This is a genomic window from Thermus tengchongensis (genome assembly GCF_021462405.1).
In the GTDB taxonomy this organism is placed as follows: domain Bacteria; phylum Deinococcota; class Deinococci; order Deinococcales; family Thermaceae; genus Thermus; species Thermus tengchongensis.
Genome location: NZ_JAKEDU010000013.1, coordinates 1 through 48,190 on the forward strand (window position 1 = coordinate 1; position 48,190 = coordinate 48,190).

Sequence of the window (48,190 nt, forward strand, 5' to 3'; positions counted from 1 at the left end):
CCGCCGGTGGAGCGGGCGTTGGCCCTAAGGCCCACCCCCGCATCGTTCACCAGTTTGGCCATCCCCGTGGCCACGGGGAAATACACCCCCGTGGTGGAGCCGGAACCGATGGTGATAAACTCTTGGGCAAGGCTAAAAGCACCGAACAGCGCTGCCGAGAGGATTAGTAAGAACTTGCGCATCCCTTACCTCCCTTCTGGCTTGGGCTGGACCACGCCTGCACTCCCTCCACCCCGGCGCACGGGCTCGGCCACAGCGGTAAGGCTGCCGTCAGGGTTGAACCCTATGAGGGTGGCGGCTCCAATTTCCCCAGTTACCGTCCAGCGGTGGCCTAACCCCTCGAGGGCCCTCGCCAAGGCTGAGGTCTCAAAGCCGCGCTCCACGGTGGTGGTAGCCAGGTTCCTCTGGCTTAGCCTGGGAGCGGCCACGGCTTCCTCCCAAGACATCTGGAAATCGATGACGTTGAGGAGGGTCTGGAGGACGGTGGTGATGATGGTGGCCCCTCCTGGTGAGCCGAGGGCCATGAAGGGCCTGCCGTCCTTGAAGACGAGGGTGGGGCTCATGCTGCTGCGTGGTCTCTTGAAAGCTTCTGGGGCGTTGGGGTGCGGTGCGGTGGGGTCGAAGTCCGTGAGCTCATTGTTGAGGAGGAAGCCGTACCCTGGAACCACCATCCCGTTGCCGCCTATGGACTCGATGGTGAAGGTATAGGCGACGATGTTGCCTTCCTTGTCCGCTACCGTCAAATGGGTGGTCGACTCCCCTTCCCAAGAAGCGTTGCGGGCTCGTGGCCGTAGCACCGGAGAGGGGTCCTCGAAGAAGCGGTAGGGATCTCCCGGCGCCACGGCACCTTCTGCGGCCCGTGGCCCGATCCGCTTGCGCTGTTCCTCTGCGTAGGCTTTCGAGAGCAGGCCGGGGATGGGCACGTCCGCGAACCCTATGTCCCCCATGTACGCGTTGCGGTCAGCAAAGGCTAGACGGGAGGCTTCGAGATAGAGATGGAGCGCCTGTTCTCGAGAAAGTGCCCCAAGGTTGAACCCTTCGAGTATATTCAGGGCCAGGGCGATGGTCAGACCCCCGCTGCTGGGGAGGCCCATGCCGTACACGGTGTAACCCCGGTACGAGCTCACCACAGGCGGGAGAATGCGCGCGTAGTAGTCCGCCAGGTCAGAAAGGGCCATCCGCCCAGGCCTCACGTTGGCCGTAACGCCCGGGGCAAGGGGCGGCCGATTGACCGTGTCCACAATGGCCTGGGCAATGGGCCCGCGGTAGAAGATGCGGCTGCCACCGATGGCGATGCTCCGGTAGGTTCGCGCCAGGTCAGGGTTCTTGAAGGTGGAACCCACCGCTGGCACCTGTCCGCCTGGTAGGAAAAGGGAGCGGGTAGAGGTGAAGTAGTTGAACCTTTCCTGATTGGCCCGGGTCTGCTGAGCAAAGGTTTCGCTGACGGGAAAACCCTGTTCGGCAATGCGGATGGCTGGAGCCAGCACCTGGGCAAAGCCCATGGTGCCGTAGCGTTTTAAAGCTTCTTCCCAACCCATGACTGTGCCCGGTACTCCCACAGAAAGGCCGCTCGTCACCCGCTCAGCGAAGGGGATGGGTTGGCCGTTGGCCTCCAGAAACACCCGGGGGTGGAAGGAGGCCGGGGCGGTTTCCCGATGGTCAATGGTGACAACCCTTCGTTCCTTGGCCAGGTAAATCACCATGAAGCCGCCGCCGCCGATGCCGGCGGAGTAAGGATCGGTGACCCCAAGCACCGCCGCAGCGGCTACTGCCGCGTCTACGGCGTTCCCGCCCTGCGACAGGATCTGTAGAGCAGCTTGGGTGGCCAAAGGGTTCACGGTGGCCGCCGCTCCGCCAAATCCCGTGGATATATGCCCTTGCGCTTTAACCGCTGCGGTTACCCCGAGGAGGATAAAGAGTAAAGCTGAAAGGCGCATAGCATAAATATGCATAAGGTGGCCGAGGTGAACCGTAGGGTTCATAACAGTTTCATGCGGTTCCCCTCCTGAGCCGGTAGGGGATCGTTTCCTTATGCAGAGTTACAGAACCAGCACTAAATCCCCCGTCGTGGCGCAAGCCACGACGGGGGCCCCAAAGAGGCCATGAGCACGCCACTATGGCTTTGGCCGGTGGGGCAACCTTTGCGTGCGGGTATTTAGCTCCTTCACCGTGGCCTGCTTGCCGTCTTGCACCGCCACCTGCCATAGCCGCACCACCTTGGCGTTGAGGTCGGCGGTCACCGCGTAGAGGTTCGCCTTGCCCGCCAAGTAGCGGGCCACCTCGGGGTCCTCCTGGGCCGCCTTGGCCACGAAGCCCGGGTCCAGACCCGGAGGTGGAAGAAGATGGCCCCGCCGTAGTTCCCCTGGCCCAGGGACTTGAGGGCGTTTTTGGTGAGGGCGTAGTTGACCTCTGGGGTGGCCTGGCCGCCGAAGATGAGGGCCACGGCTTCCTCCTTGGGGGCAAGCGGCCCCACCTCCTCCGGGGTGGGGAAGGCGGTTACTTGGAGGTGGCGGGTGCCCTCGAGGTCCAGGCACCCGGCCCCGATGCCCCCCACAAGGGCGGCGCAGATGGAGGTGGTGTTGGTGAGGGCGTGAACGCTCCCAAAGCCCAAGGGCCCCGCCATCATCTGGCCGAAAAATTTGAGCGGGCTTGCAGAGCCGGCCTTACGGGCTTGACATATTGCGACTGCATTTTCATTATTAAATGTCGGGGGTGAGTCCATGACGAGAAAAGTGGTTCTGGCGGCCTTTGGCTGGTTGGCGTCCCTGGCCTTGGCCCACGCGGCGGTGCCCGAGAGGCCCGAGGCCTTCCAGGCCGAGGCCCGGCTCTTCGTTCTGGACAACCGCCTGGAGGCCAGCCGGGTGGTGGCGGTGGACCTGCCCGCAGGGAAGCCCGTGGCGGAGGTTTCCGTGCCACCTCGGGGGATGAGCCTCGTGGCCACCCCCTCGGGGCGGTACCTCCTGGTGTCCCGGGGGCGGGACACGGACCGGCAGTGGCTCACGGTGATCTGGACCGGGAAGGAGGAGGGGCGCTGGAGCCGGCCCGTGGTGGCCAAGAGCTTCCTCTTGGGCCGGGGGTGGAACATCGGCCACGGGGCGGAGGCCTACACCTTAGGGGATAGGCTCCTGGCCTTCGCCGAGCGGGACGCAGTGGCGTTCCACTTCCCCGAGGAGAGCCTGGCCCCCGAGGCCGCCTTCCAAGCGGAGCGGATCCGGCTTCCCAACCCCGACCACTACCACGTGGTGGAGGCCCCCGAGGGCGTCTACCTCACCCTCCTGGCCCGGGGGCAGGTGATGCTCATGGACCGGGGCCTGAGGGAGGCCAAGGCCAGCTTTCCCTGCCCCGTCCAGCATGGGGAGACCTTCCACGAGGCGACGGGGCGGAGCTTTTTCGCCTGCGCCCGGGACGTGCTGGCGGTGGAGGGAGGGAGGGAGCTCAAGCGGCTTCCCTACCCGGTAGGGGAGCGGATCGGGGCCTTTCTGAAAGGGGAAGGGGCCTTCTTCGGCTACTCCGACGGCGTACAGCACCTCCAGCGCCTGGACCCCGTGGCCCTCATCCTCACCCCCATCCCCTTGGGTGGGGTTTTCATCCGGGGGAAGAGCGACGGGAAGCGGCTCTACGTCCTCCTCACCGACGGCCGCCTGCAGGTGCGGGAGGCGAGGGAGGGGAGGCTTTTAAGGGAGGTCCGGGTTTCCCGGCCCTTCCCGGAGATGGACGAGGACACCGGCGGGGCCATCTACCCCGACCTGGCCCCCTGGCCGGAGCGGGGCCTGGTCTACGCCAGCCTGCCCCACCTGGGGCTGGTGGCCGAGGTGGACGTGGAAAGGGGACGGGTGGTGCGCTACCTCAGGGTGGGGGGTAGCCCCACGCGGCTGGTCCTGGTGCGGCCATGAACCCCATGCCCGTGGTGATGTACCTCATGGGCCTCGAGGCGGCCCATGAGCTCCTCGAGCCCCTGGGGTTCCGCAAGGTTCCCCACCCCCAGGGGGTGGGCTCCAGCCTCTACCTGGGGGAGGAGGCAGTCTTGCACTCCACGGGCCTCTGGTACCGGGGGGTGCTCTACCACCGCCCTAAGGAGCGCTTCTACCGCGCCCCCCTGCCCCCCTACCCCCCGGAGGTCCACCCCGAGGCCGAACCCCTGCCCTTTCCCGAGGGCCTGGCCCATTTCCGCCCCTTTCTCCTGGTCTATGAGGAGGAGGTGCGCCGCCTACGGGGCGAGGGGCGGGGGCGCCACCTAAAAAGGCTTCCCCCTGGGGCGAGAAGGCACGTGAGGGACTGGAAGGCCTTCTTTGGGGGTGAGGGTGAGGAAGCTTAACCACCCGCACGCGGAGGCTACCCCATTTGCCAAAGCCAAAGCGGCTTTCTTATCGCCTCTTTGGGGCCCCCCTCGTGGCGCAAGCCACGACGGGGTACGTAAGCCCTTGTGGGTTGGTGAGGATGCGTTGGCTTAGCTTGGTCCTCTTGGGCCTCTCCTGGGCGGCAGCCCAGGTGCAGGTGGCGGCCACCACCCCGGTCCTCGCGGACCTGGTGCGGGAGGTGGGGGGAGGGAGGGTGCGGGTGGAGAGCGTGGTCCCCCTGGGGGCGGACCCCCACGCCTTTGACCTCCGCCCCTCCACTGCCCTCCAGGTTTCCCGGGCCCGGCTCCTCTTCGCCAACGGGCTGGGCCTGGAGCCCTACCTGCCCCGCCTCCGGGCCCTTCTGCCCCAAGGGGCCAGGGTGGTGGAGCTTGCGCCTAGGATGCCTGCGCCCATCTGCGGTCTCCTGGGCCTCAAGGAGCGGGGGATCCACCTCCACGGGGACTGCGACCCCCACATGTGGCTGGACCCCCGCTACGGGGTGGGCTATGCGGAGGCCATCGCCGAGGAGCTGGCCCGGCTGGACCCCGGGGGGCGGGAGGTTTACCAGAGGAACCTGGAGCGCTTTCGGCAGAGGGTGCTGGAGGAGGACCGGCGCCTCGAGGCCTGCCTGGCCGGCAGGCAGCCCCGGGTGGTGGTCCAGCACCTCTCCCTCCTGTACCTGGCCCGGCGCTACGGGCTGGAGGTGGTGGGGGCCCTTAGGGACCACCACGGGGCCGACCTGGGGGTGAGGGGCCGGGTGGCCCTCCTCAAGGAGGCGGAGCTTAAGGGGGTGGACCTGGTGGTGGCCGAGCCCCAGCTGGACCCGGCCCCCATGCGCCGCCTGGCGGAGGAGTTGGGGGCCAGGCTGATCGTCCTCTACACCGACGCCCTGGACCGGCGGGTGCCCACCTACCTGGACCTCCTCCGCTGGAACCGGGAAAGGCTTTGCGAGGCTTCGGCCAACTAGCCCAGATCGGGACCGGCAAGGTCCCGTGGGAAGGGAGGATAAGGATGCGGAAAACCCTTTGGCTAGGTACCTTGGCGCTTGCGGTTTTGGGATGGGCCCTGGCTCAGGGCCACGGGGACCACGGGCATAACCACGGCCACCACCATGGCCATGGCCACCACCATGGCCACGGCCACCACGGGGAGCGGCTTTTCCACCGCCTGGCCGTGGCCGATGCCCGGGAGGCTTTGGTGCGGGTCCTGGATGAGGACGGTAAGGAGCTGGGCCGTTTCACCGTGCCCTCCCCAGCCCGCCTCTACCCCCTCCCCGGGGGGCAGTACGTCCTGGCGGTCCACCGGGAGGCCAATGCGGTGAGCTTCCTCTGGGGGGGTCTCCGGCTGGAGGACCACGGGGATCACAAGGACCTGAAGCCGGAAAACCCCTACGTGGCCGCCACCCTGCGCACAGGGCCCAAGCCCACCCACGTGTTCGTAGGTGGGGAGCGGTTGGCGGTCTTCCACGACGGGGATGGGACCGTGGCCCTCTTTGACCTAAAGCGCCTTGGGCTGGACTTCAGCCCGCGCCTCATCGCCACCGGGGGAGCAGACCACGGGGCCCCCGCCCTCCTGGGGGAGGCCCTCCTGGTGGGTAGCCTGGAGCGGGGCCAGGTGGAGGTCTACACCCTGGGGGGCACCCGGGTGACGGCCTTGCCTCAGGCCTGCCCCCGCCTGCACGGGGAGGCGGTCCTGGGCGGGGTGGCGGCCTTCGGTTGCGCCGATGGGGTGCTCCTGGTGGAGCGCCGGGGCCAGGGCTTCGCCGGGCGCAAGGTGCCCAACCCCCCCGGCACCCCCGAGGGGGTGAGGGTGGGCACCCTCACCTCCCACCCCCGCTACCCCTTCTTCGTGGGGAACTTCGGCCAGGGCCTGGCCCTCATCGACCCCAAGGAGGGGCGCCTCGAGGCCCTCTCCTTGCCGGCCCGTCCCGTGGCCTTCGGCTTTGACCCCGAGGGGGAGGCCCTCTACGTCCTCACCGAGGACGGCCGCTTCCACAAGCTGGATCCCGTAGGCAGGCGGGTGGTGGGGAGCCTCGAGGCCGTCTCCCCCCGGGCCCAAGGGGCCCCTGCCCCGGGGATGGCCCTGGGCCACGGGGTGGCCTACCTCACCGACCCCGCGCGGGGCCAGGTGGTGCGGGTGGACCTGGAGGGGTGGCAGGTGGCGGCCAGGTGGGAGGTGGGCGGGGCGCCCTCCGCCATTGCCCTCTTTGAGGTGGAGGGGGTGGAGCACTGAGGCTCTGGCCCCCCCTGTGGGCTGGGGGCGGCGCGGGCCGCCCCTTGGTCCTTTAGGGAGCTCGGTAGCCTGCTGCCCTTTGCGAAGGAAAAATGTCCCAATGACCTGGCCCACAATACTTCCTGGGGGTAAACCCCAGGAAGGAGGAATGCGGTGTATCCGGTTTGGGAAGGCCTCATCTTCCATTCTGCCTTCATCGTGGCCCTGGTGGCCGTGGCCCACGTGCTCTTCTCCCACGTGACCGTGGCTGCCACCTGGTTCAACTGGTGGGTGGAGCGGAAGGCCCTGGCTGAAGGCAAGCCCTACCTCTACGACTACCTGAAGGCCTCCGCCCTAAGGCTACTCATGTTCGCCTACACCCTGGGGGCCATGTTCGGGGTGGGCATCTGGTTCTCCGTGACCGCCAGCAACCCCCGGGGCATCTCCACCCTCATCCACGACTTCGTCTTCTACTGGGCGGCGGAGTGGTTCTGGTTCATCATCGACGTCTTCGGCATCGCGGTCTACTACTACACCTTCGGCCGGGTGAACCCCAAAACCCATGCCCGCATCGGCCTCATCCTGGCCTTGGCGGCCACGGGCACCCTGGCTATCATCGTGGGCATCTTAGGCTTCAAGCTCACCCCTGGCCATTGGCTGCAGACGGGCCTTAGCCTGGATGGCTTCTACAACCCCACCTTCTGGCCCATGCTCTTCGCCCGCTTTGCCCTCATGTTCGCCCTCACCGCCCTCTACGCCCTCCTGGTGGCGGCGGGGCTTCCCAAGGACCACCCTGCCCGGGCCGAGGTGGTGCCCCTGGCGGGGAGGGTGGGCCTCGTGGGCCTGACGGTGGGGGTGGCCTTGGTGCTCCTTTGGTATGTGCCCAGCCTGCCCGAGCACGCCCGCGTCCTCCTGGGTGTGCCCCAGGTGGTTCAGAAGGTCTTCTACGTGAAGATGGCGCTCGGCGTGGTGGCGACAGCCCTGGTGCTGGCCCTCGCCCTTCTCAAACCCAACCTCGCGGCCCGGGCAGGTGCGGCTTATTTGGCCCTCTTTCTGGCCTTTTTGGGCCTTTTCGGGGCGGAGCGGACCCGGGAGGCCATCCGCAAGCCCGATGTGGTCCTGGGCTACATGGCCTCCAACCAGATCATCCGGGTGGACTTCGCCCCCAGGGGCGTTAAGGCCGAAGAGGGGCGTTTGAACCAGGAAGGAATTCTCAAACACCTGCCCTTCGCCGTGGCCCCAGGGGCCAAGGCGGCAGGGCCTGCGGGAGGCCTGGACCCGGTGGAGGCTGGACGGGCTCTTGTGACCCTGCAGTGCTCCAGCTGCCACACGGTGAGCAAGAACACCGCCCTCTTGGGGGGCATGCGCAACCTGGCGGCCATGTTCCACCGCCGGGGCATGACCAAGGCCCCGCAGATCCGGGCTTACCTGGAGGCCATCGGCGGCTTTCCCTACATGCACCCCGTGGTGGGCACCCCTGAGGAGCGGGATTACATGGCCCAGTACTTGGAACGCCTGGTTAAGGAGTTCTTCCCCCAGGCGAGCGCAGGGAGGTGATGGAGGATGACCCCGGAAGCCCTTCTCGCCATGCGGGACCCCTTGGGGGCCCCGGTTCATCCCCTGATTGCCCAAATCCTCCTGGTGGTCACGTACGTCCTGCACATCTTCTTTGTGACCACCGCCATCGGTAGCCTTCTGGTGGGGCTTTACGGCCTGGGCCGAAGGGAGGAGAACTGGCAACGCCTGGCTAAGGTGGCCATAAGGCTTTCCGTCCAGGCCACGGGGCTTGGGATCACCATGGGCATCGCTCCCCTTCTCTTCGTCCAGGTGATCTACGACCCCGCCTGGTATACGGCCACCACCCTGATGGGCCTTTGGACCACCCTCTTCATCCCCGTGGTGGCCTTGGGCTACCTCTTCCTGTACATCCTCTACCTCCGGGGCAACCTGGCAGGGGTAGGCTACGTGGCCCTGGCCCTCCTCCTCCTGGCGGGGTTCACCATGCACAGCCTGGCCAATGCGGGCCTCTACCCCTCCCGCTGGGTGGAGTGGTACGCCCCAGGTGGGGTGCCGGACACCACAGGCGTGCGCTTCTACGGCTACGACCTCCCCCGCTTCGCCGCTCTCCTCTTCGGCCAGGCGGCCCTGTCCTTGGGGGTGATGCTCCTCCTCTTCGCCTGGTACTTCCGCCGCCGGGAGGACGTGCCCCAGGACTTCTTGGCCTTCACCCAGGGGCAGGCCCAAGGGGCCCTGCGCCTTGGCGCCCTCCTCCTTGGGGCCTTTGGGCTTGCGTGGGCCTTCACCCAGGGACGGGAGCTGGGCCTGTCCCTTCCCGTGGCCCTGGTGGCCTTGGTGGTGGCGGGCCTCTTCTACCTGCACGCTCCTCGGGCCAAGGCCGAGGGGGCCTTGGGCACCTTGGGCCTCTACTTGGGAGCCCTCCTCCTGGTGGGCATACTGCGGGAGGGAATGCGGGTGGCGGCCTTAGGGCGGATGGGCTACTCCCCCCTGGCCTACCCCTTCGTCTGGGACTGGGGCTCCCTCCTCTTCTTCGTGGCCACAGGCTTGGCGGCGGTTCCGGTGACCGTGTACCTGGCCCAGGTGCTCTACGCCTCCGGGAGGAGCAAGGAAGGCGGTGACCCCTCCTCCGGCGTGGAGCGGTTCGGGGACCTGGGGGTAAGGCTTTTGGTGGGGTGGTTCATCTTCTACCTCGGCCTGGGCCTCTTTGTGGTGGTGCGCAACCTGGGCGCCTAAGTACCCCGTTGGGGCTTGCGCCCTGGCGGAGGCCTCAAAAGGCTTTGGAGCGGTCTTCGAACCTGGGCCCATAGGGGCAAGGGGGGCGGTGTTTCCGCCCCCCTTGCCTTTTCCCCTCACCGCAAGGCCTGGGCGAAGGCTTCCCCCACCTTGCGCACCAGCTCGGGGTAGGTCTTGGCCACCTCGCCCAAGACGTCCGCCAGGATGGCCTCGAGGCCCAAATTTTGGGCCAAGGGCAAGGCCTGGCCTTTAGCGGCTAGGGGCGCCAGGGCGTGGCGAATACCCTTTTCCTGAGCCACCTTCTTGGCCTCTGCCGCCGCCTTGGCCGTGGCCTCTGGAGCCTCCGGGTTGGGCACGATGGTGTAGAGGATGGGCACCCCATAGCGGGCGGTGAAGTAGCGGAAGGGGTTGCGCAGGGTGATCACCCCAGGCCGCTTCCGTTCCGCCAGAAGACCGCGCATCTCCTGGTCCAGCCGCTCCAGCTCCGCCCGCAACCGCCCGGCCCGGGTCCGGTACAGGGCTGCTTCCTGGGGGTCCGCCTGGGCCAGGGCCTCCGCCAGGGCGGAAAGGGCCCCTGCGACCCGCAGGGGGTCCAGCCAGACGTGGGGGTCAGGGCCGGTGGGGGTGGTGAGGAGGGGCTCCCCCGTGTGCTCGGCCACGGAGAAGACGGGGGTGCCCAGGGCGTTGGGCCGCACCACCTTGTCCACCACCCAGCCGTCCAGGCCCGCCCCATTGGCCACCACCAAGCGGGCCCCCGCCACCTGGCGCACCTGGGCGGGGGTGGGCTCATAGACGTGGGGGTTGGCGGAGGGGGGTACCAGGACCGCCACCTCCAGGCGCTCGCCCACCGGCTCCCGCAGGAGGAGGCCGTAGGGCCGGATGGTGGCCACCACCGGCTTCTGGGCCAAAGCCGCCATCAGGGTGATACCCTTTTTTGTAGTATCCTTCTTCCATGCCCCAGGTAGCCCGTCACCTGACCCTGAGGGAACTGGAGCGGAGGTACAAGAAGGCCAAGGACCCGGTGGAAAAGACCCGCTTCCAAGCCGTCTACCACGCGGCCAAGGGCCTCTCCGCCAAGGAGATCGCCCGCATCACCCTGCAGACTCCCCGTTGGGTACATGCCACCGTGCGCCGGTACAACCTCCTGGGCCCCGAGGCCCTGCGGGATGGGCGGCACTCCAACCCCGGAGCCCGGCCCAAGCTCACCCCGGAGGAGACCCTAAAGGTGCTGCAGGCCCTGGAGGGTTCCCCTCCCGACGGGGGCTTGTGGACGGGGCCCAAGCTGCAGCGGTGGGTGGCGGAGCATCTGGGGAAGCGGCTTTCCCTCAATCCCATCTACCGCCTACTCCACGAGGCGGGGTTTGCCCTGAGGGTGCCGCGCCCGGTGCACCGGAAGGCGGAGAGGGAGGCGCAGGAGGCGTTCAAAAAAAACTCCGCCAAGAGGTGGCGGCGGCCCGGGCAGCGGGGCGAAGGGTGAGGGTGTTTGCCTACGACGAGCACCGGATGGGGCTGAAGCCGGTGTACCGGCGGGTGTGGGCCCGGCGGGGGGAGAGGCCCAAGGCGGTGGTGGCGCACCGGTACCGGTGGTTCTACCTGTGCACCTTCGTGGAGCCGGAGACGGGGGAGAGCCTGAGCCTTCTGGTGGATGGGATAGACACCGAGGTGATGAGCTGGGCCTTGCGGGAGTTTCGCGGGTGGCTTGGGGAGGAGGAGGGGGAGGTGTGGGTGGTTTTGGACCGGGCGGGGTGGCACGTGTCCCCGAGGGTGGCGGTGCCGGAGGGGGTTCGGCTGGTGTTTTTGCCTCCCTACTCCCCGGAGCTGCAGCCGGTGGAGCGGGTGTGGCCTTTGGTGAACGAGGCGGTGGCGAACCGGTACTTTGCGGACTTGGGGGCCTTGATGGAGGCGGTGGAGGGGCGGTGGTTGGTGCTGCAGGGGGACCGGGAGCTCCTCAGGAGGCACACCCTCTTCCACTGGTGGCCCGGGGCGAAGGGTTCTGCGTAAAAGGGTATGAAAAGGGCAAAGGCTAACGTTCTCCGCATCCTCACCTCCTGACCCCCCCATAGGGGGGAGGGGTATAAAGACGATACCAACTTATCATTATCAGATCAAGGGGGCCCTTGACAGATTCGTGCAAGTTCGCTTATATTCGCTCACAAGGCCATGCCTCTCGCCAGCCTACGCCGGCAGACCCTTCTGGACCTCCTTCGGTCCCAGGGGGGGATGAGCACCAAGGAGCTGGCCCGTCGCCTGGGGGTCTCCGAGGCCACGGTGCGCCGGGACCTGGCGGCCCTGGCCCGGCAGGGGCTCCTCCTGCGGGAGCACGGGGGGGCTCTCCTCCCGGAGGCGGAGCCCCCCTATGCCCTGAAGCTGGAGCAGCACCGCCCGGTGAAGGAGGCCATCGCGCGGAGGGCGCGGGAGCTGGTGCCCGACGGGGCCACGGTGATCCTGGACTCGGGCACCACCGCCTTGGCCCTGGCCCGGCTCCTGGCGGGCAGGCCCCTCCGGGCCGTGACCCTGGACCTGCCCATCGCCCAGGCCCTGGCCCAGGGGGAGACGGAGGTCCTCCTCCCCGGGGGAAGGGTGCGGAACGGGTTCTACAGCCTGGTGGGCTCCTGGACGGAGGAGCTTCTCAGCCAGGTGCGGGCGGACCTCTTCTTCCTGGGCGCTGACGCCTTCGGCCCCGAGGGGGTCACCAACCACACCTTTGAGGAGGCGGCGGTGAAGCGGAAGGCTATGGCGGTGAGCGCCAGGACCGTGCTCCTGGCGGACCGGAGCAAGTGGGGCAAGAGGGCTCCGGCCTTCGTGGCTCCCCTCGAGGCCCTGAGCCTGGTGATCACGGACCTCGAGGACCCCGCCCTGAAGGCCCGGGTGCCGGTGGAGGTGGTGCGTGGAACGCTTTGAAGCCCTTTTCGGTCTCAAGCCGGTTATCGCCATGGTGCACCTTCGGGCCCTCCCGGGAACCCCGCTGTACGACGGGGACCTGGAGGGGATCGTGGAGGCGGCCCGGCAGGACCTCCTGGCCCTGCAGGAGGCCGGGGTGGACGCGGTGATGTTCGGCAACGAGAACGACCGCCCCTATGAGCTCCAGGTGGACCCGGCCAGCACCGCCACCATGGCCTACGTCATCGGCCGCTTGAAGGGGGAGATCCGTGTACCCTTCGGCGTGGACGTGCTGTGGGATCCCATGGCCACCATGGCCCTAGCCGCGGCCACGGGGGCCCAGTTTGCCCGGGAGATCTTCACCGGCCTCTACGGCTCGGACATGGGCCTTTGGCAAGGGAGGGCGGCGGAGGCCCTGCGCTACCGCAGAAGGCTCGGCCGGGGGGATCTCTTCCTCCTTTACAACGTGTCCGCGGAGTTCGCCTCCCCCCTGGACTCCCGCTCCCTGGTGGAAAGGGCCAGGAGCGCGGTGTTTTCCAGCCTGGCGGACGCCGTCTTGGTCTCCGGCCCCATGACCGGGGAGGGGGTAGACCTGGACCACCTGCGGGCGGTGAAGGCGGCCCTGCCCCAGGTGCCCGTGCTGGCCAACACCGGCGTGCGCCACGAAACCGTGGAGGAGATCCTCCAGGTGGCGGACGGGGTCATCGTGGGCACCGCCCTCAAGCGGGAGGGGATCACCTGGAACCCCGTGGACCCGGAGCGGGCCCGGGCCTTCATGGCCAGGGTGCGGCGGACAAGGGGGCGCTGATGGTCCTGGGCGTTGACGTGGGCACCACCTCGGTGAAGGCCGTCCTCCTGGGGGAAGGGGGAGAGGTGTTGGCGGAGGCCGAGCACCCCCACCCCCTCCACTCCCCCCATCCCGGCTTCGCCGAGGAGGATCCCGAGGACTGGTGGCGGGGTCTGAAGGCGGTGGTCCTTAGGGTGCTCCAGGGCCGGGATCCGAGGGGCCTGAGGGCCTTGGGGATCTCGGGCATGGTGCCCGCCCTCATCCTCCACGACGCCCAGGGGCGTCCCCTTAGGCCTTCCCTCCAGCAGAACGACGCCCGGGCGGTGGCGGAGATCCGCGAGCTTAAGGAGCGCTTCGGGGACGAATGGCTCTTCGCCCGCACCGGGGCCACCTGGAACCAGCAGGTCCTGGCCCCCAAGCTCCTCTGGCTACGGCGCCGCGAGCCGGAGGTGTGGGCGGAGGCCCGCTGGGTGTCGGGCTCCTACGAGCACCTGGCCTTCCGCCTCACGGGGGCCCGGTACCAGGAGGCCAACTGGGCCCTGGAGTCGGGGCTTTGGGACCCGGGGTCAGGAGTCTGGCTCCAGGAGGTCCTGGACTACGTGGGCTTGGAGGCCTCCCGGCTGGGGCCGGTGCGCCGGCCCTGGGAGGTGGTGGGGGAGGTGGCCTCGAGGGCGGCCGAGGAGGTGGGCCTTCCCCCTGGCCTTCCCGTCATCGCGGGAAGCGCCGACCACATCGCCGCGGCCCTGGCCTCGGGGCTCAGGGAGGAGGGGGAGGCGGTGGTCAAGCTGGGAGGGGCGGGGGACTTCCTCTACGCGGTGGACCGCTTCGCCCCCGTGCCGGAGCTCTTCATCGACTTCCACGACATCCCCGGCCTCTTCGTCATCAACGGGTGCATGGCCACCACAGGGAGCCTCCTGCGCTGGTTCCGGGACGCCTTCCGGCCCGGGGTGGGGTTTGCCCAGCTGGACGAGGAGGCGGAGGCCGTGGCCCCGGGGGCCCAGGGCCTGGTGGTCCTCCCCTACTTCCTGGGGGAGAAGACCCCCATCCACGACCCCGAGGCCCGGGGAACGGTGGTGGGCCTCACCCTCACCCACACCCCCGCCCACCTCTGGCGGGCCCTTTTGGAGGCGGTGGCCTACGCCTTCCGGCACCACGTGGAGGTCCTCGAGGCCAGGGGCCACCGGGTGGGGCGCCTCTTCGTCATGGACGGGGGGGCCAGGAGCCGGCTTTGGCGGCGGATCCTGGCCAGCGTGCTGGAAAGGCCCTTGGAGAGGCTGGCCGAGGCCAGCCTCGGCAGCGCCTTCGGCACCGCCTTTCTGGCGGGGGTGGCCGCAGGGCTTTGGGGGTATGGGGATCTGGAGCGCAAGGTGGAGGAGGTGACGGAGCCCGTGGAGGCCTGGATCCCCACCTACCGGGAGCTTTACGGGGTCTACCGGGATCTCTACGGGCGCCTAAAGGACCTCTACCCTCGCTTGGGAGGTAGCCATGCCTAACGCCTTGGTGACAGGAGCGGGAACCGGGATCGGGGAGGCCATCGCCCGGCGCCTGGCCCGGGACGGGTATAAGGTCTGGGTCACGGACCGGGATGCCGAGGCCGCCCGGAAGGTGGCGGAGAGCCTAGGGATGCCCCACCTGCGGGTGGACGTGACCCGTCGGGAGGACCTGGAGGCCGCCCGGGAGCGGGTCTACGCCGAAGATGGCCGCCTGGACGTCCTGGTGGCCAACGCCGGGGTCTCCACCATGAACCGCTTTCTGGACCTGACGGAGGAGGAGTGGGACTTCAACTTTGCCGTGAACGCCAAGGGCACCTTCCTCACCCTGCAGACCTTCGCCCGGGGCATGGTGCACCAGCCCCTCATGCCGGGGAGGGAGCTCAGGGGGAAGATGGTGGCCATCGCCTCCATGGCCGCCCGGCAGGCGGCCCCCCTCCTGGCCCACTACAGCGCCAGCAAGTTCGCCGTCTTGGGCCTGGTGCAGGCGGCGGCCAAGGAGCTTGCTCCCTTCCGGGTCACGGTGAACGCCGTCAACCCGGGGTTCGTGCGCACCTCCATGCAGGAAAGGGAGGTTCTTTGGGAAAGCCGCCTGCGGGGCCTCTCCCCGGAGGAGGTGGTCCAGGACTACATCCGCCAGACCCCCCTGGGCCGGCTGGAAACCCCCGAGGACGTGGCCAAGGCGGTGGCCTTCCTGGCGGGGCCGGATTCCGACTTCCTCACCGGGGAGGCCTTGGAGGTGAATGGCGGTGCCTGGATCTTCTAGGGCCCTGAGACACCTGGCCCACGGGCTCCTTTGGGCCTTCAGCCTGGCCTTTCTCCTCCCCCTCCTCTGGACCCTAAGGAGCGCCCTCCTGCCCGAGGGCCAGGCCTACGCCCTGCCCCCCGTCTGGGGCCCTTGGACCCTGGAGAACTTCGCCCAGGCCCTGGGGGGGCCCATCGGCAAGGCCCTTAGGAACAGCCTCCTGGTGGCCTCCCTGGTGGTCCTCCTCGGGCTTCCCTTGGCGGCGGGCCTGGCCTACGCCCTGGCCCGGTACCGGCTCGGGGGAGAGGGCCTCCGCTTCGCCGTGCTGGCCACCCAGATGCTCCCCCCCATCGTCCTGGCCCTGCCCCTCTTCGCCCTCTTCCGCCTCCTAGGACTGGCCGGCACCCTCCAGGGCCTGGTCCTGGCCTACCTGGCCTTTGCCCTGCCCTTCATGGCCTGGCTCCTCTTGGGCTTCTTCCAGGGGCTTCCCCGGGAGCTGGAGGAGGCCGCCTACGTGGACGGGGCAAGCCCCTTCGGGGTCTTTTTCCGCATCGTCCTGCCCCTTTCCGCCCCGGGGCTCTTCGCCGCCGGGGTCTTGGGCTTCCTCCTCTCCTGGAATGAGTTCCTTTTCGCCCTGCTCCTCTCGGGGCGGGACACCCAGACCATTCCCGTGGTCCTCTCCGCCCTCATCACGCAACGGGGGGTGCTCTTCGCCCAGGTGGCGGCGGGGGTGGTGCTCTCCGTGCTCCCCGTGGCCCTCCTCGCCCGCCTGGTGGACCGCTACCTGGTGGAGGGCCTCACCCTGGGGGCGGTGAAGTGAAGGAGGTGGTGGCATGAAACGGCTGTTGGCGGTTTTGGCGTTGGCCCTGGGCCTTGCCCTGGCCCAGGGGGTGGTGCTGAGGGCCCTCATGGAGGACGTGCCCGAGACCAGGATCATCGAGGCCCTCCTCCCGGAGTTTGAACGGGCCACGGGGATCCGGGTGGAGTTTGAGGTGGTCCAGTACTCCGCCATGCACGACAAGCTGGTGGCCCAGCTCACCGCTCCCGAGAGCGCCTACGATTTCCTCCAGGTGGATTTCCTCTGGGCGGGGGAGTTTCCTGCTGCCGGGTGGCTCGAGCCCCTGGAGCCTTTCGTGAAGGCCAGTGGCTTTGACCTTTCCGCCTACTTCCCCTCCATGCTGGACCTGGTGGGCTACTACCGGGGCACCCTCTACATGATCCCCATGTACAACTACGCCATGGGGCTCATCTACCGCAAGGACCTCCTGGAGCGCAAGGACCTGAAGGAGGGCTTCCAGGCCCAGTTCCGGCGGCCTTTGGCCCTGCCCAAGAGCCTGCAGGAGTACGTGGACCTGTCCCTCTTCATGGCCAAGCGCGCCGGGGTGGCGGGGGCGGCCATGCAGGGGCAGCGGGGGGACCCCAACTTCATGGAGTTCTCCAACTACCTCTTCGCCACAGGAGGGGACTACGTGGACCGCAACTGGCGGGTGACCCTGAATAGCCCCCAAGGGGAAAGGGCGCTGACCCTGTACGTGCGCAATATCCGGGAAGGGGCGCAGCGGGGAGCGCTGAACGCCAACCTGGACGACACCTTCCGGGTGATGTGCCAAGGGGGGGCCTTCAGCATGATCACCTACTGGTGGATGCTCCCCCAGCTGGACGACCCCAAGCAGTGCCCCAAGGTGGCGGGCAAGGTGGCCCTGGCCCCCATGCCGGGCGGGGCCGGGGTCAACGGGGGCTGGGGCTGGGCTATCCCTAAGAACGGCCGCAACAAGGAGGCCGCCTGGCGGTTCATCTCCTGGGTGGAGTCCAAGGAGATTGTGAAGCGGCGGGCCCTGCAGGGCCATGCCCCCACCCGCAAGGACGTGTTCCAGGATCCGGAGGTTCTCAAGAAGTACCCCTACTACAAGGAGGTGGAGCGCATCCTGGCCGGGGCCAAGAAGGTGCCCATCTTCGCCTACACCGCGGAGATGGAGGACGTGGTGGGCCGGGAGGTGAGCCTGGCGGCCTCCGGGCGGAAGGGGGTGAAGCAGGCCCTGCAGGATGCCGCCAGGGGCCTCGAGGGCCTCCTCAGGAGGGCTGGGCTTCTGCGCTAGGGGGAAGGGGTGAGGGGAAGGCAAGCCGCCCAGCTGCTGGCCCTTCCGGGCCTCCTGGTCCTCCTTGGGGTGGTGGCCTTCCCCCTGCTTTACGCCTTCTTCCTCTCCCTCACCCGCTACAGCTTTCTCCGGCCCCAGTACACCTGGGCGGGGCTTGCCCGCTACCGGGAGGCCCTCGAGGATCCCTACTTCCTCCACGCCCTGGGCCTCACCGCCCTCTACGTGGCCCTCACCGTGGGCCTCACCTTGGCCCTGGGCCTCCTCCTGGCGGTCCTCCTCCACCAGGGCCTCCCCCTCCGGGGCTTCCACTACTTTGCCGTGAGCCTGCCCATGCTCATCGCCCCCGTGGGGGTGGGGCTCATCTGGAAGATGATCCTGCACCCCGAGCTGGGCATCCTGGCCTACCTCTTCGGCGGGGTGGACTTCTTCGGCGACCCCCGGTACGCCCTCCTCTCCCTGGCCCTGGTGGACGTGTGGCAGCAGACCTCCTTCGCCGCCTTGGTCCTCCTGGCGGGCCTGAGGAGCCTGCCCAAGGAGCCCCTCGAGGCCGCCCGCGTGGACGGGGCCACCCCCTGGCAAGCCTTTTGGTACGTCACCTTCCCCCTCCTCCGGCCCGTGCTCCTGGCCCTCCTGGTCCTCCAGACCCTGGCGGAGGTGCGCACCTACGACCTGGTCTACGTCCTCACCCGAGGGGGGCCTGGCTCGGCCACGGACCTGGTGAGCTACTACATCTACCGCAAGGCCTTCTTGGGCCTGGACCTCTCGGGGGCGGGCGCCATGGGCTACCTGCTCCTCCTCCTCACCCTGGCCCTGGTGGCCCTGTACTACCGCTTTCTGACACGGGGCTGACCTCAGCGTGGGAGGGTGATGGCGGTGGTGGAGCTACGGGAGGTGCACAAGCGCTACGGAAAGACCGCGGCCGTGGACGGGGTTTCCTTGGGCTTGCGGGAGGGGGAGTTCTTCACCCTCCTGGGCCCCTCGGGCTGCGGCAAGACCACCACCTTGCGCCTGGTGGCGGGCTTTGAGGCCCCGGACCGGGGGGAGGTGTGGATCGGCAAGGAGCGGGTGGACCGCCTCCCTCCGGAAAGGCGCCCCATCGGCATGGTCTTCCAGAACTACGCCCTTTTTCCCAACATGACCGTTTTCGGCAACGTGGCCTTTCCCCTGCGCCTGAAGCGCCTTCCCGAGGGGGAGGTGCGGCGGAAGGTGGGGGCGTTGCTGGAGATGGTGCACCTATCGGGCCTCGAGGACCGTTACCCCAAGGAGCTCTCCGGGGGCCAGCAGCAACGGGTGGCCCTGGCCCGGGCCCTGGCCCGGGAGCCCAAGGTCCTCCTCCTGGACGAGCCCCTTTCCGCTCTGGACGCCAAGATCCGCGAGGAGCTTAGGGGTGAGCTCAAGCGCCTGCAGCGGGAGGTGGGCCTCACCACCTTGTACGTGACCCACGACCAGGAGGAGGCCCTGGCCCTTTCCGACCGCATCGCGGTGATGCGGGAGGGAAAGGTGGAGCAGCTCGGCACCCCCAAGGAGGTGTACGAGGCCCCCGCCACCCCCTTCGTGGCCCGCTTTGTGGGCGCGGGGGTGCTGGTGGCGGGGGAGGTGCGGGAGGGCCGCTTCCACCGGGGCCGCTCCTGGCCGGTGCGGGTGGCGGGGGAGGGCAAAGGCTACCTCCTCCTGCGCCCCGAGCGCCTGCGGCTGGACCCGGAGGGCTTTTTGGAGGGGGAGGTGCGCCTTTCCACCTACCTGGGGAGCTTGGTGCGCCTGGAGGTGGAGGCGGAGGGCCTCCTCCTGAAGGTGGACCTGCCCCCGGGCCCGGCCCCGGGGGTGGGGGAGAGGGTGCGCCTTTCCCTGCCGGAGGAGGCCCCTTTCGTGAAGGAGGGCATATGAGGCTCGGCTTCCGTCCCCCGAAGGATCCCGAGGGCTTCCTGGCCTACGCCCGGGCCCTCCTGGGGCGGTACGCCTTCATCGAGGTCCCGGGCTCCGCCGCTCACGCGCTCTTCCAGGCGGCTCAGGAGGCGCGGGAGATGGGCTACGCCCTCACCTACCACGCCCGCTACCTGGACCTTTACCCGGGCTCGCCGGTGGAGGAGGTCCGCGAGGCCTCCCTCAAGCTCCTCCGCCAGGACCTGGAGCGGGCGGCCCGCATGGGGGCCCTCCTGGTGAACGCCCACGCGGGCAACCTCCCCTGGACGGACTACCCGCCCCCGGGGCTTTCCCCCGCCCACGAGGCCTTGCGGGAGCAGGAGGGGAGGCTGAGGCGGGAGTACCTGGAAAGGGCCCTGGAGGCCTTTGCCGGGCTCGCCCAGCTGGCCTCCGACCTGGGCCTCCGCCTCACCCTGGAAAACCTTCCAGCCCCCCAGGAGGTGCCGAGAACCCCGGAGGAGATGGCCCTCTTCCTGCAGGTGCCCCACCTGGAGTTCTGCCTGGACCTGGGCCATGCCCAGATGGCGGGGCAAGAGCCCCAGGCCTTCCTGGAGGCCCTAGGGGGGCGGCTGGTCCACCTGCACGCCCACCGCAACGACGGCCGCTATGACCTCCACCTGCCCCCTCGGCCGGAAAACCTGAAACCCTTTGCGGGAACCCCCTGCACCCTCCTGGTGGAGCTTCCCCCGAGGGGGGTGGAGGAGTACCTGGCGGTCCACCACGGCTTGGCCTCGGCGGGGCTCGTCCCCGAGGCAATGGGAGGTGACGTATGAGGCGGTATCAGGTGCTGGCAGGCGTGGCGGCGTTGGCGGCTGGCCTCCTCGGGCTCGGCTTGAGGGGCCTCGAGGCGGTGGCCCAGGCGGCCCTCCCCCCCGAGCTCAACAACGCCTACATCCGGGACCTGGCCCAGAAGGCCCGGGCGGAAGGCGGGGTCATCAACAGCTACGGGATGCCCAACGACTGGGCCAACTACGGGGGGATCTTCGGGGAGTTCCAGCGGCTTTTCGGCATCCGCCAGCAGGACATCGACATGGGGAGCGCGGTGGTGCTGGCGAGGATGCGGGAGGAGAAGGCGGGCAAGAACGACGTGGCCGACCTCAAGCCCGCCTTCGCCATGACCCTGGCGGAGGAGGGCCTGACCCTGCCCTACCGGGTCACCTCCTGGGCCGCCCTCCCCGAGGGGCAGAAGGGGGTGGGCAAGGACGGCTCCACCTGGTATGCCGGCTACAAGGGTACCCTGGGCTGGATCGTCAACACCCGCCTGGTGAAGAAGGTGCCCAGGACCTGGAAGGACCTGGAGAACCCCGAGTACAAAGGGCTCATCCAGTACCAGGACCCCCGGGCCACGGGCACCGGGGTGGCCACCATCATGAGCGCCGCCTACGCCCTCACCGGGGACCCCTACAACTACAAGGCCGGGGTGGACTTCTTCGCCCGGCTCCACCGGCTCGGGGTCATCGGGGCGGTGGAGCCCAAGGTGACCACCGCCAAGTTTGAGCGGGGCGAGGTGGGCATCCTCATCAACTACGACTACAACCTCCTGGCCTGGAAGGAGCGCTTCCCCTTCCCCACCGAGGTGGTGATCCCCGAGGACGGCTCCCTGGCCAACGGCGGCGGGATCGTGGCCGCCCGGAACGCCCCCCACCCCAACACCGCCCGGCTCTTCTTGGAGTTCGTCTTCTCCAAGTACGGCCAGGGCCTCTTCGCCCAAGCCTTCGTGACCCCCATCCGTCCCGACGTGGAGCTTCCCAAGGAGGTGGCCGCCAAGTTCCCGCCCAAGAGCGCCTACGCCAAGGTGCGGTTCGTGGACTACAAGCGGGAGGAGGCGGTCTCCGAGGCCCTGCAGAAGTACTACGGGGAGACCATCCGCTAGGGGGCCCTGGTGCGCAGCGAGCGCTTCCTGCTCCTTCCTGGCCTTCTCTTCCTCCTCCTCTTCTTCGCCTACCCGGTTTTCGCCATCCTGGAGCGGAGCCTCGCCGCCCCCGAGGGCCTGACCCTGGCCCGTTACCTGAAGGCCCTCACCGCCCCCGCCTACCTCGAGGCCTGGCGCAACTCCCTCCTCTTCGCCGCCCTTTCCACCCTGGCCGCCGCGGTGGGCGGGGTGTTCGTGGCCTACTGGACGAGCCGGCTTCCCCTAAGGCTCAAGGGCCTCCTCATGAGCCTTTACGCCGTGCCCGTCTCCCTTTCGGGGCTGGTGGTGGCCTTCGGGTTCATCGTCCTCCTGGGGCGGAACGGGGTGGTGAACCAGCTCCTTGCCCCCCTGGGCTTGCCCCGGTTTGACCTTTACTCTTGGACGGGCCTCTTCCTGGTGTTTCCCTTTTACAACATCCCCCTCTTTGCCCTAGCCCTGATGCCCCTCCTGGAGAGCGTGGGCAAGGGGCTTTTGGAGGCGGCCCGGGCCTCGGGGGCCACCCCCTTCCAGGCCTGGGTGCGGGTCCTCCTCCCCGCCCTCATGCCGGGGATTTTGGCGGGCTCCTCCATCGTCCTCGCGGGGATGATGGGGGCCTTCGGCACCGCCTTGGCCCTCACCGGCTTCGCCAAGAACCTCCTTGCCCTGCAGATCTACAGCCTGGTGGCGGAGAGCACCTTCGACCTGCCCCAGGCGGCGGCCTTGGCAGCGGTGCTCATGGGCACCACGGGGGTGGGCCTCTACCTCTTGGCCCTCTGGGAAAGGAGGTTTCGGCGGTGAGGGCCTTGGGCTGGCTCCTTTTCCTCCTCTTCCTCCTTTACCTTCTCCTCCCCATGCTGGCCCCGGTGGTCTACTCCTTCAGCCGCCTTTGGCTGGGGGTTCTCCCCGAGGGGTTTACCCTCGAGGGGTACGCCCGGATCCTCCGGGACCCCAAGTACCTGGAGGCGGCCTTGCTCTCCCTGCGCATCGCCCTTTTGGCCGTCCTCCTCAACGTCCTGGTGGGGGTGCCCACCGCCTACGTGGCCCACCTCTGGGCGGGGCGGGTGGGGGAGGGCCTGCGGCGGCTTCTCCAGGTGCTGCCCCTCCTGGTGCCTCCCCTGGTGGTGGGCCTGGGCTTCCTCCTGGCCTTCAACCGGCCGCCCTTGGCCCTTTCCGGCACCCTCTGGATCGTGGTCTTCGGGCATGCCGCTCTGGGCTTTCCCTTCTTCTTCCGCACGGTCTACGCGGGGCTTGCGGGCCTCGAGGTGCGCCTCCTCATGGAAGCGGCCCAGGCCTCCGGGGCGGGGCTCGGGGCGAGGTTGCGCTACGTTCTCCTGCCCAACCTTCTGCCCGCGGTCCTCTCCGGGGCCCTGGTGGCCTTTGCCATCTCCATGGGGGAGTTCGAGGTGACCAGCATGGTGGCCGGCTTCGGCACCATTACCCTGCCCCTCCTCCTCTTCCAGAGCCTTCGCGAGGACTTCCGGGCGGCCAGCGCGGTGGCCTCCGCCCTCCTCTACGTTACCCTCTTGGCCCTGGTGGGCCTCACCCTCTTGAGGCGCCGCTAGGGGTTTGCCGGGGGCAGGTCCACCACCTCCGAGAGGTGCAGGATGCCCTTGGCCCTGCCCCCTTCCAGCTCCAGGAGCACGTAGCTGACCCGGCCGGGCCCCTCCGCGGGCCGCAAGGCCAGCCCCTTGGGAGGAAGCCTTCTCCTCAGGGCCTCCACCAGGAAGTCCGGGTGGTAGCCCTGGAACCCCTCTTCCCCTCCCACCATGCGCACGTCGGACACGTAGGCGGTGCCCCTGGGGAGGATGCGGGCGTCCTGGGTGGCCACGTGGGTGTGGGTACCGAGGACTGCAGCCACCTCCCCGTCGAAGAGGTAGGCGAGGCCCAGCTTTTCAAAGACCGACTCGGAGTGGAAGTCCACCAGGATGGGGATGCCCTGCCACTGGGCAAGCAGGGCCTCGAGGGCTTCCACAGGGTCTCCAGCGTGGGCCAGAGCGGACCGGCCGGCCAGGTTCACCACCAGGAGTTCCTGGTTCCCCTTCCGCAGGAGGAGGCTACCCTTGCCAGGGGCATGGCGGCTGTAGTTAAGGGGCCGTACCACGCGGGCATGCCCCAGGACTTCCTCCGCCCATGGGGGGTCAAAGGAGTGGTTCCCCCCGGTGACCGCGTCCACCCCTAGGGCGAAGAGGGCGCGGAGGGATTGGGGGTGCATGCCCGCCTTCCCCAGCTCGGGGATGGTCACGTCCAGATTTTCCCCATTAACCACCACAAAGTGGGGCCGGTAGAGCCGGCGCAAAAGGGGGAGTTCCTGGGCCAGGATCCTCAGTCCAGGCTCCCCTACCACGTCGCCGAAGAACAAGACGCGCATCATCCCCGTACACCTCCTTCCATCAAGGTCTGCAGGATGGTCCGGTGAAAAGCCAGAAAGAGGACCAGAGTGGGCAGGGTGGCCAGGACCGAGGCCGCCATGAGGGGGCCCCAGGCATTGGCTCCCTCTCCTCCGGCGAAGCGCTGGACCGCCACGGTGAGTACGTACATGTCGGGGCGGTTGGCCACCAGGAGGGGCCAAACGAACTGGTTCCAGGCCCCGATGAAGAGGGTGATGAAAAGGGCCAAAAGCGTAGGCAGATTGGCGGGGACCAGGATGCGAAAGAGAAGATCCCGGGTGCCCGCCCCGTCCACCACCGCGGCCTCGAGGATCTCCCGAGGAAAGCCCAGGAAATGTTGCCGAAGGAGGAAGGCCGCGTACCCGGCGGTCAGCATGGGCAGGATGAGCCCTGGGAAGGTGTTGAGGAGCCCCAGGCGGGCTACCAGCAGGTAGCTGGGCAGGTATGTGACCACGAAGGGTACCAGCATGCTGAGGACAAAAAGCCCCAGGAAGAGCCCCGTCCACGGGGGAGGGCGGAAGACCAGGGCGTAGGCGGCGAGGAGACCCAGGAGGATCTGTCCCAGGGCTGAGCCCAGGGCGAAAAGGAAGGTGTTCAGGGTGTAGCGGCCCATGGGGAGCTTTTCCAGCACCACCCGGTAGTTCTCCAGGGTGAGGGGATGATGGAACGGCCAAGGGCTCCCGAAGAGGGCCTCCGGGGGGGTGAGACTTAAGCTCACCTGGTAAGCAAATGGGAGAAGGACCAAGAAGGCGGAGAAGCCCAGGAGGAGATGGGGGAGAAGCCTCTTAGCCACGGTTCCTCCTTTCCAAGAGAAAGAGCTGCCCCAGGATCAGCACCCCAAGGCCTAGGGTGAGGAGGACGGCCTGAGCCGCCGCCACCCCGGCGCGGAAGAAGCGGAAGGCTTCCTGGTAGACCGCGTACATGAGGTTCGTGCTGTGTCCGAAGGGTCCCCCCTGGGTCATGACGTCGATGGGCACAAAAGCGTAATCCAGGGCGCTGGCCAGGGCAGAGAGGAGGAGGAAGAGCAGGGTGGGGAAGAGGAGGGGGAGGAGGACATGGCGTAGGAAGGGAAGCCCCTCGGCCCCGTCCACCCGGGCCGCTTCCAGCACCTCCCTGGGCAGGGCCTTGAGCCCCGCCAAGGCGATGAGGTAGTGGAAGCCCAGAAACTTCCAGTTGGCCACCAAGGCCACGGCGGGAAGGGCGTAGTCGGGGTCGGAGAGGAGGCTCGGGGCTGGAAGACCGAGCCCCCCTAGAACCTTGGCCAGGGGTCCTGCTGCGGGCAGATAGATGTAGAGCCACACCAGGGCGGCCACGGACACCGCCGCCACCGTAGGGGCGAAGAGGAGGGCTTGGTAGCGCTCTGCCCAGGGGCTTTTCACCTGCAGGGTAAGGAGGGCTAGGCCCAGGGGCACGAGGAAGTTGCCGAGAGCTGCCAGGGCCATGTAGAGGAGGCTCTGCCGCACCGTTTGCCAAAAGGCGGGGTCCTCTAGGAGGGCCTGGTAGTTGGCCAGGCCCACGAAGGCCGCCTCCGGGCGCACCAGGTTCCACTCGTGGAGGCTCAGCCATAGGTTGTAGAGGAGGGGCCAGTAGACGAAAAGGAGGAGGAAGAAGAGGCCTGGGACCAGGAGGAGGAGGCCCCCGAGGTTCCCCCGTCTCCCGGCCCCAGCCCTCACCCCTTGCCCTAGGGCTACTCGCCGCACCGCTCGTTTCCGATGAGGCGGTTGATCTCCTGGGCGGCTTCCTTCAGGGCGGCTTCCGCCGTGGCCTGCCCGCTGAGGGCCTTCTGCACAGCCCGGAAGAGGGCTTGGCTGGCGGCGAGGCCGTTGGTGCCGGGGAAGCTGGTCCACGGCACGGTGAAGGGGAGTTGCTCCACCGCCACTTTCTGGATGGGGTTCTTCTCTACAAAATCCTTCAGGTAGCGGGGGTCGCGGATGAGCTCGGGGAGGAGGGGCACGTAGCCCGTTCCCTTAGTCCAAAGGGTGAAGCCTTCGGGGCTCGTGAGGAACTGGATGAACTTCCAAGCCGCCTCCTGCTTCCTGGGATCCTTGCTGAAAACCATGAGCACGTTCCCCCCGCCGGGAAGGGCCGGGGGCTTGCCCCCGAAGGTGGGGAACCGGGTGGCCCTTAGCTCAAACCGCCCCCTGGTTTGCTCCTGGAGCCCGGCGCGGCGGGCGATGGTGGTCATGAAGCTCGCCGTCTCCCCTGCGAGGAAAGCCTGCTCCCCCTGCTGCAGGAGCACCCCCAGGGCCAGGCCGTCCCGCACCAAGCCCGCCCACATGCCCAGGGCCTCCGCGGCCTCCTTGCTGTCCACCCCGGTGCGGTAAAAACCCCCCTCGCAGCGGAGGAGGGTGCCCCCGTTGGAGCGGATGAGGGCCTCGATGGCCCAGTTGTCGTCCAGGAGAATCAGGTAGACCCCGTACTTGCCCGTGCGCTCCTTGATCTGCCGGGCTGCCCGCCGCCAGCCCTCCCAGGTGGCAGGGGGGCGGTCGGGGTCCAGGCCCGCGCGGCGAAAGAGATCGGCGTTGTAATAGGCCACGATGTTGGAAAGGGAGTAGGGCATGCCCACCAGCACCCCGTCCACCTGGCCCAGGGCCAGGACGTTGGGGGCGAAGCGGCGGAGGTGACGCTCCCCGCCGTAGCGTTTGGCCAGGTCGGAGATGGGCACAAACGGCAGGTTCTTGGCCGCATAGCGGGTGTAGAGATAGCCCATCTGCACCACATCCGGGGGGTTGCCTGCGGCCAGGGCAGCCTGCAGGTTCTGCAGGAGTCCGGTGTAGGCGTTGGCGTGGTAGCGCTCCTCCACCTTTATGCCCGGGTTCCGCCGCTCGAACTCGCGGATGAGCTCCCGCAGGGCGGGGAGCCCGAAGGCCTCGGTGTTGATGTGCCAGTACTGTAGGGTCACGGGGCCCTGGGCGAGGGTCGTGCCCAAGACCACACCCAGAACTCCTAGCCAGCGCCGCATAGCCACCTCCCACGGGAACTCTAGCCTCCACTTGTCAGGGGAGGGTCAGGGAGCGGGGAAGTGGAGGAGGGGGTCGATCCTTAGGTGGAGTCGTTCCCCTGGCCGGGCCTCGAGGCGCACCCAAGCCTCCCCCCACTCCAGCCGCACCCGGCAGAGCACCTCCCCCCGCAGCTCCCGCCTTTCCAGGACCTCCGCGATGAGGCTCCCCCCTGGGCTTGCCCATTCCTGGCGGAAGGCCAGCACTTCCCCATCCCGCCGGAGGAGGTTGGCCCGGCCGAAGGCCAGGAAGCTCTCCAGGGAGTTGGGGTGCAGGTAGACCTCCTTGGGGCTGCCCACCTGGAGGAGGCGGCCCTGGCTCATCACCCCCACCCGGTCGGCGAGGAGCATGGCCTCCTCCGGGTCGTGGGTCACGTGCAGGGCCGTGATTCCCTGCTCCTTGAGGAGGGTGCGCACCTCGAGGCGGAGTTCTTCCCTCAAGACGGGATCCAAGGCGCTGTAGGGCTCATCCAGGAGGAGGACCTGGGGCCTGCGGGCTAAGGCTCGTACCAAGGCCACCCGCTGCCTTTGCCCTCCGGAGAGCTGGTGGGGGCGCTTGTGGGCGTGGTCCAAGAGGCCCACCCGTTCCAGGAGGCCCAGGGCTTCCTTCCGGTCCGGCCTGGGCATCACCAGGAGGAGGTGGTCCAAGGCGGTGAGGTGGGGCCAGAGGGCCTGGTCTTGGAAGACGTAGCCCACCTGCCGCCTCTCCGGGGGAAGGTGGGTCACCTCCTTTCCCCCCAGGAACACCCGGCCTGCGTCTGGGAGGTGGAGGCCCGCCACCAGATGGAGGAGGGTGGTCTTGCCGCTTCCCGAGGCCCCCAGGAGGACGAAGACCTCCCCTTCCCCCACCTCCAGGTCCACCCCCAGCACCCCGCCCCCGCCGGGGAAGCGTTTCGCGACCCCTTCCAGCCTCACCATCGCGGCCTCCCCAGGAGGGCCAGGGCGGAGAAGGCCATGAGGACCAGGCCCAAGGCGCTGGCCTCCCGGTACAGTCCCCCGTTGAGGGCCGATAGCACCGCCACCCCGATGGTCTCCGCCCCTGGGGCGTAGAGCAGGGCGGAGAGGGTGATCTCGGCGAAGGCCAAGGGAAAGATGAGGAAGGCCCCGGCAAAGGCCGAGGGCAAGAGGAGAGGGTAGCCGATGCGGAGCCAGGCCCGAAGCCTCCCCAGGCCGTGGACCCGTCCGGCCAGGACCGCTCCCTCCACCCCAAGCCCGCCTTCCAGGGCCCGGAGGGCCAGGGCGGCGAAGTTCAGAAGGTAGGCCAAGAGGAGGAGCCAGGGGGTGGCGTAGAGGGGCGTGGGGGCCAGGAGGAGGATGAGCCCCACCCCGAGCAGGGTGCCGGGGAGGAGGTAGTGCAGGTCCAAAACCCCCCGCACCCGCCGGAGGAGCCCCGGGAAGGGTCTTAAGGCGAGGGCCAAGAGGAGGAGGAGAAGGGTGGCGCCCAGCGCCAGGAGGAGGGAGTTGCGCAGGCCCTTCTGCACCAAGGGGAGGTCCAGGGCCTGGGCGAAGACGGGGTCCCAGGCCCCGGTGTAAGGGTTCAGGAGGGCCTCCCGCAGGAGCCCGAGGAGGACCAGAAGGAGGGCCAGGAGGGCGTAGAGGGCAAAGAGGAGGCGGTAGGCGGGCCTGGCTGGGGGGAGGAGGGGCTCCTTGGCTTCCAGAAGCCCCGCCCTTCCCAAAAGCACCACGGGCAGGGCCAAGAGCCCCAGCCAAAGCCCCAAGGCGGCGGCCTCCCCCAAGGGGTCCTGGGCGGTGGGGCTCAGGAGCCGGGCGTAGGCCAGGGTGGGGAGGACGTAGACCCGCTCGGGGAGGCCCAGGACCGCGGGCACGCCGAAGTTGCCCAGGAGGGCCAGGTACAGGGTGCCCCCTGCCACCAGGAGGGGCGGCAGGAGGGGGGGCAGGAAGACCCGAAGGGCCTTTGCCCCGCCCACCCCGTGCACCCGGGCCGCGGCCAGGAGGCCCATGGCCACCCGCACCTGGGGCTTGAGGAGGAGGTAGGCCAGGGGGGCGTAGTGGAGGGCCCAGGCCAGGAGGATGCCGGGCACCCCGTAGATCCGCACCCCGAAGGCCTGGAGGCTGAAGAGGACCCCGATGCCGGTGACAAAGGGGGGCACCAGGTAGCCCAGGAGGAGGAGGGCCTCGGGGGTCCGCCCCACCCCGCCCAAGACCCCCAGGACTGCCAAGCCCAGGGCCAGGGCCAGGGTGATGAGGCTACCCGCCGTGGCCAGGAGGAGGCTTGTGAGGACCACGTCCAGGTCTTTGGCGGTGCCCGGCAAGGCCGGGAAGCCCCGAAGGAAGAGGGCCAGGAGGGGAAGGGCCAAGAGCCCTGCCAGCAACCAGGGCCAGGCCGCCACAGGTGCCCTTCCGAAGGGCGGGCTATGGGTCATCGCCTAAGGCCGAAGAGGGCGTTGAAGCGTTCTAGGGTTTCTGCAGAAGCCTCACGGCCCCGCACGCTCACCAGACGAGACGGTGCGTCTGCAGGAGCAGGGATGCCGGGGAGGACCGGGAGGTAGCCCCGCTCCACAAAGACCCTTTGCCCCCGCTCGGAGAGAAGAAAGCGTAAGAACTTCTCCGCCAGATCCGGCCTGCGGCTCCAAGTGGGGATGCCGATGGGGGTTGGGGCCACGATTACCCCGTCCTGGGGATAGACTATGCGTAAAGGGGCACCCTTAGCTATCTCTTGGCGTACCCCATAGTCATTGGTGATAGCCAAGGAGTATTCCCCGCGGGCGAGCTTTTGCTGGAGTACCGGGTTGGACTGCTCCACGGCCATGCCGTTCCGCTTCATGGCCTCCCAGAAGCCGAACCCGTACCGATCAGAAAGGTATCCTAAGGCCACCAGAGCTGGCCCAGAGAAGTTAGGGTCTGCCATGACCACCTGGCCGCGGTAGTCCTTCTTGGTTAGGTCCGCCCATGTCCTGGGAAGGGCACGTACCCTCCGACTGTTGACCGCAATGATGTTGTGCAGGAGGCGCACTTCGTAGTAACGCCCCCCCTCGTACACGTACTGGGGAGGCAATCCAGGAAAAGTGGGAGCTATCCGCATCAGTAAACCCCGCTGGCTCAGTTCCCGGAAAAAACCTTCCCCTACAAGCCAGATGAGGTCGGGTTGCGGGTTGCCCGTCTCCAGCTCCGCCCGCAGCTTGGCCACCACTTCTCCTGCGCCTGAGCGGAAGACCTGGACTGTAATCTCAGGATGCACCTGGTTGAAGGCTTGTACCAAGGCTTGCACATCGGGGAGCTGAGCCCCGGCCACATAGAGGGTGATCTGGTCCTTGGCCGAGGCAGAGCCCAAAACCAAGGAGGCGCCGAGCAGCCAGGGTATGACCTTCATCTTCCTCACCTCCTAAGCCCGAACAGGTTGTTGAAGCGGTCCAGGGTCTGGGCGTCGGCGAAACGGGCCCGCGTCCCCACCACCCGTTCCGGAGCCCCTTGAGGCTTGGGAGCCCCTGGCATCACCGGGTAGTAGCCCCGCTCGGCGAAGATCCGTTGCGCCTCGGGGGAGAGGAGGAAGTTGAGGAAGCGCACCGCCAGCTCGGGATGCTTGCTCCAGGAGGTCACCGCCACGGGGGTAGGCACCAGGATGGCCCCATCCCGCGGGTAGACCACGGCCAGGGGCGCCCCTTTGGCCGCCTCCTGCCGTACCCCGAAATCGGTGGTGATGGCCAGGCCGTACTCCCCCCGGGCCAGCTTCTGTTGCAGGACGGGGTTGGACTGCTCGATGCGCATCCCCAGGTCTTTGAGCCGGGCGAAGAAGTCGAAGCCCAGCCGCTCCGAAAGGGTACCCACCGTGGCCAGGGCCGCCCCGGAAAAGTTGGGGTCGGGCATGGCCAGAAGCCCCCGGTAGGCGGGCTTAAGGAGGTCCCGCCAGGCGCTGGGGGCTTCCCGCACCCGCTGGGTGTTCACCGCCAGGACGTTGTAGAGCAGGCGCACCTCGTAGTAGAGCCCACCCCCTTGGGCGTACTGCACCGGGTACCCCGGCACCGTTGGGGGCACGCGGCGGAGGAGGCCCTTGGCGGCCAGCTCCTTCAGAAAGTCCTCGTTGGCGAACCAGAGGAGGTCGGGCTGGGGGTTGCCCGCCTCCAGTTCCGCCCGGAGCTTGGCCACCACCTCTCCCGTGCCGGAGCGGAAGACCTGGACCTGCACCCCTGGGTTCCGGGCGCGGAAGGCCTCCACCAAAGCGTTCACGTCCGCCAGGATCTCCGAGGTGTACAGGGTAAGGGTGCCCTGGGCCAGGGCTAGGCCCAGGGCAAGGGTAAGGGGTAGGAGCCGCTTCACACCGATGAGGTTAGGGGGCTTCCGTCAGAGAAAGGTCAGGTGGGGCTCCTTTCGGGAGGCTTCAGCGGTTGCAGAAAGGCCTCAGGGCCTCGTCCACCCGCCGTTGGGCCTCCCGGGTGGCCTCGCGCACGTCCTTGCGTCCCAGCACCACCGCCTGCTCCGCCTCGGCGATGATATCCTTGACCTGTTGCAGGTTATACACGGGCAATTCGGCCTTGGCGTAGGCCAGCTGCTCCCGGGCGGTAACCGCTTGGGGCCACTGCCGCACGTACTCCCGCATGAGGGGGAGGTTCCAGCTAGACCTCCTGGCGGCCACATAGCCGGAGTCGATGGCCCAGCGGGCCTGGAGCTCGGGGCTGGTCATGAACTTGATGAAGCGCAAGGTGGCTTCCCGCTTAGCGGGATCCGACCCCTTGAAGAGGTAGAAGTTGGCCCCGCCCGTGGGCACCCCGTAGCGCACCAACCGGGGCTGGAAGGCGGTGCCGAAGGCGAAGCGGGCGTTGTTGCGGATGAAGCCCAGGGAGCCTGTGGAGTGGTAGATCATGGCCACCTTGCCCGCAGCGAAGTCCCCGGGGGTGGTGCCCCAGGCAATCACCCCCTCGGGGCTCACGCCGTGCTTACGGGCCAGATCGGCTTTGAACTGCATGGCCTTGCGCACGGGTTCCGTGTCCACCAGCACCTTGCAGCCCCTGCCCGCTGGATCGTAAAGGAGCCCACCCGCCTGGATGACCAGGCCCTCCAGCAACCACGTGGACCGGTCCTCTGTGGGGATGGCCACCCCGTAGCGGATCACCCTACCCTGGGCGTCCCGCTTGGTGAGCCGCTTGGCGTACTCCACAAGTTCATCCCAGGTTCGGGGAGGCTTTTCCGGGTCTAACCCAGCTTCCCGGAAAGCCTCTTTGTTGTAGTAAAGGATGGGGGTGGAACGCTGGAAGGGAAGGCTATAGACCCTGCCGTCCAAGGTGGAGTTCATCATGAAGGCAGGGAAGAAGTCCCGCACCGCCTGGGCCAGCTCGGGGTCCTTGGAGATATAGGGGTCAAAGGGCTCAATGGCGTCCATGGCCAGCAGGGTGTAGAGCTGTTGGGAAAGGAGGATGGCGGTGTCAGGGGGGTTGCCCGCGCGGATGGCCGCCACCACCTTGGCCTGGTTTTCCTCGTAGTTGCCCCCGAACACCGTGTTCACCCGTATCTGCGGGTTCTGCCTCTGGAACTCGCTTACGTAGCCCTCAATGAACCGTGCCAGCGGGCCCGCCACCCCTACGGGGTAGTAGAAGGTGATGGTGGTCTGCTGCGCCAGACCCAGGCCCAATGCCGCTAGAGTGCCGATAAGCCACTTCCTCTTCTGCATGGCTACACCTCCCTTATCCCTTCAGCCCGCTTCGGGCGAAGGCTTCAACGAAGGCCCGTTGGAATAGCACAAAGCCCAGCACCAGAGGCAGGGCTACCAGTACCGCTCCCGCTGCGATGAGGCCCCACTCCATGCCGCTTTCTGCGGACCGGGCGAAGGCGGCGAAACCCAAGGAGAGCACCCGTTTCTCTCGGCTCTGGATGACCACCAGGGGCCAGAGGAACTCGTTCCAGTGGTAGACTAGGCTCACCAAGGCAAAGGCGGCCAGTTGGGGCCGCACCAAGGGCAGCATGACCCTGTAGAGGATCTGCCAAGGAGTGGCCCCGTCCACCCGGGCGGCGTCCAGGAGTTCCCTGGGAACCTGTAGGAAGCCCTGGCGTAGGAGAAAGGCTCCCGTGGCGGAAGCCACGTAGGGCAGGGCCAGGGCTGTGAGGGTGTCGGAAAGCCCCAGCCGGTGGATCAGGAGGTAGTTGGGGAGGATCAAGGCGGAAGGGGGCAGGAAAAGCTGGGCTAGGATCAGATAAAAGACGGCGTTCCTCCCCCGGACTTTCAGCTGGGCCAGGGCAAATCCCGCGGTGGTTACGGTGAAGAGTTGCACTAAGAGTAGGCCCAGGGTGAAGAGGAGGGTGTTGGCGTAAAGCCGGGGAAAGTCGGCGGACTCCCAAGCAAGACGGAAATTTTCCAGTGTAAAGCTTCCCAGTTGTCCCCGGTTCAGGTCGGCGGTGGGGGTAAAGGCGGCCAGCAAGGTGAAGGCGGCGATGAACAGGAAGGGAGAGGCCAGCAACAAGGCGGGAGCATTCCGGAGGAGGGCCATTCCGAGGGGTTTTCGCTTTCCCGTGGCGGGGGAGATGGCCTGGCTACCCGTCATAGTGCACCCCCCTTTCCAGCCTGGGCAGGGCTAGAAGGGCCAGGGTGGTCAAAGCGGTGAGCAGGACCAGGGTCAGCGCACCCGCCTGCGGGAAGTCGAAATACTCGAAGCCCAAGGTATAAACCCTGTAGAGAAGGTGGTCCGTGGCCCCTACGGGACCGCCCTTGGTGAGGACGAAGATGTGGTCCACGTTGCGTAGGGCCCCCAGGGTGGCCATGATGCCCACGAAGAAGGTGGTGGGGGAGAGGAGGGGAAGGGTGATGCGCAAGAAGGTGGCGGTGCGCCCAGCCCCGTCTACCTTAGCCGCTTCCAGGATCTCTTTGGGTAGGGCTTGAAGGCCGGCCAAGTAGTACAGCATGAAAAGCCCCATGTCCTTAAGGACCCCGATCAGGACCACGGCCAGGAAGGCGCCCAAGGGATCCCCCAAGGGGTTCTGCAACCCCAGCCAGCGGAGGGTTCCCTGGAGTGGACCCAAGGGATTGAGGAGGTAGAGGAATACTGCGGCGAAGGCCACGGTGGGTAGGATCACGGGGTGGAAGATGAGGGCCCTGGCCAGGAGGCGGAAGCGGGAGTTGCCCTCCACGGCCAGGGCTGCTAGGAGTCCTAAGGCCACGGAAAGGGGTACCACCAGGAGGGTGTAGAGGGCTGTAACCCCTAAGGCGTTCAGGTTCTCCCTTTGCAGGAGCGATCCCAGAGCAGGCAACCCCTCCCAGGCGGCGATGCCAAAGGGAAGGTAGGTGAAGGCTGCCAAGAAGACCAAGGTGGGTAGGAGGAAAAGCCAGACGCCGAGCATCCAGCCCGAAAATAGCTGGCTTGGATCAGAAATCGGTCATGCCCAGGAACGCTGGCCCTAGGGGCCAGTCTGGGAGCGGAGCTGGGAGTTGTCCTGGCGCCCATGGTGGCTTTCCCGGGGAGGCGGGGGTTTACCTGGCGTGCGGCTAGGAGAAGTGGGGTTCTAAGGATAGGGCCCTGCCCTTGATTTGATACTGCAAATGCATTATCATAAAGCCGCCATGCGGGTGGCCTATCTTCTGACAACCCCCCGGGCGGCCAGCTACAGGCTGGGCAGGATGATCCTGCCCCAGCTGGAGGCTGGGGTCCACGGCGTAGAGGTGGTGGCGATCTTCTTCTTCGATGACAACGTCATGGTCCTGCAAAGGGGCAATCCCATCGGCGAAAGGCTTTCCCGCCTCGCTCGGGAGAAGGGGATCCTCCTCATGATGTGCGATGACTGCGCCTTGGAGCGGGGGCTGGCCGTGGGGGAGCCCAGGTGGTGCACGCCCGAAGGGGAGGGGCGCCGGGAGCCAGGGGAGTGCCGGGTGGCCCCCCATGTGGTGGAAGGGGTGGAGGTGGGTTGCTTCCCCGACCTCTACCGGGCCCTGGCGGGAAGGGTGGACCAGGTGATCACCCTTTAGGAGGCCGTCTTGCAACGCCCCGAGGTCCTGATCGTGGGAGGCGGCCCGGCAGGGATCGGGGTGGCGGTGGCCCTCCTCCAGGTGGGGGTCAGGCCCTTGGTGCTGGAGGCCCGGCGGGTGGGAGCCTCCTTCCTGCGCTGGCCCCGGGAGAGCCGGCTCCTCACCCCCTCCTTCACCGCCAACGGCTTCGGCCTGGCGGACCTGAACGCCATCGCCCCCCGCACCAGCCCCGCCTACACCCTGGGGGAGGAGCACCCCACGGGGCGGGCCTACGCCCGCTACCTCCAGGCGGTGGCCGCCCACTTCGCCGTGCCCGTCCTCCGGGCCCAGGCCAAGCGGGTGGTCTACCGGGAGGGGCTTTTCCGCGTGGACACGGGCCGGGGCACCCTCGAGGCCCCCTTCCTGGTCTGGGCCGTGGGGGAGTTCTCCTTCCCCCGCTACCCCTTCCCCGGGGCCTTCCTGGCCCTGCCCTACGCCCGGGTGGGTAGCTTCGCCCGCCTGGCCCGGGAGGCCCCCGAGCGGGTGGTGATCGGGGGGTACGAGTCCGGGGTGGACGCCGCCCTCCACCTGGCGGAGCGGGGGGTGAGGGTCCTGGTCCTGGACCCCGAGGCCCCCTGGGAGAGGCGCACGGGGGAGCCCTCCTGGGACCTCTCCCCCCACACCTTGGACCGCCTGCGGCGGGCCCCCAGGGGCCGGATCCGCTTCCGGAGGACCAAGGTCCTGGCCCTCCAGCTCAAGGGGGAGGGCTACGCCCTCCTCACGGAGGGAGGAGAGGTCCGGACCCCCCACCGCCCCCTCCTGGCCACGGGGTTCGGGGACGGCCTCGAGCCCCTGGGGGGCCTCCTGGCCCGGGGGCCTGAGGGCCATCCCCTCCTTACCCTCGAGGACGAGTCCACCCTGGCCCCTGGCCTCTTCCTGGCCGGGCCTAAGGTGCGCCACGGGGGGAGCCCTTTCTGCTTCATCTACAAGTTCCGCGCCCGCTTCCCCATCGTGGCCCGGGCCATCGCCCGGAGGCTTGGGCGGGACGAGGGGCCTTTAGAGGTCTACCGGGAGGAGGGCATGTGGCTGGAGGACCCCACCTGCTGCGAGGTGCGGTGTGCTTGCTAGGGGCCGGACCGCTTTCCTCCTCCTGGCCCTCCACCTCTTCGGGGTGCTGAGCCCCTGCCGGGTCTGGGCCTTGGGGCGGGCCGAGGGGATGGGCTTTCTGCGCGGGCTTCTCCTCAGGCAGTTCCTCTTCGCTTGGGCCATGGCCCTGCCCCTGGTGGCCTTGGCCCACTTCTGGAGGTAAGGATGGCAAGACCCATACCGGTTACCGTTCTGGTGGGCTTTTTGGGCGCGGGCAAGACCACCCTCATCAACCACCTCCTGCGCACGGGCCTTGCGGGCAAGCGGGTGGCGGTGGTGGTGAACGACCTGGCGGAGGTGAACGTGGACGCCAGGCTGGTGGTGGGGCGCACGGAGCGGTTGGTGGAGCTCGCCAACGGCTGCATCTGTTGCACCCTGCGGCAGGATCTCCTCAGCGAGCTGGAGCGCTTGGCCGAGGAGCCCTTGGACTACATCCTGGTGGAGTCCACGGGCATCGGGGAGCCCCTTCCCATCGCCCAGACCTTCTATATGGGAGGCTTGCCCGAGAAGGTGCGGCTGGACGCCATCGTGAGCGTGGTGGACGCCGCCCGCTTCTTTGAGCTTTGGGAGGAGGTGGGGGAGGTGGAGGACGCGGAGGGCAACCCGGTGGAGGAACCCCTGGCCCCCCTCCTGGCGGAGCAGGTGGAGTTCGCCAACATCCTGGTCCTTAACAAGGTGGATCTGGTGGGGGAGGAGGAGCTTGCCCGGCTGGAGGGCTTCCTGCGGGCCCTCAACCCTGGGGCCAGGATCCTCCGGGCGGTGCGGGGGGCGGTGGACCCAGGCCAGATCCTGGGCACCGGGCTCTACGACTACGAGGAAGGGGTGCGCCACCCCGACTGGGAGCGGGAGTGGCAGGCCCCCACCAAGGAAACCGAGGAGTACGGCTTCCAGAGCTTCGTCTATCGGCAGGGGCGCCCCTTCCGCTTCGCCAAGTTCTGGAGCTTCCTGGAGTCTTTCCCAGCCTATGTGCTCCGCGCCAAGGGGTTCGTGCGCTTCGCCGACCATCCCCCGGCCCTCCTCTCCCAAGCGGGGGAGAGCGTGGTCCTCGAGGCCCTGGAGGGGGCCCCGGCGGAGGAGGCCCCCCTCTACCTGGACCTGGGCGGGGAGGAGGAGGGCACGGAGATCGTCTTCATCGGCCAGGGCATCCTGCGGCGCCGGGCCGAGATCGAAAGCGCCCTGGCCCTCTGCCTGGAGTAGCCGTGGACGGGCGGGTTCCCATCACCCTCATCACCGGCTTCCTGGGGGCGGGAAAGACCACCTTGGTGAACCGCCTCCTAAGGCAGCAGGAGGGGCTTTTCGTCCTGGTGAACGAGTTCGGGGAGGTCCCCCTGGACCAGCGCCTGGTGGAGGGGCGGGCAGAGGCCCTGGCGGAGGGGTGCCTCTGTTGCGGGCTGGAGGGGGAGCTTTTGGCGGCCCTGGCCGCCCTCCACCGCCGGGGGGGCTTCCGCCACCTCCTCCTGGAAACCTCGGGCCTGGCCCACCCCGCCCCCATCCTCAGGGTCCTCCTCTCCCCTGGGGTGCGGGAGGCCTACCGCCTGGCGGGGGTGGTGGCCCTGGTGGACCCCCTGCACCTGGACCTGTACCTGGCCTTCCCCGAGGCCAAGGCCCAGATCCGCTACGCCGACCTCCTCCTCCTCACCAAAGCCGACCGGGCGGAGCCCGAGGCCCTGGAGAAGGCGGAGGAGGCGGTGCGGGCCCTGAACCCCCTGGCCCCCCTCCGGCGGCTGGCCAAGGGGGAAGGGGTGGACCCTGAGGAGGTCCTCTTCCCGCGGCGGGAGGGTGGGTTTCGCCTCCTGGACTTCCCTCCGGAACACGCCCACCGGCAGGGCCTGGTGGCGGTGGGCTTGGAGGGGGAAGGGGCCCTGCCCTACGAGGCCTTCCGGGAGTTCATGGAGGACCTGGTCCTGGGCCGGGGCCCCTTCCGGGAGGGGCGGCTGGTGCGGGCCAAGGGGGAGGTGAACCTGGAGGGCTCCCGCCACCCCCTGCGCTTTCACGGCGTCTACGGCCTGTTCGACTTTGAAAAGGGGCCTCCCTGGCCCGAAGGCTCCCGGGTGAACCGCCTGGTCTTCATCGGGGAGAACCTCCGGAAGGAAGCCATCCGGGAGCGGTTTTTTCGCATCCTCCGGCCATGAGGACCAAGGTGGGGGTGGTCACCGTCTCCGACCGGGCGAGCCAGGGGGTCTACCCCGACCGCTCCGGGCCCGAGGCCATGGCCTTCGTGGGGGAGCGCTGGCCCGAGGCCGAGATCCTCTACCGCCTGGTCCCCGACGAGGAGGAGGCCATCCAGGAGGCGGTCCTGGCCCTTCTGGGGGAGGGGTGCCGCCTCCTCCTCCTCACCGGGGGTACCGGCCCCGCCCCCCGGGACCGGACCCCGGAGGCGGTTCTGCCCCTTTTGGACAAGGTCTTCCCCGGCTTCGGCGAGGCCATGCGCCTGGCCTCCCTGCGGGAAACCCCCACGGCCATCCTCTCCCGGGCCCTGGCGGGAAGCCGGGGGGAGGCTTTGGTCCTCCTCCTCCCCGGAAACCCCCGGGCGGTCCGCACCTGCCTCGAGGCGGTGTGGGAGGCGGTGGCCACGGCCTTGCGGCTCCTTGGGGGATGAGGCCTTCCAGGCGCCCCGGCCCCTCAGGCCAGGGGAAGGGCGCCTTGGGCGGCCTCCCCCCTTAGGAGCCGGGCCAGGATCTCCACCCCCTCCACCACCCGGTGGGTGAGGGCCTGGAAGGGCCCGGCGTCCAGGAGGTAGGCCCGGCGCCCCCGCAGGTAGGCCCCCAGCCACCCGCCCCGGGCCAGGTGCGCCGCCACCGCCTCCCGGGCCTCCTCCAGGCCGTAGCCGCAGAAGGCCAGGAAGACCACCTCCGCCTCCGGAAGCCCCCCTGGGGTCGTCCGCAGGCTGGCCTCCCCGGGCCCTGGCCCCAGGTACCTGCCCCCTGCCCGCTCCACCATCTCCGGCACCCAGTGCCCCCCAAGGAAAGGGGGGTCCAGCCACTCCAGAAAGGCCACCGTGGGGGGCCTCGGGGGTGGGGAAGGGAGGCCCTCGAGGCGGGCCCGAAGGGTTCGGGCCAGGGCCTCCGCCGCCCCTTCCCGGCCTGTGGCCTCCCCCAGGGCCTTCAGGTCGGCGAAGAGGTCCAGGAGGCGGGTGCCCCGGAGTTCCAACACCTTGGGGGCCTGGGGGAGGAAGCGCAGGGCCCCCGCCACCTCCTTGGGGGTGGCGGCGCAGACCTCGCACACCCCCTGGGTGATCAAGAGGTCAGGCCCTAGGGCCTCCAGCGCCTCCCGCCGCACCCGGTAGAGGGAAAGCCCCTGGGCGTAGGCCGCCCGCACCCTGCGGTCGATCTCCTCCTGGGCGAGCCCCTTGGGGATGAGGCTTTCCGTGAGGACGGGGACCCCCAGGGGGTTGGGGCAGGCGTGGCTCACCCCCACGGGCTCCACTCCCAGGGCCCGCAGGAGCAGGGTCCCCGAGGGGACCAGGCTGGCCACCCGCATGGCCTCATTATCCCTGGTGGGCCGGGGCGTGCCTTCCGGGGCGAGGCGGGAGCGGGCACGGCCATAGGGGCCACCTCCAGGAACGCAGGGCTTCGTAGATCGAGGCGGCAGCCTCAGCCCGGTTCCGGGCCTGAAAGTAGGCCCCGGAGGCCAGCTCCACCTGGGCCCGCTCCACCAGAGTGTCCGCCTCCCGCTTGAGGGGGGTTGAGGCTGCCAGGCCCGCCAGGTAGTGGGCTCGGGTGAGCTCCCGCTCCGCCCGAAAGGGCTGCCAGCAACAGGGTTAGCGCTGCCTTCTGCATCCTTCCCTCCTTCTGCCCCGAAGGGTGCCTTTAGGGTAAGGGGGTTTGGTGGGAAGACGGTGGAAGGGCCAGCGGCTGGCCAGGCGCCCCTTGGGAAGACAGGTGGCTTCGGCTAGGTTCCCATCCCCTAGCGGGGCGGGCAGTCCAGGGGGGGGTTGGGGCTTGCGGGGGACACCTCCACCCGGTAGGCGTCGGGCCGGGCCAGGGGGCGTAGGAACACCCCCACTCCCTCCGGACCCCGGGCCAGGCGCACGGTGTACTGGGGCCCCCCAAAGAGGGGCAGGGCGTTGTAGGTGCGGCACCGCAGGAAAAAGCCCCGGGCTTCCAGCTGGGCCTTCAGCCGCTCCCCCAGCTCCTCCAGGGAGGAGGGGCGGTAGGGGGAGTCTTGGGGGAAGCGGAACTCGGTGATCTCCACCTCTCCCTCCACGATCCGGGCCAGGAGGATCCCATCCGGGACCACCAGGCCGTAGCGGCTGGAGACCAGGAGCTCGGACACGGGCCGGAAGACCGCAGGAGCGCAGGCCACAAGGGCCAGGGTCAGGGCCGCCAACGCCAGGCTTAGCCGCATACTTCACCTCCAAGCCCAAGGTAGTCCAAAGGAAGGAGGCGCGCTTTTGAGCTTTGCTTAAGCTCTAAGCATCCGCACGCAAAGGTTGCCCCACCGGCCAAAGCCAAAGCGGCTTGCTCATGGCCTCTTTGGGGCCCCCGTCGTGGCGCAAGCCACGACGGGGCACTTAGCTCTCGCAGGCCCGGCAGGAGAGAAGGAGGTCCCGGCTGTAGGCCTGGGCGGCGCTGGTGCTGAACTGGTAGTAAAGGGCCTTGAGGCCGCTCCGCCAGGCGTGCAGGTAGAGCTCGTTCACGTCCTTGGGCGGGGCCTCGGGGTGGATCACCAGGTTCAGGGACTGCCCCTGGTCGATGTGCCGCTGCCGCCCAGCGGCCAGGTTCACCAGGGTCTTCTGCGAGACCTCGGCGAAGGTCTTGAAGACGTCCTTTTCCTCGTCCGTGAGGAAGTCCAGGTGTTGCACGGAGCCGTTCCTCTCCAGGATGCTCCGCCACACCCTCTCCTCGTCCTTCCCCTTCTGCCGCAACAGCTTCTCCAGGAAGGGGTTCTTGAAGGGAATGCGGGCCTTCTGCAGGTCCTTGAGGTAGTAGTTGCTGGTGTAGGGCTCGATGGAGGGGGAGACCTGGCCCAGGATGAAGGCGCTGGACTTGGTGGGGGCCACGGCCAAGAGGGTGGCGTTCCGCCGCTCCATAAGCCCGGCCAGCTCGTCCTCGGGGTGGCGCGCCCGGAGCCAGCGGCTGGCCTCCTCCGCCCGTTCCCGGATGGTCTTGAAGATGAGGTTGTTGAGGAAAAGGGCCTCCGCGCTTTCCAGGGGGATCATCTTGGACTGCAGGTAGCTGTGCCAGCCCAGGACGCCGATGCCGATGGCCCGGTAGCGCCGGGCGAAGCGCACCGCCCGCTCCAGGTAGGGGATGCCCTGCGCCTTCTCGATGAAGTCGTCCAGCACCGAGTCCAGGAAGAGGGTGAGGGTTTCCACGGCATCCGTGTCCTTCCACTCGTCGAAGTGGAGGAGGTTCAGGGAGGAAAGGCAGCAGACAAAGCTCTCCTCGGGGTCCGAGGGGAGCATGATCTCGGTGCAGAGGTTGCTGGCGTGGATGGTCTTGCCCAGCTTTTTGAAGATCTCGGGGGCCTGGCGGTTGGCGTTGTCCCGGAAGAAGAGGTAGGGAATCCCCACCTCCGCCCGGCTCTTGAGGACCTGGGCCCACCTTTCCCGCTTCTCCCGGTCCCCGGCGATCATGGCCTCCAGCCAGGCGTCCCCCACGGAGACCCCCCAGAAGAGGGATTGGATCTCGCTGCCCTCCCGCTGGATCCTGAGCCACTCCCCGAAGTCGGGGTGCTCTATGGGGAGGTAGGCGGCGCACTGGCCGCGGCGGGTGGAGCCCTGGTTGAAGACCTCGATCACCCGGTCGAAGAGGGAGGCGAAGGCATAGGAGCCGTTGCTCTCCCCGTTGTCCCGGATGGGGGCTCCCCGGGGGCGGAGCTCGCCCAGGTAAACCGAGGTGCCCCCGCCCTGCTTGCTCATCATGCCGATCTCGGCCACCGCCTGGAGGATGGAGGCGGTGTCGTCCTCCACGTAGGTGCCGTAGCAGGAGATGGGCAGGCCCCGCCGGAGGCCGTAGTTGGCCCAGATGGGGGTGGCCAGGGAGTACCAGCCCCGGGCCATGTACTCCTGAAACTTACGGGAGAAGCCCTCTATGCGGGTCAGGGCCTCCGCCCGGTCGGCGATCTGCTTCACCCTTTCTTCGATCGTTACCCCAGGGAGGAGGTACCCCCGGCTCATGTACAGCCGGGTCCACTCGTTGGCCCAGTACCAGGGCCGGTATTCCCGCTTGGTCTTGGTCATGCTACACCTCCTAAGCTTCCTTTGGGGCCCCCGTCGTGGCGCAGGCCACGACGGGGTACTTAAAAGAGCTCGTCCGGGTCGAAGCTCTGCACCCGGCGGGCGTAGGCCACGCTCCGCTTGTTGAAAAAGTCCACCTCTTTGTCGGCAAATAGCTCCAGGTCAAACCACTCCGTATCCCTCAGGGCCTCCTCCCGCACGGGGAAGGGGGCGGGGAGGCCGTGGAGGGAGAGGACCTGGTTGTACCGCCACTTCAGGAACTCCCAGACCTCCTCCCTCTTCACCGCGTCCACATCCCCTTGGGCAAAGATCCAGTCCAAAAGGGCCTCCTCCGCCCGGAAGAAGCCCTGGGCCCTTTCCTGGACCTCCTCGGCGAAGGAGGGCCCGAAGAGGTCGGGCCTTTCCTCCCTGAGGAGCCGGAGGAGCTCCACCCCAAAGAGGCCGTGGAGGTTTTCCTCCTTGCTGGTGGCCTCGATGGCGTTGGAGATCCCCTTGAACCGGCCCAGGCGCTTGTTCAAGGCCATGAGCACGTAGAACTGGGAGAACAAGGAGACGTGCTCCGTGAAGGCGGAAAAGAGGAGGAGGGCCAGGGCGTAGTCCCTGAGGGTCCCCTTGCGGGCCACCTCCAGGGCCGAGGCCAGCTGGCGGTGCCGGTCCCTAAGGGCGGTGGCCTCGGCCACCGCCTGGGCGAAGCGCTCCTCGAGGCCCAAAAGCTCCAGGAGGTGGGCGTAGGCGTTGGCGTGGCGCACCTCGCTCTCGGCGAAGGTCATCCCCACCTCCGCCACCTCCGGCTTGGGGAAGACCTCGTAGGCCCGCGCCCAGAAGAGCTTCACGGAAAGCTCCACCTGGGCGATGGCGAGGAGGGAGCGCTCCACCAGGGCGCGCTCCTCGGGGGAGGCCAGGGCGTGGTCCTGGAGGTCTGCCGCGTAGCTGTACTCCGTGTGGAGCCAGTAGCTGTGGCGGATGGCGTCCCGGAAGCGGAGGAGCCCCGGGTACTCGTAGGGGCGGTAGTGGGGCCTAGGTTCCGTCAGCATGCCTACCTCCGACGCTTTGCCTAAGCCTTCTGGCGGCCTCCACCATGTGGCGGAGGTTGGCGATGGCCTCTTCTGGTTTGCGGGTCTTGAGGCCGCAGTCCGGGTTCACCCAGAGGCGCTCCGGGGGCAGATGGACCAGGTACCCCTCCAGGCGGGACAGGATCTCCTCCGCGGGGGCCTCCAGGGGGGAGTGGACGTCGAAGGCCCCCGGGCCCAGGTCCAGGGGGAGGTCCGCAAGGGCCTCGAGGAAGCCGGGGTCCTGCCTGGCCCCCTCCAGGCTCACCACATCGGGGTCCATGGCCTCCAGGAAAGGCCTCAGGGCGGCGTAGTCGGAGTAGCAGAGGTGGAGGTGCACCTGTACCCCTGGGGCCAGGTCCCCCACCACCCGGGAAAAGGCCTCCCCCACCCTGGCCAGGTAGCCGGGGCGCTCCTCCGCCCGCAGGGGGAGCTTTTCCAGGAGGGCGGGTTCGTCCACCTGGACCACCCGGATGCCCCGAGCAGCCACCTCCCGAACCTCCTCCCGCAGGGCTTCCGCCAAGGCCAAGATGGCCTCCCCCAAACCCACCCCTTGGGGCAGGTAGCTCCAGGCGGCCAGGGTGACGGGTCCCGTAAGGATGGCCTTCACCGGCTTCGGGGTCAGGCTCTGGGCGTAGAGGGTTTCCCGGAGGACCAGGGGCTCCCGGCGCCTGGGAGGCGCGAAGAGGATGGGAGGGCGCCAGACCCGGCTCCCATAGGAGAGGACGAACCCCTTATGGGTGGTGTGGAAGCCCTCCATCCTTTCGGCGAAGAACTCCACCATGTCGCTCCGCTCCGGCTCCCCGTGGACCAGGACGTCCAAGCCCAGCTCCTCCTGGAGGCGGATGTTTTCCTGGATGATCTTCTGGATCTCCCGCCAGTAGGTGGCCTGGTCCAAATCCCCGGAGCGCCGCCGCTTCCTGAGGGCGCGGAGCTCCTTGGTCTGAGGAAAGCTGCCGATGGTGGTGGTGGGAAAAGGGGGGAGGTTGAGGTCCACCTGGGCTTGCCGCCGGGCCTCCCTGGGGGGTCTGGGAGGAGGCGGTGGGGGAAGGCCCCGGTCCCAGGCGGGGGGCGGGGTGTGCCAGGCCTGGGCCTCCTCCCGGGACTCACCCCGGAGGGCCCTCTTGAGGAGGGCCAGCTCCCTAAGGCGCTCCTTGGCGAAGGCCAGCCGGCCGGCAAGCCCTGGGGGGAGGGGCTCCGCCACCTCCCAGGGCAGGTGGTACAGGGGGGCTTTGGGGGCCAGCCACACCTCGTGCCCCGCCTCCACCAGGGGATCCAGGCTGCGGGCCAGGCCCAAGAGGTCCGTGCGCCAAGGGGAAAGCCCCTCCACCACGCCCAGGACCAGGGCCGTCCCCGGGGAAACCCGGGGCAAGGAGCCCTCCGGCGGGTACACCAGGCCCAGCCCCCTAAGGGGCAGGTCCGCCAGGGCCTGGGCCACCTGGGGCCTGAGGGGCAGGTAGTAGGTGAGGAGGACCAGGGGGGCCTGGGCCCCCAGGAGGCGGTAGAGCCCCAGGAGGTGGGGCAGGTCCTCCCCGGCCCCGTCCAGGATGAGGGCGGGCTCCTGCAGCAGGACCGGCCTCCCCACCGGCCGCAGGAGCTCGGCGTAGGCCTCCCCCAGGGCCTCCAGGTGGGCCTGGAGCTCCCTGGGGGAGGCAGGCGGGTTCTGGGCCAACCGCACCAGGGTGTAGGGGCCGATGAGGGTGGGCAGCCCCTCCGCCAGGCTTAGGCCGCGTGCCCCTTGCGGGCGACCGGCGTCCGCGCCCCGGCCCACGGGGTAGGGAAACCAACCGGGCTGGGGGCGGTAGCGGGGTTGTTCCGGGAGCCGGGGCACCAGGTAGTGGTAGTTGGTGCCGAACCACTTTCTCAGGGGAAGGGCCCCTTTGCCCCGGGCCAGGGCGTAGTAGGCCTCCAGATCCCCTGGCGGCACGGGGTAGAGGCCCAGGGCCACCGCCAGGTCCAGCATGGGGTCGTAGAGGCTGACCTCCCCCAAGGGGTAGAGGTCCACCTCTTGGCGGTAGGCCGCAAGCCGGAGGCCTTCCAGCTCCTCCAGGCCCTCGAGGAAGGCCTCCCGTGGGAGGGATCCCCCCCAAAAGCCCTCCAAAAGCCCCTTGTACTCCAGGTTAGGGCCCAGCCGGGGCAGGCCCAGGCCCAGGGTCCGGATCATGCTTGGCCTCCCAAGGGGGGCACGGGCACAGGCCGCCCCTCCTCGTCCACCGCCACCAGGACGAACCCCCCCTCCGCCGCCAGGTAGGCCTCCCTGCCCGGCTCCAGGGGCTCCACCCACATCTCCACCGCCACCCGCATGGAGGTGCGGCCCACCTCCACCACCCGGGCCACCAGCTCCACGATGGAGCCCAGGGGCACCGGGCGCTTGAAGTCCACCGCATCCGAGTGCACCGTGACCACCTTGCGCCGGGCGTGGCGGGTGGCGGCCACAAAGGCCGCCTGGTCCATCCAGGCCAAAGCGGTTCCACCGAACAGGGTTCCGTAGTGGTTGGTCTCCCCGGGGAAGACCGTGTGCACCATGCGCGTTTCCCTCATGCCCGAAACCTCATCTCCTTTGGATTGGACAAGAATTCCCTTCCACCTAAAGGCGGCGCCCTCTGCTGGAAAGCAACGGGGCCACCCCTTACCTTCTGCCTCATCCTCCGTTAGGCCCAAGGGTCTTGGGCCTTAGGTTGTGGGGGGAACTAAGGGTCTAGGGTCCCACGGGCATCACCACCTTCACCCTTGCCTCGAGGGCTACGGGGCAGGGCCGCGAAGCGGGTACTCGGGCTTCCGGACGGGGCCGGTTACCGTTGCGGGACAGCGCCGGACTTGCACCGGACTTCCCCCACCGCCACGGGGCGTCCAGGCCTGTCGGCCTGGCATCGCGGCCGGGACACCCTAGGTCTTGGGTGTCCTGGGGGGTAGGCTACCACAGGTTGAGGCTTGGGTCAATGGCGCCTGCGCCCTTGGGGAGGCTTGGGGGAAGGGGTGGGAAAGCCTAAATGCCTTCGTTTGCTGCTTGATCTGCACTCCCGGATATGAGAAACTGTTGTAAAAGTCCCCCACCTCACCTTACGCGGCCCTCGCCAGCCGCTTCACCAGCAAGCGTAGCATGCCCAAGTACAACCACGCTTCACTGACGGAAGGATGCTGCTCGTAATCCTTGCTCAACCTCCGGTTCCTCCCCAACCACGCCAACGCCCGCCCCATCCTCCACCGCTTGGGCAACGGTTTGGTCACGGGCGTAGCCTGGCGTAAGGAGGGCGAACGTACGCCCAGAGCATCCTCCCCCCGGTATCCACCACCACCTGGCGTTGCAAGCTAGCCTTCGGCTGACCCGCCCCTTCACCCTCTTGGCCCCGTCGTCCCCTCGGGGCCCCCCTTTTCCGTGGTCTTCACCGATTGGCCCTCCACCACCAGGGCGCTGGGAGAGGCATACCGCCTTTCTCTTTCCCGGTCCCGCCGGACCAGGGCCTGAGCTGCCCTCTCCCAAACCCTTACAAGCTAACCTCCGGCTGACCTTTCTGCCCCTTGCGGAAGTAGGGGTAGGCCGTGGACCCGTGGGGTAGGTCATGGGCCATGGCGCGCCACTTGATGCCGTTTTCCAGAACGTACAGGATAGCGTTGCGGTTCCTTTGGGGTGGGGGCCCCAAAGACGATTTCTCGGCGAGGCACCTTGGCCGGGTGACCCCCGGGCTTGGGGGCGGGGATCAGGGGCTCAAGGATGGCCCATTCCTCATCGCTGAGGTCGCTGGGGTAGGATGGGCGTGTCCTCTGCGCCCTTCAAGGGTACGGGAACGGGACTTTTGTGACAGCCTCTCACATCCCCATCCCAAAGCTCCCCGGGGAAAGGCCTTGGCCCAGGCTGTGGAGGCTTACCCCCGTCCCCCTAGGGCCGCGAGGGTTCCCAGGAGGAGGCCGAGGCCGTACCCCAGTCCTCCCGTGACCCAGAGGCCCCGCCGCAGCTCCTCCCCCGTGGGGGAGGGAAGGTGGGGGTTCAGGGCATAGGCCCCCCGCTTCCGCAGGCGCACCCCAAGCCTCAGGGCCAGGGCGGCCATGGGGAAGCCGGCGTTGGGGGAAGGGGTCTTCCGGGCCTCCTGGAGGAGCCTCGGCCAAAGCCGGGGAGGGCAGAGGAGGAGGCCCGTAAGCCTTGCGGGGAGGAGGTTCAGGAGGTCGTCCACCCGGGCGGCGAAGGCTCCCCGGGCCCCGTGCTCCGGGTAGCCCCACATGGCGTCCGCGGTGTTGGCGTAGCGGTAGAGGGCAGCCCCCGCCAGGCCGAAGAGGGCGTAGTAGAGGAGGGGGGCGAGGACACCCCCCGCTTCCGCAGGCGCACCCCAAGCCTCAGGGCCAGGGCGGCCATGGGGAAGCCGGCGTTGGGGGAAGGGGTCTTCCGGGCCTCCTGGAGGAGCCTCGGCCAAAGCCGGGGAGGGCAGAGGAGGAGGCCCGTAAGCCTTGCGGGGAGGAGGTTCAGGAGGTCGTCCACCCGGGCGGCGAAGGCTCCCCGGGCCCCGTGCTCGGGATACCCCCACATGGCGTCCGCGGTGTTGGCGTAGCGGTAGAGGGCGGCCCCTGCCAGGCCGAAGAGGGCGTAGTAGAGGAGGGGGGCGAGGACGCTGTCCGAGAGGTTCTCGGAAAGGCTCTCCAAGGCGGCCTCCCGCACCTCCTCGGGGGAGAGGTCTTCCGTGGGGCGGCTCACGATGCGGGATAGCCGCCTCCGGGCCTCTTCCAGGTCCTCCCCCAGGGCCCTCTCCACCGCGGCCACCTCCTCCAGGAGCATCCGCAGGCTGGCCAGGCCGAAGAGGGCGTAGTAGAGGAGGGGGGCGAGGACGCTGTCCGAGAGGTTCTCGGAAAGGCTCTCCAAGGCGGCCTCCCGCACCTCCTCGGGGGAGAGGTCTTCCGTGGGGCGGCTCACGATGCGGGATAGCCGCCTCCGGGCCTCTTCCAGGTCCTCCCCCAGGGCCCTCTCCACCGCGGCCACCTCCTCCAGGAGCATCCGCAGGCTGAAAAGGGGCTTGAGGAGGAGGCCCAGGAGGAGCCAGCCCCAGGCCAAAGGCCTCAGGAGGAGGTCCAGGAGGAAGGCGGGGAGGGTGAAGAGGAGGGCCCCCAGGGTCCAGTAGAAGGCCCCGGACCCCAGGCCCCGCACCCGGGGCCAGGCCCAGGCGAGGTACCGCCCCATGAGGACCACGGGGTGGAGCCGGGCCGGGGGCTCCCCAAGGAGGGCGTCCAAAAGGAGGGCCAGAAGGAGGCTCATGCCAGGCGGTCCAGCACCCTACGGGGCCAGTCCAGGGCCACCGCACCCCCCAAGGGGATGAGCCCGTCTTCCCCCAGGGCCCTCAGGGCCGCCCGGATCACCCCGCCATGGGTGAAGAGGACCGCGGGGGTCTTGAGGCCTTCCAGGAAGCCCAGGACCCGTTCCTGGAAGGCCTCGAGGGCCTCCCCTCCGGGGGG

At 68.4% G+C, this 48,190-nt stretch carries 51 protein-coding genes, 1 pseudogene and 1 riboswitch; of the genes and pseudogenes, 26 read left to right on the forward strand and 26 right to left on the reverse strand.

The window, feature by feature from the left end:
• From L1087_RS11610 to L1087_RS11625, 4 genes and pseudogenes are all read right to left on the reverse strand, one after another.
• Positions 1-182: pseudogene (locus L1087_RS11610) on the reverse strand (TAXI family TRAP transporter solute-binding subunit); the annotation flags it as partial.
• 3 nt (positions 183-185) lie between these two features.
• Positions 186-1,838: a gamma-glutamyltransferase gene (gene ggt, locus L1087_RS11615; RefSeq protein WP_234559057.1), complete on the reverse strand. Its 1,653-nt coding sequence runs from the start codon at positions 1,836-1,838 to the stop codon at positions 186-188.
• A 276-nt stretch (positions 1,839-2,114) separates the two neighbouring features.
• A complete protein-coding gene (locus L1087_RS11620) occupies positions 2,115-2,279 on the reverse strand; it encodes a hypothetical protein (RefSeq protein ID WP_234559059.1) in 165 nt (54 codons plus the stop codon).
• Entirely contained in the window at positions 2,237-2,623 is a 387-nt protein-coding gene (locus L1087_RS11625; protein WP_234559061.1) for a hypothetical protein, read from the reverse strand. The genes L1087_RS11620 and L1087_RS11625 overlap by 43 nt, the downstream gene beginning before the upstream one ends.
• 97 nt (positions 2,624-2,720) lie before the next feature.
• Here L1087_RS11625 and L1087_RS11630 point away from each other — a divergent pair, with 97 nt between their 5' ends.
• From L1087_RS11630 to L1087_RS11655, 6 genes are all read left to right on the forward strand, one after another.
• Positions 2,721-3,893 (forward strand): hypothetical protein, encoded by a 1,173-nt coding sequence (locus tag L1087_RS11630; RefSeq protein WP_234559063.1) that lies wholly within the window; start codon positions 2,721-2,723, stop codon positions 3,891-3,893.
• Positions 3,890-4,315: a hypothetical protein gene (locus tag L1087_RS11635; RefSeq protein WP_234559064.1), complete on the forward strand. Its 426-nt coding sequence runs from the start codon at positions 3,890-3,892 to the stop codon at positions 4,313-4,315. The genes L1087_RS11630 and L1087_RS11635 overlap by 4 nt, the downstream gene beginning before the upstream one ends.
• 122 nt (positions 4,316-4,437) lie before the next feature.
• Complete coding sequence (locus tag L1087_RS11640; protein WP_234559065.1) at positions 4,438-5,304, forward strand: metal ABC transporter substrate-binding protein; 867 nt, start codon at positions 4,438-4,440, stop codon at positions 5,302-5,304.
• A 44-nt stretch (positions 5,305-5,348) separates the two neighbouring features.
• Positions 5,349-6,569, forward strand: a complete 1,221-nt coding sequence (locus L1087_RS11645; protein ID WP_234559066.1) for a hypothetical protein — start codon at positions 5,349-5,351, stop codon at positions 6,567-6,569.
• Positions 6,570-6,722: 153 nt separating this feature from the next.
• Entirely contained in the window at positions 6,723-8,105 is a 1,383-nt protein-coding gene (locus tag L1087_RS11650) for a c-type cytochrome (RefSeq protein WP_234559067.1), read from the forward strand.
• 6 nt (positions 8,106-8,111) lie between these two features.
• Positions 8,112-9,299: a hypothetical protein gene (locus L1087_RS11655; RefSeq protein ID WP_234559068.1), complete on the forward strand. Its 1,188-nt coding sequence runs from the start codon at positions 8,112-8,114 to the stop codon at positions 9,297-9,299.
• Between the two features lie 116 nt (positions 9,300-9,415).
• Here L1087_RS11655 and L1087_RS11660 read toward each other — a convergent pair whose 3' ends face one another.
• A complete protein-coding gene (locus tag L1087_RS11660) occupies positions 9,416-10,216 on the reverse strand; it encodes a metal ABC transporter substrate-binding protein (protein WP_234559069.1) in 801 nt (266 codons plus the stop codon).
• Positions 10,217-10,251: 35 nt separating this feature from the next.
• Between L1087_RS11660 and L1087_RS11665 the strand changes: the two genes are divergently transcribed.
• The 14 genes from L1087_RS11665 to L1087_RS11730 all read left to right on the forward strand — a co-directional run bounded on the left by L1087_RS11665 (position 10,252) and on the right by L1087_RS11730 (position 22,670).
• Positions 10,252-10,776 (forward strand): winged helix-turn-helix domain-containing protein, encoded by a 525-nt coding sequence (locus L1087_RS11665; RefSeq protein ID WP_234559070.1) that lies wholly within the window; start codon positions 10,252-10,254, stop codon positions 10,774-10,776.
• On the forward strand, positions 10,773-11,300 hold the full coding sequence (locus L1087_RS11670) for an IS630 family transposase (protein WP_234559071.1): 528 nt from the start codon (positions 10,773-10,775) through the stop codon (positions 11,298-11,300). The genes L1087_RS11665 and L1087_RS11670 overlap by 4 nt, the downstream gene beginning before the upstream one ends.
• A gap of 159 nt (positions 11,301-11,459) precedes the next feature.
• Positions 11,460-12,200: a DeoR/GlpR family DNA-binding transcription regulator gene (locus L1087_RS11675; RefSeq protein ID WP_267964906.1), complete on the forward strand. Its 741-nt coding sequence runs from the start codon at positions 11,460-11,462 to the stop codon at positions 12,198-12,200.
• Positions 12,187-12,987 carry a BtpA/SgcQ family protein gene (locus L1087_RS11680; protein ID WP_234559074.1) on the forward strand — a complete coding sequence of 267 codons (801 nt, stop codon included), beginning with the start codon at positions 12,187-12,189 and terminating at the stop codon, positions 12,985-12,987. Before L1087_RS11675 ends, L1087_RS11680 begins: the two co-directional genes overlap by 14 nt.
• Positions 12,987-14,459 carry an FGGY-family carbohydrate kinase gene (locus L1087_RS11685; RefSeq protein ID WP_234559076.1) on the forward strand — a complete coding sequence of 491 codons (1,473 nt, stop codon included), beginning with the start codon at positions 12,987-12,989 and terminating at the stop codon, positions 14,457-14,459. The genes L1087_RS11680 and L1087_RS11685 overlap by 1 nt, the downstream gene beginning before the upstream one ends.
• Entirely contained in the window at positions 14,452-15,222 is a 771-nt protein-coding gene (locus tag L1087_RS11690) for an SDR family NAD(P)-dependent oxidoreductase (protein WP_234559078.1), read from the forward strand. The genes L1087_RS11685 and L1087_RS11690 overlap by 8 nt, the downstream gene beginning before the upstream one ends.
• Complete coding sequence (locus tag L1087_RS11695; protein WP_234559080.1) at positions 15,200-16,021, forward strand: carbohydrate ABC transporter permease; 822 nt, start codon at positions 15,200-15,202, stop codon at positions 16,019-16,021. The genes L1087_RS11690 and L1087_RS11695 overlap by 23 nt, the downstream gene beginning before the upstream one ends.
• Before the next feature lie 13 nt (positions 16,022-16,034).
• On the forward strand, positions 16,035-17,297 hold the full coding sequence (locus L1087_RS11700; RefSeq protein ID WP_234559081.1) for an extracellular solute-binding protein: 1,263 nt from the start codon (positions 16,035-16,037) through the stop codon (positions 17,295-17,297).
• Between the two features lie 9 nt (positions 17,298-17,306).
• Positions 17,307-18,146, forward strand: a complete 840-nt coding sequence (locus L1087_RS11705; protein ID WP_234559082.1) for a carbohydrate ABC transporter permease — start codon at positions 17,307-17,309, stop codon at positions 18,144-18,146.
• 18 nt (positions 18,147-18,164) lie between these two features.
• On the forward strand, positions 18,165-19,181 hold the full coding sequence (locus L1087_RS11710) for an ABC transporter ATP-binding protein (protein ID WP_234559083.1): 1,017 nt from the start codon (positions 18,165-18,167) through the stop codon (positions 19,179-19,181).
• The gene (locus L1087_RS11715; RefSeq protein WP_234559084.1) at positions 19,178-19,990 is read left to right on the forward strand and encodes a sugar phosphate isomerase/epimerase family protein; all 813 of its coding nucleotides are present in this window, start codon (positions 19,178-19,180) and stop codon (positions 19,988-19,990) included. Before L1087_RS11710 ends, L1087_RS11715 begins: the two co-directional genes overlap by 4 nt.
• Positions 19,987-21,090 carry an extracellular solute-binding protein gene (locus L1087_RS11720; RefSeq protein WP_234559085.1) on the forward strand — a complete coding sequence of 368 codons (1,104 nt, stop codon included), beginning with the start codon at positions 19,987-19,989 and terminating at the stop codon, positions 21,088-21,090. Before L1087_RS11715 ends, L1087_RS11720 begins: the two co-directional genes overlap by 4 nt.
• A 9-nt stretch (positions 21,091-21,099) precedes the next feature.
• Complete coding sequence (locus tag L1087_RS11725) at positions 21,100-21,906, forward strand: ABC transporter permease (protein WP_234559086.1); 807 nt, start codon at positions 21,100-21,102, stop codon at positions 21,904-21,906.
• Positions 21,903-22,670: an ABC transporter permease gene (locus L1087_RS11730; RefSeq protein WP_234559087.1), complete on the forward strand. Its 768-nt coding sequence runs from the start codon at positions 21,903-21,905 to the stop codon at positions 22,668-22,670. Before L1087_RS11725 ends, L1087_RS11730 begins: the two co-directional genes overlap by 4 nt.
• On the opposite strand, the gene L1087_RS11735 is transcribed toward L1087_RS11730, so the two are convergent.
• The 11 genes from L1087_RS11735 to L1087_RS11785 all read right to left on the reverse strand — a co-directional run bounded on the left by L1087_RS11735 (position 22,667) and on the right by L1087_RS11785 (position 33,777).
• On the reverse strand, positions 22,667-23,476 hold the full coding sequence (locus L1087_RS11735) for a TIGR00282 family metallophosphoesterase (RefSeq protein WP_234559088.1): 810 nt from the start codon (positions 23,474-23,476) through the stop codon (positions 22,667-22,669). The two genes, L1087_RS11730 and L1087_RS11735, sit on opposite strands and share 4 nt — an antisense overlap.
• Positions 23,476-24,288: a carbohydrate ABC transporter permease gene (locus tag L1087_RS11740; protein ID WP_234559089.1), complete on the reverse strand. Its 813-nt coding sequence runs from the start codon at positions 24,286-24,288 to the stop codon at positions 23,476-23,478. Before L1087_RS11740 ends, L1087_RS11735 begins: the two co-directional genes overlap by 1 nt.
• On the reverse strand, positions 24,281-25,195 hold the full coding sequence (locus tag L1087_RS11745; RefSeq protein WP_234559091.1) for a carbohydrate ABC transporter permease: 915 nt from the start codon (positions 25,193-25,195) through the stop codon (positions 24,281-24,283). Before L1087_RS11745 ends, L1087_RS11740 begins: the two co-directional genes overlap by 8 nt.
• A complete protein-coding gene (locus L1087_RS11750) occupies positions 25,183-26,457 on the reverse strand; it encodes an ABC transporter substrate-binding protein (protein WP_234559092.1) in 1,275 nt (424 codons plus the stop codon). Before L1087_RS11750 ends, L1087_RS11745 begins: the two co-directional genes overlap by 13 nt.
• Positions 26,458-26,502: 45 nt before the next feature.
• Entirely contained in the window at positions 26,503-27,411 is a 909-nt protein-coding gene (locus L1087_RS13235; RefSeq protein WP_267964907.1) for an ABC transporter ATP-binding protein, read from the reverse strand.
• Positions 27,405-28,844 carry an ABC transporter permease gene (locus tag L1087_RS11760; protein ID WP_234559093.1) on the reverse strand — a complete coding sequence of 480 codons (1,440 nt, stop codon included), beginning with the start codon at positions 28,842-28,844 and terminating at the stop codon, positions 27,405-27,407. The genes L1087_RS13235 and L1087_RS11760 overlap by 7 nt, the downstream gene beginning before the upstream one ends.
• 29 nt (positions 28,845-28,873) lie before the next feature.
• Entirely contained in the window at positions 28,874-29,824 is a 951-nt protein-coding gene (locus L1087_RS11765) for an ABC transporter substrate-binding protein (RefSeq protein WP_234559094.1), read from the reverse strand.
• Between the two features lie 5 nt (positions 29,825-29,829).
• Positions 29,830-30,768 (reverse strand): ABC transporter substrate-binding protein, encoded by a 939-nt coding sequence (locus L1087_RS11770; RefSeq protein WP_234559095.1) that lies wholly within the window; start codon positions 30,766-30,768, stop codon positions 29,830-29,832.
• A 61-nt stretch (positions 30,769-30,829) separates the two neighbouring features.
• The gene (locus L1087_RS11775; RefSeq protein WP_234559096.1) at positions 30,830-32,116 is read right to left on the reverse strand and encodes an ABC transporter substrate-binding protein; all 1,287 of its coding nucleotides are present in this window, start codon (positions 32,114-32,116) and stop codon (positions 30,830-30,832) included.
• Positions 32,117-32,129: 13 nt separating this feature from the next.
• Positions 32,130-32,984, reverse strand: a complete 855-nt coding sequence (locus L1087_RS11780) for a carbohydrate ABC transporter permease (protein WP_234559097.1) — start codon at positions 32,982-32,984, stop codon at positions 32,130-32,132.
• Positions 32,974-33,777 carry a carbohydrate ABC transporter permease gene (locus L1087_RS11785; RefSeq protein ID WP_234559098.1) on the reverse strand — a complete coding sequence of 268 codons (804 nt, stop codon included), beginning with the start codon at positions 33,775-33,777 and terminating at the stop codon, positions 32,974-32,976. Before L1087_RS11785 ends, L1087_RS11780 begins: the two co-directional genes overlap by 11 nt.
• Positions 33,778-33,997: 220 nt before the next feature.
• On the opposite strand from L1087_RS11785, the gene L1087_RS11790 reads away from it, so the two are divergent.
• Genes L1087_RS11790 through mog form a run of 6 tightly spaced genes read left to right on the forward strand, consistent with a single transcriptional unit; the run spans position 33,998 to position 38,123 of the window.
• Positions 33,998-34,399 carry a SaoD/DsrE family protein gene (locus L1087_RS11790; protein WP_038043931.1) on the forward strand — a complete coding sequence of 134 codons (402 nt, stop codon included), beginning with the start codon at positions 33,998-34,000 and terminating at the stop codon, positions 34,397-34,399.
• Between the two features lie 9 nt (positions 34,400-34,408).
• Complete coding sequence (locus tag L1087_RS11795; protein WP_234559099.1) at positions 34,409-35,506, forward strand: NAD(P)/FAD-dependent oxidoreductase; 1,098 nt, start codon at positions 34,409-34,411, stop codon at positions 35,504-35,506.
• Positions 35,496-35,687 (forward strand): hypothetical protein, encoded by a 192-nt coding sequence (locus L1087_RS11800; protein WP_234559100.1) that lies wholly within the window; start codon positions 35,496-35,498, stop codon positions 35,685-35,687. The genes L1087_RS11795 and L1087_RS11800 overlap by 11 nt, the downstream gene beginning before the upstream one ends.
• A 2-nt stretch (positions 35,688-35,689) precedes the next feature.
• Positions 35,690-36,721 carry a CobW family GTP-binding protein gene (locus L1087_RS11805; RefSeq protein WP_234559101.1) on the forward strand — a complete coding sequence of 344 codons (1,032 nt, stop codon included), beginning with the start codon at positions 35,690-35,692 and terminating at the stop codon, positions 36,719-36,721.
• 2 nt (positions 36,722-36,723) lie between these two features.
• Complete coding sequence (locus tag L1087_RS11810) at positions 36,724-37,656, forward strand: CobW family GTP-binding protein (protein WP_234559103.1); 933 nt, start codon at positions 36,724-36,726, stop codon at positions 37,654-37,656.
• Positions 37,653-38,123 (forward strand): molybdopterin adenylyltransferase, encoded by a 471-nt coding sequence (gene mog, locus L1087_RS11815; RefSeq protein ID WP_234559106.1) that lies wholly within the window; start codon positions 37,653-37,655, stop codon positions 38,121-38,123. The genes L1087_RS11810 and mog overlap by 4 nt, the downstream gene beginning before the upstream one ends.
• Positions 38,124-38,146: 23 nt before the next feature.
• On the opposite strand, the gene L1087_RS11820 is transcribed toward mog, so the two are convergent.
• The 10 genes from L1087_RS11820 to L1087_RS11865 form a co-directional block, all read right to left on the reverse strand.
• Positions 38,147-39,004, reverse strand: coding sequence for a TroA family protein (locus tag L1087_RS11820; RefSeq protein WP_234559115.1), 858 nt, complete (start codon positions 39,002-39,004; stop codon positions 38,147-38,149).
• A gap of 426 nt (positions 39,005-39,430) precedes the next feature.
• On the reverse strand, positions 39,431-39,871 hold the full coding sequence (locus tag L1087_RS11825) for a hypothetical protein (RefSeq protein ID WP_234559108.1): 441 nt from the start codon (positions 39,869-39,871) through the stop codon (positions 39,431-39,433).
• A 166-nt stretch (positions 39,872-40,037) separates the two neighbouring features.
• On the reverse strand, positions 40,038-41,708 hold the full coding sequence (locus L1087_RS11830) for a ribonucleoside-diphosphate reductase subunit alpha (RefSeq protein ID WP_234559109.1): 1,671 nt from the start codon (positions 41,706-41,708) through the stop codon (positions 40,038-40,040).
• 59 nt (positions 41,709-41,767) lie between these two features.
• Entirely contained in the window at positions 41,768-42,739 is a 972-nt protein-coding gene (locus L1087_RS11835; RefSeq protein WP_234559110.1) for a ribonucleotide-diphosphate reductase subunit beta, read from the reverse strand.
• The gene (locus tag L1087_RS11840; RefSeq protein ID WP_234559111.1) at positions 42,723-44,918 is read right to left on the reverse strand and encodes a 5-methyltetrahydropteroyltriglutamate--homocysteine S-methyltransferase; all 2,196 of its coding nucleotides are present in this window, start codon (positions 44,916-44,918) and stop codon (positions 42,723-42,725) included. Before L1087_RS11840 ends, L1087_RS11835 begins: the two co-directional genes overlap by 17 nt.
• On the reverse strand, positions 44,915-45,295 hold the full coding sequence (locus tag L1087_RS11845; RefSeq protein ID WP_135260996.1) for an acyl-CoA thioesterase: 381 nt from the start codon (positions 45,293-45,295) through the stop codon (positions 44,915-44,917). The genes L1087_RS11840 and L1087_RS11845 overlap by 4 nt, the downstream gene beginning before the upstream one ends.
• A 223-nt stretch (positions 45,296-45,518) precedes the next feature.
• A riboswitch (cobalamin riboswitch) is annotated at positions 45,519-45,588 on the reverse strand.
• A gap of 651 nt (positions 45,589-46,239) precedes the next feature.
• Positions 46,240-46,395, reverse strand: a complete 156-nt coding sequence (locus L1087_RS13430) for a transposase (protein WP_386082956.1) — start codon at positions 46,393-46,395, stop codon at positions 46,240-46,242.
• A 222-nt stretch (positions 46,396-46,617) separates the two neighbouring features.
• The gene (locus tag L1087_RS11855; RefSeq protein WP_234559114.1) at positions 46,618-47,016 is read right to left on the reverse strand and encodes a cobalamin biosynthesis protein; all 399 of its coding nucleotides are present in this window, start codon (positions 47,014-47,016) and stop codon (positions 46,618-46,620) included.
• Positions 46,908-47,993: a CobD/CbiB family cobalamin biosynthesis protein gene (locus L1087_RS11860; RefSeq protein ID WP_234559112.1), complete on the reverse strand. Its 1,086-nt coding sequence runs from the start codon at positions 47,991-47,993 to the stop codon at positions 46,908-46,910. The genes L1087_RS11855 and L1087_RS11860 overlap by 109 nt, the downstream gene beginning before the upstream one ends.
• Positions 47,990-48,190, reverse strand: a 201-nt coding sequence (locus L1087_RS11865) for a histidine phosphatase family protein (RefSeq protein ID WP_234559113.1), incomplete at its 5' end; no start/stop codon positions are given. The genes L1087_RS11860 and L1087_RS11865, both read right to left, overlap by 4 nt.

Excerpts from the sequence above, each read along its gene's own strand:
- L1087_RS11625 (WP_234559061.1), bottom strand. The coding sequence starts at position 2,623 with ATGGCGGGGCCCTTGGGCTTTGGGAGCGTTCACGCCCTCACCAACACC.
- L1087_RS11630 (WP_234559063.1), top strand. The coding sequence starts at position 2,721 with ATGACGAGAAAAGTGGTTCTGGCGGCCTTTGGCTGGTTGGCGTCCCTG.
- L1087_RS11635 (WP_234559064.1), top strand. The coding sequence starts at position 3,890 with ATGAACCCCATGCCCGTGGTGATGTACCTCATGGGCCTCGAGGCGGCC.
- L1087_RS11640 (WP_234559065.1), top strand. The coding sequence starts at position 4,438 with ATGCGTTGGCTTAGCTTGGTCCTCTTGGGCCTCTCCTGGGCGGCAGCC.
- L1087_RS11645 (WP_234559066.1), top strand. The coding sequence starts at position 5,349 with ATGCGGAAAACCCTTTGGCTAGGTACCTTGGCGCTTGCGGTTTTGGGA.
- L1087_RS11655 (WP_234559068.1), top strand. The coding sequence starts at position 8,112 with ATGACCCCGGAAGCCCTTCTCGCCATGCGGGACCCCTTGGGGGCCCCG.
- L1087_RS11660 (WP_234559069.1), bottom strand. The coding sequence starts at position 10,216 with ATGGCGGCTTTGGCCCAGAAGCCGGTGGTGGCCACCATCCGGCCCTAC.
- L1087_RS11665 (WP_234559070.1), top strand. The coding sequence starts at position 10,252 with ATGCCCCAGGTAGCCCGTCACCTGACCCTGAGGGAACTGGAGCGGAGG.
- L1087_RS11675 (WP_267964906.1), top strand. The coding sequence starts at position 11,460 with ATGCCTCTCGCCAGCCTACGCCGGCAGACCCTTCTGGACCTCCTTCGG.
- L1087_RS11685 (WP_234559076.1), top strand. The coding sequence starts at position 12,987 with ATGGTCCTGGGCGTTGACGTGGGCACCACCTCGGTGAAGGCCGTCCTC.
- L1087_RS11690 (WP_234559078.1), top strand. The coding sequence starts at position 14,452 with ATGCCTAACGCCTTGGTGACAGGAGCGGGAACCGGGATCGGGGAGGCC.
- L1087_RS11695 (WP_234559080.1), top strand. The coding sequence starts at position 15,200 with ATGGCGGTGCCTGGATCTTCTAGGGCCCTGAGACACCTGGCCCACGGG.
- L1087_RS11700 (WP_234559081.1), top strand. The coding sequence starts at position 16,035 with ATGAAACGGCTGTTGGCGGTTTTGGCGTTGGCCCTGGGCCTTGCCCTG.
- L1087_RS11710 (WP_234559083.1), top strand. The coding sequence starts at position 18,165 with ATGGCGGTGGTGGAGCTACGGGAGGTGCACAAGCGCTACGGAAAGACC.
- L1087_RS11715 (WP_234559084.1), top strand. The coding sequence starts at position 19,178 with ATGAGGCTCGGCTTCCGTCCCCCGAAGGATCCCGAGGGCTTCCTGGCC.
- L1087_RS11720 (WP_234559085.1), top strand. The coding sequence starts at position 19,987 with ATGAGGCGGTATCAGGTGCTGGCAGGCGTGGCGGCGTTGGCGGCTGGC.
- L1087_RS11735 (WP_234559088.1), bottom strand. The coding sequence starts at position 23,476 with ATGCGCGTCTTGTTCTTCGGCGACGTGGTAGGGGAGCCTGGACTGAGG.
- L1087_RS11750 (WP_234559092.1), bottom strand. The coding sequence starts at position 26,457 with ATGCGGCGCTGGCTAGGAGTTCTGGGTGTGGTCTTGGGCACGACCCTC.
- L1087_RS13235 (WP_267964907.1), bottom strand. The coding sequence starts at position 27,411 with ATGGTGAGGCTGGAAGGGGTCGCGAAACGCTTCCCCGGCGGGGGCGGG.
- L1087_RS11765 (WP_234559094.1), bottom strand. The coding sequence starts at position 29,824 with ATGAAGGTCATACCCTGGCTGCTCGGCGCCTCCTTGGTTTTGGGCTCT.
- L1087_RS11775 (WP_234559096.1), bottom strand. The coding sequence starts at position 32,116 with ATGCAGAAGAGGAAGTGGCTTATCGGCACTCTAGCGGCATTGGGCCTG.
- L1087_RS11780 (WP_234559097.1), bottom strand. The coding sequence starts at position 32,984 with ATGACGGGTAGCCAGGCCATCTCCCCCGCCACGGGAAAGCGAAAACCC.
- L1087_RS11785 (WP_234559098.1), bottom strand. The coding sequence starts at position 33,777 with ATGCTCGGCGTCTGGCTTTTCCTCCTACCCACCTTGGTCTTCTTGGCA.
- L1087_RS11790 (WP_038043931.1), top strand. The coding sequence starts at position 33,998 with ATGCGGGTGGCCTATCTTCTGACAACCCCCCGGGCGGCCAGCTACAGG.
- L1087_RS11805 (WP_234559101.1), top strand. The coding sequence starts at position 35,690 with ATGGCAAGACCCATACCGGTTACCGTTCTGGTGGGCTTTTTGGGCGCG.
- mog (WP_234559106.1), top strand. The coding sequence starts at position 37,653 with ATGAGGACCAAGGTGGGGGTGGTCACCGTCTCCGACCGGGCGAGCCAG.
- L1087_RS11820 (WP_234559115.1), bottom strand. The coding sequence starts at position 39,004 with ATGCGGGTGGCCAGCCTGGTCCCCTCGGGGACCCTGCTCCTGCGGGCC.
- L1087_RS11825 (WP_234559108.1), bottom strand. The coding sequence starts at position 39,871 with ATGCGGCTAAGCCTGGCGTTGGCGGCCCTGACCCTGGCCCTTGTGGCC.
- L1087_RS11830 (WP_234559109.1), bottom strand. The coding sequence starts at position 41,708 with ATGACCAAGACCAAGCGGGAATACCGGCCCTGGTACTGGGCCAACGAG.
- L1087_RS11835 (WP_234559110.1), bottom strand. The coding sequence starts at position 42,739 with ATGCTGACGGAACCTAGGCCCCACTACCGCCCCTACGAGTACCCGGGG.
- L1087_RS11840 (WP_234559111.1), bottom strand. The coding sequence starts at position 44,918 with ATGATCCGGACCCTGGGCCTGGGCCTGCCCCGGCTGGGCCCTAACCTG.
- L1087_RS11845 (WP_135260996.1), bottom strand. The coding sequence starts at position 45,295 with ATGAGGGAAACGCGCATGGTGCACACGGTCTTCCCCGGGGAGACCAAC.
- L1087_RS11860 (WP_234559112.1), bottom strand. The coding sequence starts at position 47,993 with ATGAGCCTCCTTCTGGCCCTCCTTTTGGACGCCCTCCTTGGGGAGCCC.